Source organism: Sphingomonas melonis, assembly GCF_013409985.1.
GTDB classification, from domain to species: Bacteria; Pseudomonadota; Alphaproteobacteria; order Sphingomonadales; family Sphingomonadaceae; genus Sphingomonas; species Sphingomonas melonis_A.
This window is the reverse complement of the sequence record NZ_JACCBY010000006.1, coordinates 111212-167793: the sequence shown is the minus strand read 5'-3', so window position 1 is coordinate 167793 and position 56582 is coordinate 111212. Positions and strand designations below refer to the sequence as shown.

Annotated in this window: 53 protein-coding genes and 1 tRNA gene (2 of these 54 running past the window's edge); 19 read left to right on the top strand and 35 right to left on the bottom strand. The window is 65.4% G+C overall.

All coding sequences use genetic code 11. The features are described 5' to 3' along the window. Positions 1-1106, top strand: the 3' portion of a protein-coding gene (gene hisD / locus HD841_RS17355) for a histidinol dehydrogenase (protein WP_179510149.1). The gene continues 199 nt to the left of window position 1, outside the view; the window shows 1106 of its 1305 coding nt (coding positions 200-1305); its start codon lies off the left edge, out of view; its stop codon occupies positions 1104-1106. 118 nt (positions 1107-1224) lie between these two features. Here the strand turns inward: hisD and HD841_RS17350 are convergent, their stop codons facing one another. Next, positions 1225-2259, bottom strand: coding sequence for a cupin domain-containing protein (locus tag HD841_RS17350; RefSeq protein ID WP_179510148.1), 1035 nt, complete (start codon positions 2257-2259; stop codon positions 1225-1227). 86 nt (positions 2260-2345) lie between these two features. On the opposite strand from HD841_RS17350, the gene HD841_RS17345 reads away from it, so the two are divergent. Next, positions 2346-4235: an alpha/beta fold hydrolase gene (locus tag HD841_RS17345; protein WP_179510147.1), complete on the top strand. Its 1890-nt coding sequence runs from the start codon at positions 2346-2348 to the stop codon at positions 4233-4235. 233 nt (positions 4236-4468) lie between these two features. Next, positions 4469-4729, top strand: coding sequence for a DksA/TraR family C4-type zinc finger protein (locus HD841_RS17340; protein WP_179510146.1), 261 nt, complete (start codon positions 4469-4471; stop codon positions 4727-4729). A 172-nt stretch (positions 4730-4901) separates the two neighbouring features. Here the strand turns inward: HD841_RS17340 and HD841_RS17335 are convergent, their stop codons facing one another. From HD841_RS17335 to HD841_RS17325, 3 genes are read right to left on the bottom strand one after another with little or no spacing between them, the layout of a single operon-like run. Continuing rightward, a complete protein-coding gene (locus tag HD841_RS17335; protein ID WP_179510145.1) occupies positions 4902-5903 on the bottom strand; it encodes an NADP-dependent oxidoreductase in 1002 nt (333 codons plus the stop codon). Between the two features lie 12 nt (positions 5904-5915). Continuing rightward, positions 5916-6995, bottom strand: coding sequence for an alkene reductase (locus tag HD841_RS17330; protein ID WP_179510144.1), 1080 nt, complete (start codon positions 6993-6995; stop codon positions 5916-5918). Positions 6996-7020: 25 nt separating this feature from the next. Then, positions 7021-7803 (bottom strand): SDR family NAD(P)-dependent oxidoreductase, encoded by a 783-nt coding sequence (locus HD841_RS17325; RefSeq protein ID WP_179510143.1) that lies wholly within the window; start codon positions 7801-7803, stop codon positions 7021-7023. Between the two features lie 107 nt (positions 7804-7910). Between HD841_RS17325 and HD841_RS17320 the strand changes: the two genes are divergently transcribed. Both HD841_RS17320 and HD841_RS17315 read left to right on the top strand, forming a co-directional pair. Then, complete coding sequence (locus tag HD841_RS17320) at positions 7911-8495, top strand: TetR/AcrR family transcriptional regulator (RefSeq protein ID WP_179510142.1); 585 nt, start codon at positions 7911-7913, stop codon at positions 8493-8495. Then, positions 8492-8950 (top strand): PaaI family thioesterase, encoded by a 459-nt coding sequence (locus tag HD841_RS17315; protein ID WP_179510141.1) that lies wholly within the window; start codon positions 8492-8494, stop codon positions 8948-8950. Before HD841_RS17320 ends, HD841_RS17315 begins: the two co-directional genes overlap by 4 nt. Positions 8951-9142: 192 nt before the next feature. On the opposite strand, the gene HD841_RS21030 is transcribed toward HD841_RS17315, so the two are convergent. The 10 genes from HD841_RS21030 to HD841_RS17265 all read right to left on the bottom strand — a co-directional run bounded on the left by HD841_RS21030 (position 9143) and on the right by HD841_RS17265 (position 15735). Beyond that, a complete protein-coding gene (locus HD841_RS21030; RefSeq protein WP_179510140.1) occupies positions 9143-9604 on the bottom strand; it encodes a holo-ACP synthase in 462 nt (153 codons plus the stop codon). Between the two features lie 6 nt (positions 9605-9610). Then, a complete protein-coding gene (locus HD841_RS17305; protein ID WP_179510139.1) occupies positions 9611-9937 on the bottom strand; it encodes a hypothetical protein in 327 nt (108 codons plus the stop codon). 20 nt (positions 9938-9957) lie between these two features. Further along, positions 9958-10962 (bottom strand): nucleotide kinase domain-containing protein, encoded by a 1005-nt coding sequence (locus HD841_RS17300; protein WP_179510138.1) that lies wholly within the window; start codon positions 10960-10962, stop codon positions 9958-9960. A gap of 127 nt (positions 10963-11089) precedes the next feature. After that, on the bottom strand, positions 11090-11932 hold the full coding sequence (locus HD841_RS17295) for a dCTP deaminase domain-containing protein (protein WP_179510137.1): 843 nt from the start codon (positions 11930-11932) through the stop codon (positions 11090-11092). Further along, positions 11932-12522: a hypothetical protein gene (locus HD841_RS17290; RefSeq protein WP_179510136.1), complete on the bottom strand. Its 591-nt coding sequence runs from the start codon at positions 12520-12522 to the stop codon at positions 11932-11934. The genes HD841_RS17295 and HD841_RS17290 overlap by 1 nt, the downstream gene beginning before the upstream one ends. A gap of 11 nt (positions 12523-12533) precedes the next feature. Next, a complete protein-coding gene (locus HD841_RS17285; RefSeq protein ID WP_179510135.1) occupies positions 12534-13343 on the bottom strand; it encodes a hypothetical protein in 810 nt (269 codons plus the stop codon). A 9-nt stretch (positions 13344-13352) separates the two neighbouring features. Beyond that, positions 13353-13988 carry a C1 family peptidase gene (locus HD841_RS17280; RefSeq protein ID WP_179510134.1) on the bottom strand — a complete coding sequence of 212 codons (636 nt, stop codon included), beginning with the start codon at positions 13986-13988 and terminating at the stop codon, positions 13353-13355. Further along, positions 13985-15004: an ImmA/IrrE family metallo-endopeptidase gene (locus HD841_RS17275; RefSeq protein ID WP_179510133.1), complete on the bottom strand. Its 1020-nt coding sequence runs from the start codon at positions 15002-15004 to the stop codon at positions 13985-13987. Before HD841_RS17275 ends, HD841_RS17280 begins: the two co-directional genes overlap by 4 nt. Beyond that, positions 14997-15353, bottom strand: coding sequence for a helix-turn-helix domain-containing protein (locus HD841_RS17270; RefSeq protein ID WP_179510132.1), 357 nt, complete (start codon positions 15351-15353; stop codon positions 14997-14999). The genes HD841_RS17275 and HD841_RS17270 overlap by 8 nt, the downstream gene beginning before the upstream one ends. Before the next feature lie 10 nt (positions 15354-15363). After that, a complete protein-coding gene (locus tag HD841_RS17265) occupies positions 15364-15735 on the bottom strand; it encodes a hypothetical protein (protein WP_179510131.1) in 372 nt (123 codons plus the stop codon). Between the two features lie 158 nt (positions 15736-15893). On the opposite strand from HD841_RS17265, the gene HD841_RS17260 reads away from it, so the two are divergent. From HD841_RS17260 to HD841_RS17240, 5 genes are all read left to right on the top strand, one after another. After that, positions 15894-17294, top strand: coding sequence for a hypothetical protein (locus HD841_RS17260; protein ID WP_179510130.1), 1401 nt, complete (start codon positions 15894-15896; stop codon positions 17292-17294). Positions 17295-17873: 579 nt separating this feature from the next. After that, on the top strand, positions 17874-19793 hold the full coding sequence (locus tag HD841_RS17255; protein WP_179510129.1) for a putative bifunctional diguanylate cyclase/phosphodiesterase: 1920 nt from the start codon (positions 17874-17876) through the stop codon (positions 19791-19793). Positions 19794-20517: 724 nt separating this feature from the next. Next, complete coding sequence (locus tag HD841_RS20810) at positions 20518-21033, top strand: DUF3489 domain-containing protein (RefSeq protein ID WP_179510128.1); 516 nt, start codon at positions 20518-20520, stop codon at positions 21031-21033. Positions 21034-21038: 5 nt separating this feature from the next. After that, complete coding sequence (locus tag HD841_RS17245; RefSeq protein WP_257015708.1) at positions 21039-21446, top strand: DUF2924 domain-containing protein; 408 nt, start codon at positions 21039-21041, stop codon at positions 21444-21446. Continuing rightward, positions 21443-23107, top strand: coding sequence for a recombinase family protein (locus tag HD841_RS17240; RefSeq protein ID WP_179510126.1), 1665 nt, complete (start codon positions 21443-21445; stop codon positions 23105-23107). The genes HD841_RS17245 and HD841_RS17240 overlap by 4 nt, the downstream gene beginning before the upstream one ends. A 7-nt stretch (positions 23108-23114) precedes the next feature. Here the strand turns inward: HD841_RS17240 and HD841_RS17235 are convergent, their stop codons facing one another. Continuing rightward, entirely contained in the window at positions 23115-23309 is a 195-nt protein-coding gene (locus tag HD841_RS17235; RefSeq protein ID WP_179510125.1) for a hypothetical protein, read from the bottom strand. Positions 23310-23382: 73 nt separating this feature from the next. Then, on the bottom strand, positions 23383-23586 hold the full coding sequence (locus tag HD841_RS17230; protein WP_179510124.1) for a helix-turn-helix transcriptional regulator: 204 nt from the start codon (positions 23584-23586) through the stop codon (positions 23383-23385). A 121-nt stretch (positions 23587-23707) separates the two neighbouring features. On the opposite strand from HD841_RS17230, the gene HD841_RS17225 reads away from it, so the two are divergent. Further along, on the top strand, positions 23708-24220 hold the full coding sequence (locus tag HD841_RS17225) for a hypothetical protein (RefSeq protein WP_179510123.1): 513 nt from the start codon (positions 23708-23710) through the stop codon (positions 24218-24220). Positions 24221-24418: 198 nt separating this feature from the next. Here the strand turns inward: HD841_RS17225 and terL are convergent, their stop codons facing one another. From terL to HD841_RS17205, 4 genes are all read right to left on the bottom strand, one after another. Continuing rightward, a complete protein-coding gene (terL, locus tag HD841_RS17220; RefSeq protein ID WP_179510122.1) occupies positions 24419-25906 on the bottom strand; it encodes a phage terminase large subunit in 1488 nt (495 codons plus the stop codon). Next, positions 25903-26298 carry a DUF5681 domain-containing protein gene (locus HD841_RS17215; RefSeq protein ID WP_179510121.1) on the bottom strand — a complete coding sequence of 132 codons (396 nt, stop codon included), beginning with the start codon at positions 26296-26298 and terminating at the stop codon, positions 25903-25905. The genes terL and HD841_RS17215 overlap by 4 nt, the downstream gene beginning before the upstream one ends. 88 nt (positions 26299-26386) lie before the next feature. Next, the gene (locus HD841_RS17210) at positions 26387-27805 is read right to left on the bottom strand and encodes a site-specific DNA-methyltransferase (RefSeq protein WP_257015706.1); all 1419 of its coding nucleotides are present in this window, start codon (positions 27803-27805) and stop codon (positions 26387-26389) included. Between the two features lie 581 nt (positions 27806-28386). Beyond that, positions 28387-28477, bottom strand: a tRNA-Ser gene (locus HD841_RS17205). Between the two features lie 87 nt (positions 28478-28564). Here HD841_RS17205 and HD841_RS17200 point away from each other — a divergent pair. Continuing rightward, positions 28565-29422: a peptidylprolyl isomerase gene (locus HD841_RS17200; RefSeq protein WP_179510120.1), complete on the top strand. Its 858-nt coding sequence runs from the start codon at positions 28565-28567 to the stop codon at positions 29420-29422. Between the two features lie 424 nt (positions 29423-29846). On the opposite strand, the gene HD841_RS17195 is transcribed toward HD841_RS17200, so the two are convergent. The 5 genes from HD841_RS17195 to HD841_RS17175 form a co-directional block, all read right to left on the bottom strand. Continuing rightward, a complete protein-coding gene (locus HD841_RS17195) occupies positions 29847-30434 on the bottom strand; it encodes an ABC-type transport auxiliary lipoprotein family protein (RefSeq protein ID WP_179510119.1) in 588 nt (195 codons plus the stop codon). Positions 30435-30438: 4 nt separating this feature from the next. Next, positions 30439-31401: an MlaD family protein gene (locus HD841_RS17190; protein WP_179510118.1), complete on the bottom strand. Its 963-nt coding sequence runs from the start codon at positions 31399-31401 to the stop codon at positions 30439-30441. Continuing rightward, positions 31401-32309 carry an ABC transporter ATP-binding protein gene (locus HD841_RS17185; RefSeq protein ID WP_179510117.1) on the bottom strand — a complete coding sequence of 303 codons (909 nt, stop codon included), beginning with the start codon at positions 32307-32309 and terminating at the stop codon, positions 31401-31403. Before HD841_RS17185 ends, HD841_RS17190 begins: the two co-directional genes overlap by 1 nt. Further along, a complete protein-coding gene (locus tag HD841_RS17180) occupies positions 32309-33409 on the bottom strand; it encodes an ABC transporter permease (RefSeq protein WP_179510116.1) in 1101 nt (366 codons plus the stop codon). Before HD841_RS17180 ends, HD841_RS17185 begins: the two co-directional genes overlap by 1 nt. An 82-nt stretch (positions 33410-33491) precedes the next feature. After that, a complete protein-coding gene (locus HD841_RS17175) occupies positions 33492-34757 on the bottom strand; it encodes a DUF445 domain-containing protein (protein WP_257015703.1) in 1266 nt (421 codons plus the stop codon). 234 nt (positions 34758-34991) lie between these two features. Between HD841_RS17175 and HD841_RS17170 the strand changes: the two genes are divergently transcribed. Further along, the gene (locus HD841_RS17170; protein ID WP_179510115.1) at positions 34992-37637 is read left to right on the top strand and encodes a TonB-dependent receptor; all 2646 of its coding nucleotides are present in this window, start codon (positions 34992-34994) and stop codon (positions 37635-37637) included. An 18-nt stretch (positions 37638-37655) separates the two neighbouring features. Next, complete coding sequence (locus HD841_RS17165; RefSeq protein ID WP_179510114.1) at positions 37656-39242, top strand: alkaline phosphatase D family protein; 1587 nt, start codon at positions 37656-37658, stop codon at positions 39240-39242. A 20-nt stretch (positions 39243-39262) separates the two neighbouring features. On the opposite strand, the gene HD841_RS17160 is transcribed toward HD841_RS17165, so the two are convergent. Together HD841_RS17160 and HD841_RS17155 are read right to left on the bottom strand one after the other, a co-directional pair. Continuing rightward, entirely contained in the window at positions 39263-42493 is a 3231-nt protein-coding gene (locus tag HD841_RS17160) for an efflux RND transporter permease subunit (protein ID WP_179510113.1), read from the bottom strand. Position 42494: 1 nt separating this feature from the next. Beyond that, entirely contained in the window at positions 42495-43682 is a 1188-nt protein-coding gene (locus HD841_RS17155; protein ID WP_179510112.1) for an efflux RND transporter periplasmic adaptor subunit, read from the bottom strand. A gap of 230 nt (positions 43683-43912) precedes the next feature. Between HD841_RS17155 and HD841_RS17150 the strand changes: the two genes are divergently transcribed. Then, positions 43913-44620: an SIMPL domain-containing protein gene (locus HD841_RS17150; protein ID WP_179510182.1), complete on the top strand. Its 708-nt coding sequence runs from the start codon at positions 43913-43915 to the stop codon at positions 44618-44620. Between the two features lie 62 nt (positions 44621-44682). On the opposite strand, the gene HD841_RS17145 is transcribed toward HD841_RS17150, so the two are convergent. The 3 genes from HD841_RS17145 to HD841_RS17135 form a co-directional block, all read right to left on the bottom strand. Beyond that, the gene (locus tag HD841_RS17145; protein ID WP_038665458.1) at positions 44683-44940 is read right to left on the bottom strand and encodes a GlsB/YeaQ/YmgE family stress response membrane protein; all 258 of its coding nucleotides are present in this window, start codon (positions 44938-44940) and stop codon (positions 44683-44685) included. Positions 44941-45047: 107 nt separating this feature from the next. Further along, a complete protein-coding gene (gene sciP, locus HD841_RS17140) occupies positions 45048-45347 on the bottom strand; it encodes a CtrA inhibitor SciP (protein ID WP_179510111.1) in 300 nt (99 codons plus the stop codon). 102 nt (positions 45348-45449) lie between these two features. Beyond that, on the bottom strand, positions 45450-45695 hold the full coding sequence (locus HD841_RS17135; RefSeq protein ID WP_179510001.1) for a hypothetical protein: 246 nt from the start codon (positions 45693-45695) through the stop codon (positions 45450-45452). 155 nt (positions 45696-45850) lie between these two features. Here HD841_RS17135 and mnmA point away from each other — a divergent pair, with 155 nt between their 5' ends. After that, entirely contained in the window at positions 45851-46969 is a 1119-nt protein-coding gene (gene mnmA / locus HD841_RS17130; protein ID WP_179510110.1) for a tRNA 2-thiouridine(34) synthase MnmA, read from the top strand. Beyond that, entirely contained in the window at positions 46966-47220 is a 255-nt protein-coding gene (locus tag HD841_RS17125; protein ID WP_179510109.1) for a UvrB/UvrC motif-containing protein, read from the top strand. Before mnmA ends, HD841_RS17125 begins: the two co-directional genes overlap by 4 nt. A 178-nt stretch (positions 47221-47398) precedes the next feature. On the opposite strand, the gene HD841_RS17120 is transcribed toward HD841_RS17125, so the two are convergent. From HD841_RS17120 to pdxH, 3 genes are read right to left on the bottom strand one after another with little or no spacing between them, the layout of a single operon-like run. Beyond that, entirely contained in the window at positions 47399-48196 is a 798-nt protein-coding gene (locus HD841_RS17120; RefSeq protein ID WP_179510108.1) for a PhzF family phenazine biosynthesis protein, read from the bottom strand. Positions 48197-48224: 28 nt separating this feature from the next. Continuing rightward, a complete protein-coding gene (locus tag HD841_RS17115; protein ID WP_179510107.1) occupies positions 48225-49172 on the bottom strand; it encodes a cation diffusion facilitator family transporter in 948 nt (315 codons plus the stop codon). Next, positions 49169-49747: a pyridoxamine 5'-phosphate oxidase gene (pdxH, locus tag HD841_RS17110; RefSeq protein ID WP_179510106.1), complete on the bottom strand. Its 579-nt coding sequence runs from the start codon at positions 49745-49747 to the stop codon at positions 49169-49171. Before pdxH ends, HD841_RS17115 begins: the two co-directional genes overlap by 4 nt. A 250-nt stretch (positions 49748-49997) precedes the next feature. Between pdxH and ku the strand changes: the two genes are divergently transcribed. Together ku and ligD are read left to right on the top strand one after the other, a co-directional pair. Continuing rightward, positions 49998-50861 carry a non-homologous end joining protein Ku gene (gene ku / locus HD841_RS17105; RefSeq protein WP_179510105.1) on the top strand — a complete coding sequence of 288 codons (864 nt, stop codon included), beginning with the start codon at positions 49998-50000 and terminating at the stop codon, positions 50859-50861. Positions 50862-50988: 127 nt separating this feature from the next. Then, positions 50989-53499, top strand: coding sequence for a DNA ligase D (gene ligD, locus HD841_RS17100; protein ID WP_179510104.1), 2511 nt, complete (start codon positions 50989-50991; stop codon positions 53497-53499). Positions 53500-53612: 113 nt separating this feature from the next. Here the strand turns inward: ligD and HD841_RS17095 are convergent, their stop codons facing one another. Continuing rightward, positions 53613-54500 carry a transglutaminase family protein gene (locus HD841_RS17095; protein ID WP_179510181.1) on the bottom strand — a complete coding sequence of 296 codons (888 nt, stop codon included), beginning with the start codon at positions 54498-54500 and terminating at the stop codon, positions 53613-53615. Positions 54501-54719: 219 nt separating this feature from the next. Next, on the bottom strand, positions 54720-56582 hold the 3' portion of the coding sequence (locus tag HD841_RS17090) for a circularly permuted type 2 ATP-grasp protein (RefSeq protein ID WP_179510103.1). The gene runs 609 nt beyond the window's last position; only the last 1863 of its 2472 coding nucleotides appear in the window; its start codon lies off the right edge, out of view — the gene reads right to left on this strand; its stop codon occupies positions 54720-54722.

The following is a 56582-nucleotide window of genomic DNA, read 5'->3' as shown; positions in this document are numbered from 1 at the left end:
CTACATCGGCACGCCTCGCGGCCGTTGAGGCCATGGAAACGCAGACGCGGGTGGATACGGAGTTCGCCATCGACAACGTACGTCGCTTTGCGGAAGCGCAATTGGCGACGATCCTGCCGCTCGAGGTGGAGCCGCTCCCCGGTCTTCATCTCGGCCACCGCGTGATCCCGATCGACCGTGTCGGCGCCTATGTGCCCGGCGGCCGCTTCCCCCTGCTCTCCGCGCCGATCATGACGATCGTTCCCGGCAAGGTCGCCGGTTGCGACGAGGTCGTCGCCTGCCTGCCGCCGAACGCCCATCAGGCGATGATCGCCGGGTGCCACCTTTCCGGTGCGGACCGGATCTTCCGCATCGGCGGCGCGCAGGCGATTGGCGCCATGGCGTTCGGCACCGAAAGCGTTCCGAAGGTCAACAAGATCGTCGGTCCCGGCAACGCCTTCGTCAACGAAGCCAAGCGACAGGTGTTCGGTCCGGTCGGCATTGATCAGCTCGCCGGGCCGTCCGAGATCTTCGTGCTGGCCGATGCAACCGGCGACCCCCGCCTCATAGCTACCGACCTGCTCGCCCAGGCGGAGCATGACGTACGCACGCGCGTGGGCCTGATCACCACCGATCGCGCCGTCGCCGAGGAAACCGCGCGAGAGGTCACACGCCAGCTGGAAACCCTCGGCACGGCGAACATCGCGGGTGAGAGCTGGGCGAATTACGGGGAAATCGTGCTCTGTCAGGACGAGGCGGCGATGATCGCCTACTCGGATCACGTCGCAGCGGAGCACCTTCAGGTGCACACCGCCGATCCGCACGGCCTCGCGCGCAAGCTGCGCAACTATGGCTCGCTCTTCATCGGTGAGAACGCGAGCGTCGTCTATTCGGACAAGACCGTCGGCACCAATCATACGCTGCCGACGATGGGCGCGGGCCGGTACACGGGCGGCCTGTGGGTCGGCTCCTACGTGAAGATCGCGACGCATCAGTGGCTGGACGACGAAGCGGTGCTTCGTGTCGGCCCGCCCGCGTCACGGCAGAGCGCCAGCGAGGGCCTCGACGGGCATATGAAGGCTGCGCAGGTCCGGGTGGATCGCCTGCACCAGGCCGCCGCAGAGTAGCTCACCGGGACCGGCCCTGCACGGGCTGGTCGCCCAAGGGGCTGCAGAAAGGAAGAAGGGCGCGTCGGCGGAGGCCGGCGCGTCCTTCTTCATCTAGCGGCCACAGACCGCCGCGGCCTCAGATCGCCTGACCGTCCTCGAAGACGGGCAGGGCGGGAGAGTCGCCGCCGCGCACCACGAAGGCAACAAGATCGACCGAGGCGGTATTGCGGAAAGCATGTTGCAGGCCAACCGGGACGCTCAGCGTGTCCCCGGCGCCCATGACGATCACCCCGCCGGCCCAGCTCACCTCCAATGTCCCGGACTGCACGAAGACGACCTCGACCTCGGCCCGCGCATGGTGCGGAATGTAAGCCCCGGTCCGCATCGTCAGCCGACGCAGGTTGAAGCCGTGCGGCCACCAACCGGAGATCGGCCCCGCCTTGAAGCCGTCACCCGTGACGATCGGCGTGATGACCGGCGCCTCCTCGACGCCCTTCCGCGCCAGCGGCGAATCCGGGTTGGCGACCATGGCACCCGCGGAGACGACGCACTCACGCAGCTTCTCCATCGGCGGCGTCCGGAGCTCTGCGGCCAGATCGTCTGCCGTCGTGCCGGCCAGCTCCACCTCATCCAGGGCATGATCGCCGGCCGACGTGTCGATCAGCATCCCGCCCTTGGCGAGCTTGAGTCCGTGATCGGCCGCCGCCTCGAACACCGCGGGCGCCCACGTAACCTTTCCAGGATCATCCTCTCCGAGGACGGTGAACAGAAAGCCCAGTCCCTCGTCGAGCTTCTCGAATCCGCGGAACATGTGGATAGGCACCGAGGCCACGTCGCCCGGCCCTATGTCGAGAAAGCCGTCCTCCTTGTTGGCCCCGAACGGAAGGCGCCAATGACCCGAGTGCACGACGAACACCTCCGCGGTATCGTGGCTGTGCTGCGAGTTGATGCACCCGAAGGGCTGACGTGCAGCCCCAATGTTGAAGCCGTGCCGCTCGGTGATGTGCACGTGCTGATCGGCGCTTTCCGAAACGCCGGCACCGATGATCGTGAAGTTTTCCTTCTCCGTCGAACCCGGCGTCCGGGTGTCGATGAACGCGGTGCGGCACGGCACCAGGTCAGCATAGCGCACGAGACGCGCGCGCATCGCATCCTCAGTCCAATCCACCATCGTCTCCCCATGCGCGAAACGCGCTTGCATCCGAATGCAGAATAGCTAGACCAATCGTGACGGAGACGCAAGGCGACAGAGGCAGCGTGAACACGCAAGTTCCCATCATAGATGAAGCGACAACTTTGCCACTGCCGCTCGTGCTGCTGCCGGGCACCCTCTGCGACGAGCGGCTGTTCGCGCCGCTTCTGGAACGGCTTCCCGCCAGGTTCGCGAAGGTTCTGCCGATCCGTGATGCCGAGCCTGCAGCGGCCGCGCAGGCTGTGCTCGAACAAGCGCCCCGTCGCTTCGCCCTTCTCGGCTTCTCTCTCGGCGGGCTGGTGGCGCTGGAGATCGCCTTACAGGCTCCTGATCGCGTTGCAGGGCTCGCGATGGTATCCAGCAATGCGCGTGCGCGCGCCCAGGATGCGCTGCAGCGTCCCGCCGACCCGCTTGAGGCGCTCACCGCCAGTTGGCCAGACTGTGTCGGCCCTGAAGGGCGCGCCAACACTGTTCTGCGTCAAACTCTCGAGCAGATGGCGCTCGATACAGGCCGGGACGTCTTCGCTGCCCAAGAGCAGCTGGTGCGATCACGAAGTGACAAGCGTGGGCGGCTTTGTGCACTTTGTATGCCTGTACTCGTTCTCGCCGGAGCGGAAGACCGCGCCTGCCCGCCGGCGATGCAGCACGAGATGGCTGAAGCTCTGCTGGACGCCGAAGTCGCGCTGCTTGAAGGTGTCGGCCATTTCGCGCCTTTGGAGGCTCCCGATGCCGTCGCGGCACATGTCGCCACGTGGTTGGGTCGCACGGACCAGTCACACAGGATCACGCCCGATCGGGCGCGCAAAGGAGGAAACATGACCAAGACCGAAACGTCCGCGCCCAAGCCCGACCAGCCCATGGAGAACGCGGTGCACGACGGTGGCAAGGTGCTTCAGGTCGAGCGCCGTGACTTCACCGAGCTGGTCCCCAACGATCGGCCCCGTGTCCAGAGCATGCGCGGCTTTGATCCGATCTACACCGACATCGTTGACTACATCGTGCGCTGCACCCACCGGATCTGGGACGAGCGCGACGTCGGCCTTATCTACACGCACTACACGCATAATTGCGTCGCCTATACGACGCTCGGCACGATGTATGACCGCGAGACTCACATCCGCGACACCATCCAGCGGCTGGTGGAGTTCCCGGATCGCAGAGGACTTGCTCAGCAGGTCATCTGGCGCGGCAACGACGTGGACGGCTTCTATACCAGCCACATGACCCACGGTCAGGGCCGGCACAGTCAGTACGGGATGTACGGCAAGCCGACCGGCCGCACCTTCCTGACCCGCACCGTGGCCGACTGCATGATCCTGGAGAACAAGATCTACAAGGAGTGGATCGTCCGGGACAACATGGGTCCGATCATCCAGCTCGGCCTGGATCCGCACGCGTTTGCGCTCGAAATCGCGACCAGGAAGCTCGACGCAGGTCAACCGATCATGGAAGTGGTGGAGAACCGTCGGCTGCTCGGCCAGTACCCGCCCGAGAGTGAGGCCGACGTCTCGATCGCGCACAGCGAGGACGAGGCGCAGCTGCTGCGTGACCTGCACCACATCTACAACAAGCGGATGTTCGGCCGCATCCACGAAATCTACGCGCCCAATTGCCAGTGGCATGGCCCGTTGATGCGTGAGTACTACGGCATCGCCGCGGTACTTCAGCAGACGATGCGGCTCGTAGCCCTGATACCCGACGGATATTTCGTGCCACAGCACATTAGTTCGGTCGAAAGCGAGGAAGGTGGAACGAAGTACGCGATCCGCTGGATGTTCGATGGGCACCATCTCGGCTACGGTTCGCTCGGGTCGCCAACAGGCCATCCATTATCGGTCATGGGCGTAAACCACTTCCTCATCCGCGACGGCAAGATCATCGACGAATGGGTGGTCTACGACGAGCTCTCCATGCTGGCGCAGATAAAGATCGCAGAGCTGCAGCAAGCCTCATAGCTTTAATGCTTAGCCAGAATACCGTCGATCATCAGCTTGGAGGGGCGAATTCGCTCCTCCAAGCCAATTAGCTCTGCATAGCGTAACCCAGAGCGAGTGGATGCCCTGAGGCGCGGTGACCCTTAAATGGTCGCTCGCACGAGATTAGCGGCTGCCTAAAAGGAGACATCCATTCACGCTGGAGTGATGACATGCCGCCCGGCTTACCCATATGGAAATGTAAGGAGAAGCTGATGGCGGGCGGTTGGACGCGCGATGGCGCGGTTCAGGATCAGATCGATGATTCAGTGGCTGACGCAGTGTTGGCGGCCCGGGCCAGCATGCCAAGCGGAAATAGCGAACCATTCTGCGCAATCTGCGGCGACGACATCCCAGAGGGTAGACGCCTGGCCGTTCCTGGTGTGCGTACCTGCGTGACGTGCCAAAGCGGCCGCGATCGGCCCCTAGCTACAACGTTCAATCGGCGGGGTAGCAAGGACAGCCAGTTGCGGTGACTGGCTTTGGCGCAGTTGCTGCGCCTGTTCTGATCAGACCCAATTCCGGTCATGGCGAGCGCTCGCGCCCCTCTCCAACTTCGGCCATTCATTCACGTCGGTGAGAATGGCACTGTCGGTTCCCCGCCGCCTCGACCGTTAGAGTCGGAGCCGAGTTCCAGTCCGACGCGGCTCATCGCATGCGCACCACAAGCTTGCCCTTGGCCCCGCCCTGCTCGAGCTGCGCCATCGCATCGTTCATCCGATCGAACGGGAAGACCCGGTCGACGACGGGTTTTATTGCACCGTCCTCAAGCAGCGCTGCAAGCTTCCCGAGCTGCCCGCCATCGGCATGCATGAACAGAAACGAATAATCGACGCCCGCACGCTTCGCCTTGCGGCGGATGCCCGCGCTCGTCGCGCGCAGCAGCAGGCGCAGGACGATGTTCAGTCCTTGCGCCTTTGCGAATGCCGGATCGGGCGGCCCGGAAATCGAGATCAGCTTGCCGCCGGGTTTGAGCACCTTGAGCGACGTCTCCAGCGTCTTGCCGTCTAAACTGTTGAGCACGACGTCATAGCCGGACAGTTCCTCGGAAAAGTCCTGCGCCTTGTAATCGATGACGACATCGGCGCCGAGGCGGCGGACGAGGTCTGCGTTAGCTGCGCTCGCCGTCGTCGCGACGCTCGCGCCGAGATGCTTGGCCAGCTGGATCGCCAGCGTGCCCACCCCGCCCGAGCCGGCATGGATCAGGACCTTCTGACCCTTCTTCAGATTCGCGCGCTCGACCAGCACCTGCCACACGGTCAACCCGACGAGCGGGATCGAGGCGGCTTCCTCCATCGACAAATTGGCGGGTTTCAGCGCGAGGTCGGCCTGCCTGACCGAGATCCGCTCAGCGAAGGTGCCGATATGGCCGTCGCGCGGGCGGGCATAGACCTCGTCGCCCGGCTTGAACGCCCGCACCGCCTGACCAACCGACACCACCCTGCCGGCAAGGTCGTGCCCCAGTACGAAGGGGGGCCTGTAGGGCAGGATCGGTTTGAACGCCCCGTCGCGGATCTTCGTGTCGAGTTGGTTGAGCCCGGTCGCGTGGATCTCGACCAGCACTTCGTCGGCCGCGGGTACGGGCTCGGGCACGTCGCCGAGCCGCAGCTGCTCCTGCTTGCCGTAGCGATCAAGAATATAGGCTTTCATCAGCCCTTCTCCTCAGGCGTCAGCCAGCGTCGGATAATCGGTGTACCCCTTCGCACCGCCACCATAGAGCGTGGAAGGATCGAGCTGATTGAGGTCTGCACCCGACTCCAGTCGCTCGACGAAATCGGGGTTGGCGATGAAGCCGCGCCCGAAGGCGAACAGGTCGGCCTTGCCTGCCGCCAGCTGCTCCTCGGCGAGTGCCTTGTCGAAGCCGTTGTTGGCGAGGAAGGTGCCGCCGAATTTACGACGCAGCGCGCCATAGTCGAACGGCTTGGCGTCGCGTGGCCCACCGGTCGCACCCTCGACGACGTGGAGATAGGCGATCTTCATCGCGCCCAGCTGTTCCGCGACGTGGTCGAACTGCGGCTGCTCGTCGTCCGCCGGCACGATGCCGCTCGCAGGCGAGACGGGCGACAGGCGCACGCCGGTCCGGTTCGCGCCGATTTCGCCCGCGACGGCGGCCGTGACCTCCAGCAGCAGGCGGGCGCGGTTCTCGATCGAACCGCCATAGGCGTCGGTTCGCACGTTCGCCGTCTCACGCAGGAATTCGTCGAGCAGATACCCATTGGCGCCATGCACCTCGACCCCGTCGAAGCCAGCTTCCATCGCGTTCGCGGCCGCCTGGCGAAAGCTCTCGATGATGCCGGGCAGCTCGTCCAGCTCGAGCGCGCGCGGCTCGGACACGTCAGCAAAGCCGTTGTTGACGAAGGTCTTGGCCTCGGCGCGGATCGCTGACGGGGCGACCGGCGCCTCGCCGCCGTGCAGATCGACATGGCTGACGCGCCCGACATGCCAGAGCTGGACGAAGATGCGACCGCCCTTCGCATGCACCGCGTCCGTCACCGTGCGCCAGCCTGCGATCTGCTCGGACGTGTAGAGGCCGGGCGTATCCTGATATCCTTGAGCCTGCACCGACACCTGCGTCGCTTCGGTAATAATGAGGCCGGCGGACGCGCGCTGCGCGTAATATTCCGCCGCATGCTCGCTCGGCAGGAGGCCGGGTGCGGCGCGGTTGCGGGTCAGCGGCGCCATGACGACGCGATTGGGCAGCGTCAGCGGGCCGAGATTGTAGGGGGAGAAAAGATCACTCATCGTTGGTCCTTGCCGGAAAAGAGGGTCAGGCCGCGGTGTAGCGGGGCGCGGGGTGGACCGAGCCGAAGTTCGGCACCATCGCCCGACGCGCCTGATCGAATGCGTCCCACAGCGTGACGTCGTGAAGCGGCGGGATGGTGACGCCCTCGCGGCGGTCAAAGCCGACGAGCGCGGCGTCGACCAGCTCGTTCACGTCCATCATCGGCGGAAGACTTGCCTCATCGGCGCCCGCACGGCCCCACAGTTCGGTGCGGGTCGCGGCCGGCAGGACGGCCTGAACGTAAACGCCCTTGGGTCCAAGTTCGAGCGACAATCCCTGCGACAGGAAGAGGACGAATGCCTTGGTCGCGCCATAGACGCTCATGCCGAACTCGGGCACCAGCCCGACGACCGAACCGATGTTGACGATCGCGCCCTCGCCAGCCTGCGCCAGCCGTGGAGCGATGGCGCTGGCGAGGCGGACGACCGAGGTCGTGTTGAGCGCGACCAGCCGATCCACGGCATCGGTCAACTGATCGACGAACGCGCCGTTCAATCCCGCGCCGGCGTTGTTGATGAGGATGCCTATCTTTGCATCTTCGCGCAGACGCGTCTCGACGGTCGCCAGCTGGCCGACGTCGGTCAGGTCGGCAGGCAGCACGTCGACGGCTACACCATGCTCCGACGATAGCGACGTCGCCAGCGCGTTCAGCCGCGCCTTGTCGCGGGCGACCAGCACGAGATCGTGGCCCCGCTTGGCGAAACGATCGGCATAGGTGGCGCCGATGCCTGTCGAGGCGCCGGTGATGAGAATGGTCGGCTTGGTCATCCTGTTGCCCTTTGCGGCTGGAACACTATATTCATGACAGTCATCACGATAAGCTTTAATGTGATGGCGGTCATCAATATGTCAACCGGGTGATCGGAGATTTTCGAATGCGGGTCAGCCGCGACCAGATGGCGACGAACAGGGTACGCATCCTCACCGAGGCAAGCCGCCTGTTCCGAGAGCGCGGCTTCGATGCGGTGACCGTGTCGGAGGTGATGAAGGCCGCCGGGCAGACTCATGGCGGCTTCTACAGCCACTTCGCGTCCAAGGACGATCTGGTCGCCCAGACCATCGCATTCGCGCTCGACGGCGAGGGTGGGACGATGCCTGATCTGCAAGGCTGGATCGACGTCTATCTGTCGCCGCTGCACCGCGATCATGCGGGCGAAGGCTGCCCGACCGCGAGCCTCGCCGGGCTGATGCGACAACAAACGCCAGAAGCGCGTGCGGCGATGGCCAAGGGGCTCGATGCGCAGATCGACCGGTTCGCGCGCTCCTTGCCCGCCGGCGATCCGGCGTCACGCCGGCGCGATGCAATTGGGCGGTGGTCGGCGATGGTGGGCGCCCTCGTCATGGCGCGCGCGGTCGATGATCCGGCGCTGGCCGACGAGCTGCTGACCAGCACGCGCGCGTGGATTGGGGCCGAAGGCGATCCTGCCCGCAGCGATGTATCAGGAGGAACCAGCCGATGAACGTGACGCTCGACCATGCCGATCTGGACGGCCACGACCAACTTGCCGCGCTGATGGCGACGGGTCGTCAGCCGCCTATCGGCGAAACGCTGGAGTTCGGGCTGGTGGAGCTGGAGCGCGGCCGCGTCGTGTTCGAGGGCTCGCCGTCCCGCAAGGTGTTCAACCCGATCGGTTCGGTCCATGGTGGTTACGCGGCAACATTGCTCGACAGTGCCTGCGGCTGCGCCGTCCATTCCAGCCTGGCGGCCGGCCAGGGATACACGACGCTTGAACTGAAGATATCCTACCACCGCGCCCTGAGCGAGGCGAGCGGCCCGGTTCGCGTCGAAGGCAAGCTTGTCTCGCTCGGACGCCGGGTCGCCTTCTCCGAGGCGCGCCTCGTCGATGCGCAGGGGCGGCTGTGTGCCTCCGCCACCTCGACCCTGCTGGTGTTTCCGATCGCGCCGCCACCTTGACCCACAAACGGTCACTCACTCCCGCTTCGCGATCGCCCGGAAGCGGACGTTCATTAAGGCAGTTGGTTACGTCCGCGATTCGGCCGTCAGCAGACTGGCAGCTCTCGGACGACGCCATTCGAGAGCGGACATTAGTCTGACAGTGCGGCGATGGTGCTTCCGCATAGCGCCGGCCAATGACATCTGAAACAGTTAGTATGATGACAAGGACTTTACGACGGTCTCGGATATAGTGCTCCAAGTGATAGTTTGACTGAGGTTGGAGCTTCGATCTGACATGAGCGCGACCGCTACCGCCCATTCGCAGTTCAGACTCAGCCAAGTTTGGCATTCGATAATTACTTCAGCTGGCAGAAGCGCGCGGACACAATCATAAGCGCCCCCCTGAAGACGTACGGGTGTAACGGTTTCCGTTGAACCCGTTTCGAAATCCAGCCAGTGCACCCCATCTCCAAACCCGGTGCTCAAAGCTTTCGCGCTGGCCTCCTTCGCCGCAAACCGACGACCAGCTGAAATTGCTAGGTCTGGTGATCTTGCCAACTCAGCCTGCTCCGCCTCGGTGAAGAGCTCCTCCAGCCAAGGCTTCCCAAGGCGGTCTACGGATCGGCGAATTGACGCGATCCTGCAAAGGTCTAGGCCGACACCAAGAAGCAACCGGCGCTACCAAAGAGCTCGGATGGCGATCGTCAGGGCAGCGAAGACGACAATCCAACACACGATCGTCGCGGCTGCACCCCTCACGCGCAAGCCAAGAAAATCGATATGGGCCTGGGGATCGAGCGCGCGGGCGCAGCAAACCAACGTCAATGCTGCCGTGATAGCAAACGGCATGCCGAATAACGCTGGGGCATGATCAACCAGGGCCTGCGGGCTCTGCGATCCGCCTAATACACGGAGGGACTTCCAGCCCAATGCGATGGACGCGATGAGGCTTACGACCGCCACACCTGTGTAGACTGCCTTCGGTGCACGCAGCGTCTTCGCCATTTTAACTCGTAGCCCTTCACTCATCTCATGAGCCCCATTAAATCCCCGATCGGCCGTTGCTCGACCCTAACGGCGAGCGTCGGCACCTTGAGGTTCCATTTGGGCGGGAAGGTTGGCTGCGGCATCGGCCCCAGGCTCTTGCGATAGACCTGTTTGATGCGCGTACGGCCTGAAAGGCCTTTAACATCGGGATGCACGACACGCGCATACTTGGATATTTCGCAAAAGAGGTTCTGACAGTCGATCGGCTGCAGCTTCCTCCCAAACAGATTCTGAAACTTGATATCGGCCTTAGCAAACGCGCGGTCCTGTTGCTCGCAGACCCAGAAGATTACCTCCTCCGCTGAATGCTTTCTCGTGTCGACGAAACACTTTGCAATCCCATCAAGCGCTCCCGGCCCGGCGATGACGAAATCACCTTCATCATGGTCGAGCATCTCAGAATAGTTGAGATCGATGGCATATTGGAACGCGAGAAATGGGCCCAGCCCTGGGTAGGCGAGCAAAAGCTCATAGATTGCCCGAAGGTTCGGCGCCTGGCGCACCCGCTCCGGCAATCTATCCTCGATCATCTTCTCCAGCAGGGCGAGATGGTTGGCATGTTTGCGCGCGTGCCCGAGCTTTGGTGCCGGCATAATGTACGCTGGCGAGTAGAGCTTGAGCCCAGCGGCCATCGCGCGATCGAGCGTATGCTCAATCTTGTTTAGATCAATTCCTTGCCATGTCAGGGGGCCTAGAACGCCTTCTAGCAGTTCCCAGGTCTCGATCCGGTTGAAAAGCTTAAAAAGGAGGGTTCGGAAGAAGATTTCGCGCGGCGCGCGCGGACGATCCTCACGGTATTGGACTTCCCGAATCAGGTACTGGCTGACCCGGTCGCTCGCGCGGTATGCATTCGTGAACCTATGTGCTGCGAGAACCGGATCGTTCGTCCAAGGGCCGACCGGATTGGCAAGGCGCCGAAAATAGAGTGCCTGACGCTCAGCAGCGAATCGCCAGTAGGTGTCAAAAACGAGCGTTGTTTCCATGTCATTCCGTGCGCGACTGCGGCTTAGCCGGGCGCATGCATGGCACGCCGTCCGGCCCACCAATACCGATTGTGAGTCCTCCGACTGCGTAGAACAGATCCGAGCACCCGGAAACGGAGATGTGCGATTATTGGCCCGGAGGAGCGGCAGATGGAGTTTTTGGTGTCGGGCTCGGCGACGGTGTTGCCGCTGGCGCTAGAGTGACAGCCGGCGATGGAGATGCAGCCGGTGAAGGAGTAGCGGTCGGCGATGGCGATGGAACCGCGCTCGATACCGCCGCAGCCGGGGCACCCGTTGGCCGTGAGAGAGAACACTCCTTCAAGCCAAACGTGATCATCGCGCCAATAACGAGCGCGCTGGCCCACTTCATGACCGCCTGCTCGCGCTCAACAGTGGTAACACGGTCGCTTAATTTCTTGTCGTTCTCGTCGATCTTCGACTTTAGCCCGGCGAAGGATTCAACGCCGGTGGCCAGAGGTCCGAGGAGGTCGGAGGGGATTGCCTCGAATCCCATCTTCTTCTGAAGGACGCTGGGCCGGTCGAGACTGGCGTACCAGATCAGGAAACACTCCTCCCCTCGCGAGAGATGGACCGCTCCCGGACCAGCATTGAACACCGAGAAGAGCAGTTTCCCCTCATAGTGGGGATCAACATGGAAGCCCGAGACGTTCACCAGTCCCCGAAACTTGTAGGTCGCACGGATCGATATGAAAGCGATCGCATGCTGCGGCACGCGGATCCGTTCCTCGGTGAGGATGAAACCAAACTGACCAGCCGGAATCGTGAAGCTCTCGCCTTCGCCCATCGGTTTCTTCGGCTTGTTGCGAGGGTCGTTCGGCTCACCCGTCGGTGACACATACACCTCCCCACCGACACGAAGCCGATAGGCAGCGCGGTCGATCCGCGTCACATGATAGTCGTCGATCAGGTCCCCGAGCTCGTCCTTCAGCCGTTCGCCGCCCCAGAACACTAGGCTTCCCCTCCTGCGCCTGCGCGCGTGAAGCTGTCGAAAATTGACCGCGCTTCCACTGCTCGGATGCGTTCACGATAGGCGGCAGCGAGGTCTATGTCGCGCGCCGCCGCCTCCGCCAGCACTGCGGAAACGAGGCTGAGATTGCATTGGTGCATCCCGCTACGAAACTGCAGATCCTCGAGATGATCCCAAGCTTCGCACAGCTTCGCCAATTGCCCGCTATGTTTGCAATACTGCCGCATGATCCAGAGCGGATCGTCGTCGCGACCAAGCGTTCCGGCTAGCGCGTTCCCGAGCTCAAGCAGCGAACGGTCCGGGTTCGAAGCCGTGAGATCACGACCCAAATGCTGATTGAGCGTGTTAGCGACAGCAAGGCAGATGATGAAGGCATCCGTCAGCGTTCGCTGGAAACGCGCTTCATCGCCATCATCGACGGCTGTGAGGAAATACGCGGTGTATTTGGCATTATGCAGCGCCATGTGCTTCATGCGCTGAGCTAGAGGAAGGATCACAATATCCTTGTGATAAGCCTCGTCGTGCTTGAGCTGAGCCCACTGAAGGGTCAGCAAGTGATCAGATACGCTCATCTTTATCCCCGTTAGGCCGCCAAGGCCGATTTGTCGTAGATCGCACGGCAGCGAACTATCAAAGCTTTCGCTTCTGCTTTAGTCCAATGGCCACCAGACCCCTCACCAGACCCGGTATCGAGGCGAGCGAAGGTCGAGTTGACGGTCAGGGGGCCGACCTTCAAGCCGGCCTCATGGGCCAGGAAGAACTGCAGCCGCCCTAGTCCGACAAGATTCCCGAGAAGCCGACGCACATAATAATGTGACCGATAGGTGGCATTGAACCGAACCTGCCCATCATGAACCTTAATGCTGAGATGGCTGAGGCATGGCCCTCCATAGAGACGACCACGATCAGTTGCCGGATCGTAGATATGAATCTCGTCTTCCATGGGGCTACCCGGCCCAAGCTCAAACGATGCGCGGTACTTTCCGTGCTTTTTGATCTTGATCAGCATGTCTTCGAGCGGATTGAAGATTTTTCCCTTCGCATCGCGCTGGCGCAGGATCCGATAAGCATAAGAACCCCAGTTGCCGTCGCTTCGGGCCTTTTGGATTGCTTTCAGCTTCTCCGGGAAAGGTCCAAACAGGCCAGCCTTTCCTGCCCTCTGATACTCGTCAAAGGGGAAGATCGTCTCGGCCACGGTGTGAATTCCGAAAGCACCGTGTGACTTGAGGAACGTGTCGACCTCATCATACACCCGACGGTCCTCTATCGAAAGCACTGTCGGTTGCGCGATATGGAGGATCACGTCGAAATCTTCGGACTTCTTCAGGCCATTCAAGTGCTCTGCAGCGGCGAGCCAGACTGCGGGAGAAGTTTCACCTTTGATCAGTTCCATGGGGCTTTCCTAGATCAAGCTGGCGGTCTCGTGGAGTTGGCGGTCAACGTAGGACCGTGAAAGCCATGCATAGCCATCAAGCCCCCAGCCGGGGCCCCAACTGTTGCGAATAAGTACGGATTCCTGACCGACCGGATCGAGGCCATGGCCGACGGCCAAAACCGCATGCCCGCCACGCTCCGTGTCGGGCGTTACATCGGGAATAATCCCCAGCGCGTCGGGCCGAAAGAATGCGTCAGTGATCACCAGCCCGAGGATCACCGGCACCTTCTTGTCGAGGGTTGCTGCCAGATCGGCAAATGCCGGCTTGCCAGGAACCATCGTCGTCTTGAACAGCGGATTGGAGAAGGCCGGCGGCGCCCAAGGAAGCACCTGGGTCGGCGAGTAAGGCCACGCTGGCTCGACCGGTTGCCCCTCCAGCGCGAGCGCCTGAGCCGTTGCTGCCATAGTCGTGCCAGCATCAGGATTCTGGCCCGGGGTCCGCGCTACCGCATGGAAGAACAGGTACTCCACCGACAGATGCTCGCCGGTGTTCGCGCAATGCTCGTGAGCTGCGGAGCTTGCAAATGCGAGACACGACTGCCGGCGCCCCTGCTGACGAACGGGCAACAACACGGAACGCAAGTCGATTGACGCGGTGATCAAGACTGCCCCCCGAACCGGCGGCGGGCAGCGCGCGACATTCCGCCCGCCTCTGGACCTTCCAGCGCGAGCTCAATCGAAAAGGTGGTGTCGTCCGGCAAAGCCCCGGCCCAAGGCTGAGACTCGTGCATCGTGACGTCGCCAATCCCGCTCTCAGGTGGCCTAACGATTACGGTTCGACGCGACGACGCGCCATAATGTAGTGGTTCACGGGAGAAGTCTGATTGATCGGAGAGAATAGAATACCCTGCCTCGCGAAGGGCTTCGGTCTGCCACTGATGGCCACTGCCTGCAGCCTCGTCGAGTTCGATACGTAGCAGGTCATCGGGGTTGCCAATCAACCGCGCGCCGTTGTCCCGTTCCGTCAGCCGCCAGACATCGGACCAGCTGCTTCCCGGCCGATGCTCCTCGCCAAGGCGATGCTTGAGCTTGGCCACCTGGGCATTCCGCAGACGGGTGACGTCGGCATAGTTCAGGATATGGTGGCTCAATAGCCCCCAACAGGCGGCCTCATAGCTTGTGCCCATACGCAGGGCGAGTTGATAGACGATATCGGGATCATGGAGGTGCGAAGCAACCGTCCAACCTTGAGCGCGAATGTGGTGCCGGTACAACCACCTCGGCAGCATCATTTCAGCGGCAAACGCATCCGCCGCCACCTCCTGAAGATCGCGTCCATCGTCTTCGGGCTGCGGCGCTCGCTCCAGGATCACCCGATCAACGCTGCCGGCATGCTCCAAAACGACGTGGCCCAGCTCATGGGCGGCCGTGAAACGCTGGATATGCAATCCGCGGCGGGTCGTTACCATGATGCCGCGCAAGGGGGCAGGCAGACATAGCCCCAGAGCGGAGTTCAGCGGCTTAAATACCAACGGGATGCCGAGATCTCCGATCACTTCGAAGATATCGATAAGGCCGCCGGCCTCGGTCACGCGCTCCTTGAGATCAAGTTCGCGATGAACTCGCTTGGCCGCCGCGACAGCATCGAGACGGACCGCCGCTGCCGCCGACCTAGCCACGCTCTTCTCCTCGAGGGCCGCGCATCTGGAGGAATTCCGCGAAGCGAAGCAGCTCCGCGCGATCGTCCGACGATAACTCGGTCGCTGCGCGCGCCAACGCCTGAACACTCTCCGGAAGCGGTGGTGTCTCGGCAGAGCCGGTTAGGGCCTCGATAGATTGGCCGTAAACCTGGGCAAACCGCCCCAACTCGACCGCATCTACCTTTCGACGGCCATTCTCGACCAATGAGAGTGCCGACCGCGAAATGCCTATCGCGTCAGCAGCTTCCTCCTGCTTTAGCTCCAGATATTCGCGGGCCTGGCGCAACCGCTCTCCTATTGCTCGCCACTTGTCGGATTCATCACTCATTTCAGACCCTTCACGCCGGTTCTAATGCTTTGACCGGCTTTGCTTTTTTCACTTTGATATCGCCGATAAAAACCCGCTTAAGTTTTGGCACGAGATCGGCAATCATCTCATCGCAGCTAGCATAGCCCCCAGGCTGGATGATTTCAGGCGGCAACTCGATGTCGAGCACCTTCTTGGTGATAACAGTAGCATCTACGACCCGCTTGGAATCGATGGCCGGACAGGTTCCCATGATGGAGCCTCCGCTACCCGAGGGCGCGGCCGCGGCAATCGAGCCATCGATAGCTTCCGTTTCTTCCTCGAACCATGCTTCCAACTCAGAAACGAGTTCCTTCGTCTTCGAGGCAAAGATCGCTTTGAGCTCTTCCTTGGTGGCCGCCATGATTACCTCATGTTCGAATTTCCAACATATGATGCCATCTCTGCGCGAAATGTCAACGTCGCGTTATGAGCGACCTCGCTCCATAGGAGTTGCGGTGCAGGATCGCTTCTACGACAGTGCGAGCGCCAAGTTGTGGAGTGCCTGAAGGGGGGGCACCAATGCGCTTTTCGACTATTCCGGCGCTAGCGCGCAGGAGCCATGCAAGCCTCAAGGCCGGCTATCAGCTGTTCATGCATGTCCGGCGGCAGATGGCCGCGGGACAGGGCGGTTTCCATGTCGGCGCGCTCAGCCGCGGATCCTGCGCGCCCGGTGCCATGGGTTGCTTCACCGGCGCCGATTTCCTTTACGTCTATGATTGCGGGTCAGATCCCAAAAGGCACGTCCATCGAGAGATCAATACCTTGCTCGCCGCCCGGCCCGAGCGCCATCTCGACCTGCTGGTGCTGTCGCATTTCGACCGTGACCATATCTGCGGAACGCCCGAACTCCTGCGCAAGCGGGACGGCTTCAGCGTCGACACGATCATGCTACCGTTCGTCGAGATGGACGAACGGATCGTGGCGCTCGCCCAGGCAGCCGCGGAGCAGGAAGACAGCGGCGGGTATATCGACCACTTCTTCATCGACATGGTATTCGAGCCCATCGAAACACTCGCCAAGTTCGGTCCGCGCCGGATCATCCTCGTCCGCGGCGATAGCGACGATACGCCGATGGACGGTGGCGGCTCGCCCGATTTCGATCCGGACGCCCCGGAGGTGCGCGTGAAAAGGCGCGATCATCGGCCGATAGACGGCGAGGATCCGATCAAGATGGCGCTGGTGGACGCCTATAATGATCCTCAGCGCCCGGCAGGTCACCAGTATCGCGCGACTTCAGGCAGTGCTCAGGTATTCGAGGTCCGCAACCTCGCTTTAGCGCTGTCCAATACAAATCTGTCGGTCGAATGGAAGCTGCTCCCCTGGGTTCGCAGAGCCGCGCCCACCGATGTCGCGACGTTCCGCGCCAAGGTAGAAGTGCTGTTTGGCTGGCCGTGCGGCAGTTTCGCGACGCAAGTGCTCAAGCCGGCGATCCGGCACCAAATGGCAGTGACCAAAAGAATCAAGATGGCCAAGGCCTATCGCGAGGCTTTTAGCGACAAGAATTTGACCTCCCTCTGCCTCTATTCAGGCCCGCGCTATCCCGACCGGATGCTGGCGACGGCGGCCGTCCCGCGTTTGCCAAATCACTCGCTGACCAAGATCGGCTGGCTCGGCACGGGCGACGCGCACCTGAAGGATCCGACCGATATCGCCGCGTTCAAGCACGGCTATGCGCAGGACCTCGCTTATGTTTCGACTTATCTCTTTCCGCATCACGGATCGATCAAGAACAGCGATCCCGGCGATCTAATCGTCGAGGCCGATATGTGGGTCGCAGCCGCAGATCCGATTCATGACTGGGAGCATCCGCATTGGCAGCTCCAGGGCGCTGTCGCCACGATGGGAAAAATCTTCCGCCATGTGCGCGCGTCGGTGCCGACCGCCGCCCAAGAAGTGTTCTTCGTGATTGGGAAGCCGTGAGCCGCTCGCCACCTTTGATCAGCCGCAGCTATCGCGCGGCCGGCGAAAGGTTGTGATCGATAGCGAGATGACGCGCAAATGTGAGGGGCCAGCCTGTTTGTCGGTCTATCTAACTATTCCACCCGAGCGGACCTTAAATGAACCGGTTCGTGAAGCCGCAAATACTCATGTTCAACATTTTCCCTTGGCGATGATCGCTGACAATCCATTCCGGAGCGTTGCTAACGGCAGGTTTCGGGATTTGAGAGTTAGGCGGGGAACGTCCGAAATTAGGGTACTTAGCTGCCGCCCCGCACTGACTGAACGAGCGTCGGCTTAGGAAGGGTCGGCGCCGAAAGCGGACCGGCCGCTTTCCACCAATCCCGGCCATTCACGCCCCTCATTTGGCGGCCCGATACCGGCCGCTCGTTCATGTGAGCGGACCGACCGCTTGAGCGGAGCGTCGTTCCTGATAGGTCTGTCGGAAGACCAGATCGGCTGGAAGCACGGGACGCCGGGTGGCGAGCAACGGTTAGCCGCCACGACGTCGGCAGGCACAGCTTTAATCGTCCTTCAATCGCTCCGGCGCAGAAGCGACGCATGTATTCAAATGATTCGGACGAACTATCGTTCTTTGAGATGGAGCGGCTGGCGGCAATTGCCGATTACGGGCTTGCGGCTGATCTCCAGGATCTGGAGCTCGAGCACATCGCAGCTCTGGCCGGCTCGCTGTTCGGATGCGAAATTTGCCTGATTTCCATCGTTGATCGACACCAGCAATTCTTTGCTGCGCGCACGGGGCTCGATGCGTCTTGCACCAGCAGGGAGAGTTCGTTCTGCGCTCACGCACTCGACCGCCAGTCAGCCATGGTCGTCGAGGACGCGCGGCAAGACCCGCGATTCTTTCAGAACGCGCTGGTGCTCGGACCGCCGTATATCCGGTTCTACGCGGGCGCGCCTCTGCGGGTGGCCTCGGGGCATGTGCTCGGCACCCTTTGCATTATTTCTTCCAACCCTCGCACGCTTGATGAGGTTCAAGCCCGGCATCTCGAGCAGTTGGCGCAACTCGTTGTCGACCGCCTCGAGCTGCGGCGAAGCGAGTGCAGGCGTAGTGAGAACGAGGCTCGTTTGAAGCGCCTTGCCCATTACGACCAGCTGACCGGGCTCTCGAATAGAGTACGCTTTCACGATGAAGGTGCGCGCCTCCTCCATCGGAGCGATTCGGCCACCGTGCTGCTGTTCGACCTCGATGGCTTCAAGGACGTAAACGACGTACTCGGGCATGCGGTCGGCGACCAATTGCTCGCCCGCGTCGGTGTACGGCTGCGCGACGAGATCGGCCCTGATCATCTCCTCGCGCGTCTTGGCGGCGATGAGTTCGCGCTGCTCATGCCCGATATCGGCGACCCGCGAGAGGCATATCACCTCGCGACCAGACTGCGCCAAAGCTTCAGCCGCGGTTTCAGCGTCAATGACGATGATCTCCAGCTTCATGCCAGCATCGGCATCGCGGTGGCACCTCATCATGGCACGACCGTGGAGACCCTGCTGGGTTCGGCCGACCTCGCGCTGTATCGAGCAAAGGAGCAGGGCGGAGGAGGCGTAGCCTTCTTTGAACCGCATCTACGTCACCATGCCGAGTTTCAACGGCAGATGCAGGCGGAATTGCAACACGCCTTCGAACGCGACGAGTTCAAAGTCCATTACCAGCCCCAAGTCACGCTTTGCGACGGGAAGATCGTCGGTGTCGAGGCGCTGCTCCGCTGGGACCATCCCGAGCGCGGGCTGTTATCGCCGGCTCAATTTCTGATGGTCCTCGACAAGATGCCGCTGGCGGCTGATGTCGGTCATTGGGTGTTGTGCACGGCCATTGCCCAAGGCGCCCAATGGTTGGCGGCGGGCGCACCGCTACGGGTCGCTGTCAATTTGTTTGCAGCGCAGCTGCGGCTTGGCGATTTGGGTGAACGGGTCGCCGCCAAACTGAGCGATCATCAGCTTCCGGCGGAGTTGCTCGAGATCGAACTGACGGAAACGATAGCCATCAAGAACAGCGCTATGGTAGCCGCCACGCTTGGCGTGCTTCGTGAGCAGGGCATTGGCATCGCGCTCGATGATTTCGGCACTGGCTATGCCTCTCTCAGCCTACTGAAGGAGCTGCCGGTAACGCGATTGAAGATCGACAAGAGCTTCGTGCGGGAAGTCGCGTCGGCACCCTGCGATGCAGTCGTAATCGATGCCGTCATGCGTCTGGCCGATGCGTTTCAATTGTCAGTAACTGTGGAGGGGATCGAAACCGCAGAGCAGCAGCAGTGCCTGGTCGGACTGAACTGCGTCGAAGGCCAAGGTTACCTATACGGAAGGCCGATGCCTGCGATGGAGCTAAATGAAATGCTCGCGTTGAATTTGTTGAACTTTCAAGACATTGGTCTGGGGACAAGTCTGATTTCGGATAAATTCGGCGCATATCAGTGTAGTAAAGAGGCCGCTTGCCTATCGCTGGGCTGCGACCCTCAAGTATGAACGAAGGGGCAAAGTGTTGACGTGTCACTCGAAAGCAGACGATCCGCTTTCCACCCTCGGCCGGCGGTCAAGCCTTCCTCCCCGGCCCGCTGAACGAACCGCCGGTTTCTTCCGGTCGTCCGCCGAAAGCGGACAAGCCACTATCCACCACGTCCCGACATTCGTGGGCCGACAAGCGGACTACGGAAGAGGTCGTTCAGCTGTCGCCTATTCTAGATATCCGTCCGCGATCGCGGTCGCGGTATCAACGTAGGCTGAGGATTGAGTGGCTCGACCTATGCTGAAGCCAGCAAGCCAGGCCGGCAGAGCTCGAAACGATCGTTACAGAACGGGCAATCTGACCTACTTGTGGCGGATCCGCACCCGCTTGCAAACCGCACAATTGCACTAGCTTCACAAGCTCTTCGGTATCGCTAGCATCCATTTCGGAGCCGTCTCGCACCGCTCCACGATAAGCAATAGTGCAGAATTACCTACCTTGCGCTGGCTCTTAGATGCGCAATCAGGGCGGTCAGCCACCGGAAACCCGCTTGTCCGCTGCCTTGTGCAGGATCCAATTGCTTTACGCTGCACATTCCATTCGACTTCACGGCGCACCAGAGCGACAGCGTCATCACACGAACCGCGGGGCACTAGGCGCCCCGCACCGCCCCAGGTGAGCTGCTCACCGGGGCTCTGGCTGGTGGGGCAGCAGCGGTGCTGCTCCAAGCCGGAGAACAGCATCATGATCAAATTAAGTGACACCCAGCGCATCTTGCTTGCGGCTGCCTGCCAGCGCGCGGACGGCAGCGTTCTGCCATTCCACGCCAGCATCAAGCGCGGCGGCGGCATCACCAAGGCCATCGCGGGACTTGTGCGTCAGGCGCTGGTGGCGGAGCGCGAAACGACCGACCAGGTCGCCGTGCACCGTACAGACGGTGACCTGCGCTTCGGCGTGTTCATCACCGCGGCCGGCATGGCAGCAATCGGGGTCAGCGCGGAAGACGAGAATGCAAGCGAAGCCGCCTCCGCGCAGCTGCCCGAAATCATCGACGTCGAGAAAGCCCCGACGAAGATCGCCACCGTGTTGACGCTGCTGGCGCGGAAGGATGGTGTTCCTGTGGCTGAGTTGATGACGGCAACCGGCTGGCTGCCGCACACCATCCGCGCCGCCATCACCGGTCTGCGCAAGAAGGGCCACAGCATCCAGCGGATCAAACGCGATGGCATGACCTGCTACCGCATCTTCGGAGTGGCGTGATGGACATGGCCAGCACTCTCGCGGAACTGGGGACGCTACCCTCCGATGCACTCCGCCAGCGATGGCGCAGTCTCGTCGGCAGCCCGGCACCCAAGGTGAGCCCGAAGATGCTGCGGCTGGCAGTCGCCTGGGAGATCCAGGCGCGCTCCTCTGCCGGGTTAGCGCGCATGACGAGCCAGACACTCGACCAGCTTGGCCGCGGCCAGACCCGGACGCAGGCAGCGGCGCCTGGCATGCGGCTGGTGCGCGAGTGGCAGGGCCGGGTTCACGTCGTCACCGTCGGCGAGGATCAGGTGATCCGCTGGGATGAGCGCGAATGGCGCTCGCTGAGCGAGGTTGCCCGCGCAATCACCGGCACGCGTTGGTCGGGCCCTGCCTTCTTCGGTCTCAAGAAGAAGGCGGTGGCCGCATGAAGACGGTGCGTTGCGCGATCTACACCAGGAAGTCCTCGGACGACGGTCTGGAACAGAGCTTCAACAGCCTCGATGCACAGCGCGAGGCCTGCGCCGCCTATATCCTGAGTCAGGCCAGCGAGGGCTGGTCGGCGCTGCCGGAGATCTATGACGATGGCGGGCTGTCGGGCGGTACGCTCGAGCGCCCTGCCCTCAAGCGCCTGCTCGCCGAAGTGGCCGCTGGCCGGGTCGACATCATCGTCGTCTACAAGGTCGACCGGCTGACCCGCTCGCTGTTCGACTTTGCCAAGCTGGTCGAGACGTTCGATGCCGCGGGTACGAGCTTCGTGTCGGTCACCCAGTCGTTCAACACCACGACCAGCATGGGTCGCCTCACCCTCAACATGCTGCTGTCGTTCGCGCAATTCGAGCGCGAGGTCACCGCCGAGCGGATCCGCGACAAGATCGCAGCGTCGAAGGCGCGTGGCATGTGGATGGGCGGTACACCGCCACTTGGCTATGCTCCCAATGACCGCAGCCTCGTCATCGTCGAGGAACACGCCACGCTCGTGCGTCATCTCTACGGGCGATATCTGGCGCTCGGCAGCGTGCGGCGCTTGATGGAGGAACTGGCACGAAGCGGGGTGACGGTACCACCTAGAACCACGGTTGGCGGCAAGCCGCTCGGCGGCGGCGCCTTCACCCGCGGCCAGCTCTACCAGATCCTCAAGAACGTCATCTACACCGGCAGGATCGGCCACAAGGACAAGGTCTATTCCGGGCTGCACGCCGCGATCATCGACGAGGCGACCTTTGCCGCCGTGCAGGCGATGCTTGCCGACCATCTTCGGGGTCACCGCACCCGTGCTGGTATTGTCGAGAGCAGCCCGCTGGCGGGCAGGATCGTCGATGGCAACGGTGAGCCCCTGGTTGCGACGCACGCGACCAAGAACAAGGTGCGCCATCGCTACTATGTCAGCCGGGCGCTGCAGCAAGCGACCAGCGACGCCGGAGTGCGGATACCGGCGAGGGAAATTGAGGCGCTCGTCGTTGAGCGGATGCAGCAGCTTGTTCGTCAGCCGCTCGAACTTGCCACCATGGCGGCGCTCGACGTGCAGGTTCATCAGGTGGCGGACCTGCACGCACGCTGTGAGGCATTGGCCGAGCAGCTCGGCGAGCGCCGTTCCCCTGCCCTTCGCGCCATCGTAACTACGGTGCAGGTCGGCGACGCCACGGTGACGCTCACCTGCGACACGACAGCGTTTGGCCGCGCCCTTGGCATGGACCAGCATGCCGACGCGCCAGCCACCCTCGAGATCGGCTGTGCTGCCCGGCTGACGCGGTCAGGTCGCGCATTGCGGCTGGTGCAGGACAGCGGCGCCACCGCACGGGCCACACCCGACCGCTCGCTGATACGTGTGCTTGTCCAGGCCCGGCGTTGGTGGGGCATGTTGCGCGGCGGCAAGATCAGCACCAGCGAACTCGCCGCACGCGAAGGCGTGACCAGCTCCTATGTCGCGCGTGTGCTTCGGCTCGCCTTCTTGGCGCCTGCCGTCACCGAAGCGATCCTTGCCGGGCGTCAGCGCGCCGGGGTGACCGTTGCTAGCCTGACCGCCGAAGGCGCTATTGTCACCGACTGGGAGACGCAGATCGCGACGCTGCTACCAGCACGAGGCCGGTGACGCGTCTTCACTCACGGCCTGCAGGTCCAACACGGCGGATAGAGTCCACCGCCTCTGCGATGGTGTTCAGATCTACCGCTAGCTCGCGCAACTCTTGCGGCCGGTCGGGGTGGAGCGGGTCGAGCACCATCTTGGCGGAGAGGTCCTCCATGAGCATGCCCGCGGCCGTCATCTGGATCCTGATCATCTCGTCTGCGGTCATCGCCTGCCTCCTGCCCGGACCAAGGCCCGGGAAGCATTCAGAAGTCGAGACGCAGCTTTTTAGGCACCCGCGATCAGGCGATCAGGTCGCTTGCCGTAAGATCAAAGGGTACGGCGAGCTTCTCGACCAGCGTGATCGTCGGATTGCGAGCGGCGCGCTCGAGATCGCTTACATAAGTGCGGTGGATGCCGGCGCGATCGGCATAGTCCTCCTGGCTCCAGCCATGCTGGTTCCGCAGGCGGCGCAGGTTGGTGGCAAGGCGCTGGCGAACATCCACACCCGCCTGAAGACCGCGCTGTCGACGATTGATCTACAGACGATCAGTGACATTCCCGTTGATTTCTCACGGTACTTCCGCATGGCTGCTGTCACTGATAGTCGACAGGAGGTCAGTAATTATGTCTTTCGGCAACGGCGCAGGCGGAAGCAGCGAGTTCAAGCGCCAACCGAATAACGCCCAAGCCTGCATACCGGCGGCAATGGTCCATCACGAGAGACCTAACCTTCATAATGCAAACCAGTGGAGCATAAGCCGCGTCATCCTGACGGTCATCGGGATGATCGGACTCGGCATATTCTTTCTCGTTCTATACGGCCTTTTGCATCCCAATCCTGCGGCTGAAGCGCTTAGGAACAGTAAAGCAGCTGTTGAATTTCATTTGAAAGACGCCGGCTCTGCCGAATATCGCAACTTGAGAGTCTATAGCATGAACGCTGGGAGACTGGTCGTCTGCGGGGAGGTCAACTCTCGCAACAGCTTTGGCGCAATGGCCGGTTACGTCCGCTTCATAGGCGTCAACGCCGGAGAAGCCGTTGTTGAGACAGACATGGTCGATCGAACATCGTTTGACGGCCTTTGGGCGACTCGGGGCTGTACAGGCTCCACGGGTGACTTGGTAATGGCGGAATGACGTTGCTTAACCGGCGCTTTCACAGGCTCCGGTGCGCGACGGGTACGTGAACAGATGATTTTATGTGCGTGTTTCGTCCCCCAGTCATCACCAGTATTTGCCACTATCGTTGATCAGGCCGAAGCTGTCGCCACGAATACCGGACCCACGTGCGCGGCCGGAGCCGCCACGCCGAACGCCGCCACTCCGCCACAGTCGTTATGCAGGCCGTGGTGGGTCGGCAGGACGCCCCCAGGGGCGATACGAGTGGTGGATCGGACGCCGAACCCGCTGGGTAACCGGATCGATCTCCGTAATCACCCACGCCCAGTGGCGTTTTTGATGGTTGATGAACTGGCTCAGGCTATCGACCTGGTCGTCGTGTCGCCCGTGCGGGAAGGCGCGTAGCTCCTTGCGGAGCTCGTCCAGCCATGGTGCCTCAACCGGCAGAAGGATGTTCCCTGCCTCGATCTCGCCGAAGCAACCGGTGAAACGCGACATCTTGTCAATTGCGACCTTGCACAGCTTCGGCATGAACTCACCGGACAGCCTTATGTCCTGCGCGACGGATTTGCCTGCACCGGCGTCTTCGATGAGCACCCGGTCGGGCTTCCACTGCCGCCAGAGCCGGATCATCGCGTTGCGTAGGTCCGGGAAGTCGAGCCGCTGGCGGTAGACGTCGAGGAGGTACCATTTTTCGGTCCGGAATCCCCAGGTCGTACAAACGGAAAAGTCGCTGGTGGGAGCCGCGCTCATGCCGGTGTCCCAGCTCTGGATGACCTTCGTGAAGGCGTTGCGAGCCGGGGCCTCGTCATACGTCCTGAACCACTCCATCCTGATCGCATTGCCTTCTGGCGCAACCGGATCCTGCTGATATTGCGCCGAGAAGACGGCCGGCCCGAGTTCACGCCGGATGCGATCGAGTAAAGCGCGATCCTCGCGGGCCGGGTTGAGCAGATCGCCAACCGCGCGTCGGTGGACGCGCCCCGGCCCGATCGGGACCTCTTCCTCGCGTTCCGCAATCGCGGGCAGGTTGAGGTGACGGTAGCCGCGCTCGAGCAGCATCGCGGGCAGATCGTCTTCGTGAAGGCGCTGCTGGATCGACAGGATGCGCCCAGTTTGCTTGTCGTTGAGGCGCGTGAATAGGGTATTGCCGAACCAACCCTTGACCTCCTCGCGGCTGGTGACGCTCTTCACGTCGTCGGCCTTCATGCAGTCGTCGACGATGATGAGGTCGGCACCGAAACCGGTAACCGAACCGCCGACCGAGACGCCCTTGCGCATGCCCCCACGCGTGGTGACGACTTCAAGCGCGCGATTGCCACCATCAGCGATCCGCGTGTTCGGAAAGAGACGCTGATACCATGCAGACTCCAACAGGGTCCGACATTGGACGGCATGCTGCCGGGAGAGCTCCTGGCTGTAGCTTGCGACCATGATCTTCAACGTCGGGTCACGCCCTAGCGCCCATGCGACAAACGCAACGGAGGCAGTGACCGACTTCAGGTGGCGGGGCGGCACCGTGATTACGAGCCGCCGCTCCTCCCCGCGTTCGACTTGCTCGAGCGCGTAGCACATGGATTGAATGTACCAGCCGCACTGCAATGGCCGTTCGCCCGGATGCAGTGTCTCGAACGCCTTGACGAGGAAGAGACTGAGGCGCTGGCGGCGTGCGGCCGCCAGCGCTTTGTACTCCAGCGGTGTCATGACGCACCTGCCTCTCCTGTCGCCACATCCCCAAGCAGGATGTCACGCAGCAGCGCGAGGCTTGCTAGGTCAGCGTCGGTGATGTCCTGCACCGCTTCAGCTTCAGTCACCCCCGAACCCGTTGACGGGGACGCTTGTGCGTTCGCATAATGCCGCAGCATCTGGTCGATGGCGCGGGCATTGCCCTTGCCGGCGAGTTCCATGAGCTTGCGCAACAGCACCTCGACGCGCGAGACATAACGGCGGCCTTCCGGCGTGTTCACCGCGATCCGCTCGTCGAGCAGCTCCAGCACCAGCGTGTTGAGGTTCTTCGACCCTTTCTTGCGCCCCTTCGGATTACCCGATTGCCCTTTCTGGAAACGGGTGTGCACCGGCGGCTTGCCGTAGCCCACTTCATAGTCCGGCTTCTCCGGCACTGGCGGGGGCGCGGGCACTGGCTGGGGCACGGGACGCGGGCGTGGCCGGGCTGGCGGTAGGTTCTCATGCGGTGACATGGTCCACCTCCTCCCGATCGAGGCCGGCCTCATTCGCTTGCGCGTCGTTCTGGAGGAGGCGTTCGGCGGCCACCTCGGTCCACGTCCGGCCATCGCCGTCGAGCGTGGCGGCTTTCCCAGTCATTTGCTGCCAACGCGTGATGGCAACATCGATGTAGCGCGGTTCGATCTCGGTGCCGTGGCCTACCCGGCCGGTACGCTCCGCAGCGAGCAGTGTCGTGCCCGATCCCATGAAGGCATCAAGAACGATGTCGCCCTGGTGGGTGACGTCTCGAATTGCGTCCGCGACCAGCGCGATTGGTTTTACCGTCGGGTGATCGGCGAGGTCCTGCATACGGCTGGCGCCGAAGCTGTTCACTCCGGCATAGTCCCAGACGTTGGTGCGATAGCGGCCGTGCTTGCCGAGTTCGACGTTGTTGATGTGCGGCGCGGGGCCCTTTTTCGCGATCGCGATAAGCTCGTGCTTGGACCGATACAGCGACCCCATTCCGCCGTTGGTCTTGTTCCAGCAGCACAGGTTCAGCATCGACAAGGCGTTGTTGTCGATGGCGGCGAGAAGTTCGCGCAGGTGGCGCCAGTCCATGCACAAATCGACGACACCGCCGTCGACGACGTGCGGCAGCATCGCGGCGAGGAACTGGGTGAGAAATGCGGTGAACTCGTCGCGGCTCATCTCGCCTGATGCCTGGGCGAACTCGGCGTGCTGTACCTTGCCAAGACCACTGACATGGCCGGTGATCGGTACATTGTAGGGCGGGTCGGTAAAGATCATCGCAGCTGTTCCGCCGTTCAGCAGCCGGTCCCACGACGAGGCCTCGAGTGCCGACCCACACAGCAGACGGTGCCGCCCGAGCAACCAGAGGTCTCCGGGTTTCGCGACGGCATTGATCGGCGGGCTGGGCTGTTGATCTGCGGGATCCGCGGCCAGTTTGGCATCGGGCTCCGCCTGCGAGAACAAGCTGTCCATCTCTGCTGACGACCAGCCCATGCTCTCGACCTGGATCTCATCGAGCGCGATGATCTCCTCGAGTTCGACGATCAGTGCGTCCATGTCCCAGGTGGCAAGTTCAGGCAGGCGATTATCCGCAAGGCGATACGCCTTCACCTGTGCTGGCGAGAGGTGATCGGCAGAGATCGTCGGGATCTCGTCAAGGCCAACGCGCTTTGCCGCTTCGACGCGGGCGTGACCGGCGATGATCTCACCATCCACCGCGACAAGAACGGGTGCGTTGAAGCCGAACTGCCGGATGGAGGCTTCAAGCGCCACCAGTTGGCGTTCCGGGTGTTTGCGTGCGTTACGCTTGTAGGCGACGAGATCGGCAGGGCGACGGTAGGTGATGGGCCCGAGGCGCGCGAACAGCATCTCACTGTCCGTCGAACGGGCGCGGGTTTTCGGTTGCGACATGGCGCGGCTCCTTCTGACGTCTGCCAGGCAAGAGGGCGCACCTCCTCAAGCGCTAGTTGCAGCGACCGAGGACCAGCGACTCACCTCCAGGCAAGACCGTTATCGATGTGCGGTGATGCCGCTGACGTGATGTCGCGGACTGCTCCGAGGCCGAGTGGCCTGGCCGGGAAGTGGGTCTGACGATTTAGGTTGACAAGATGGGAAAGGGCATTTTCCCATGAAGGCGTGCGTTCGACCTTGCGCCTCGCTGCTTACCGCAAACGCCAAGGCCCAATTCCCTGCAACGCAGCTTAGGGAAAAGCGACGCCAATTGCCCGTAGATCTGCGGTTTGCCGGTTTCGTCTCCGGGCCCTTGCGTGCTGATCCGCGCCTTTTCCCTGTAGAAGGCCGCTTCTCGGGAAAATTCGGCCGCGGAAATGGCAAACGGTACTGCCGCCTCGCGCGGCGGAGAAAACAGGGAATTGATCGGCCTAGAACCGTAAGAGAGAAACTCTCCGCGCTAAGGTTCTACAGGGAAATGACGCGGAACTGCGCCGCATTCCGCGGGCCGCTTCGCAACGAGCGAGCGTCAGTAGACTAGGTGGCGGAGCGGGAGGGATTCGAACCCTCGATACGCTTTTGACGTATACTCACTTTCCAGGCGAGCGCCTTCGACCACTCGGCCACCGCTCCGCATGTCCTGGAAGGGCGCGCGTAGCCGGTCCGCCCTCCGGCTGCAAGTGATTGCGTGATTGCCGCGCCTGGGCCAGTCTTGCGATCATGTTCAGCCTGCTCCTCCTCGCCGCCGCGGCGCCGCTCCAGGCGGCACCCGCCACCCCCGCCACCCCCGCCGACCCGGTCGAGGCCGATTGGCGCGCGGTGCCCGACGACGAGCTGCTGGTGATGACGCTCGCCTCGGGCAAGCAGGTCGTCATCCGGCTCGCCGCCGCCTTCGCGCCAGCGCATGTCGGCAACATCCGCGCGCTCGCCCGGGCGCGCTGGTGGGACGGGACCAGCGTCTACCGGGTGCAGGAGAATTGGGTGACGCAATGGGGCGATGCCACCGAGAAGAAGCCGCTGCCCGCCGGCATCACCGATCGCCCCGCCGCCGAGTTCGAGATCGCCGCCTTCCAGCCCGCCGTCCGCATGGCGAAGGCGGACAGCTATTCCACCGCAAGCGGCATCACCGCCGACGGCTGGCCGGTCGCCACCAACGGGCGGCAGGCGTGGCTGACCCATTGCTACGGCATGGTCGGCGTCGCGCGCGATGCGCTGCCGAGCACCGGCTCGGGCGCCGAGCTGTTCACCCCGATCGGCCAGTCGGCGCGCCGGCTTGACCGAAACTATACCGTGGTCGGGCGGATCGTGGAGGGGATGGGCTATCTGTCGGGCCTGCCGCGCAGCGACACGCCGATGGGCTTCTATGCGACCGCGGCGGAGCGGCTGCCGATCACCTCGGTCCGGCTGGCGAGCGACCTGCCGGCGAGCGAGCGGCCGCACTTCCAATATCGCAGCGCCGACAATCCGCGGTTCGCCGCGGCGGTCGCCAAGCGCGAGACCCCCGATGCGCCGACGGTGAGTCTGGACGGCGCGGCGGTGTGCGACGTGCTGCCGGCGGTGCGGCGCACGCCGCGCTAGGCTGGGTCGACCTTCCAAGCTTTGGAGAGAGCCGCCCGCCGGGGGGGCGGGATTGGTCGCCCCCGGCGATCCAAGCATGTGCCGGGGGTATGTGCGACCCTGCACTGCGGCGCGGTGAAGCCGTGAAGGAGAGGAAACACAACGGGGGATGCCGCTTACCTCCCCCTCCGTCATGCCTTCGGCATGCCACCTCCCCCTGGCGGGGGAGGAATTGGACTGGATGTTGCCCGGCTTATCGGGGCGGGGCGTCCGACAGAGGACGCGAGGCGTGGGGGGGCGGAGCTGTCGTCTGTGGCGCGTCGCTGCGCTGAGGGATGACAGGGCAGCCCGGCGCACAGCCTCTCCCCCGCCTCCGTGTGCATCGTCCCTTCCAGCTACGCCGGTGGCTTCACCGAACCGGCATCCAAGGCTAGCCCCCCGCCGATCAGTTCGTGGCGACCCAGGCGGCGACCTCGACCGCGACCTGGTTGGCCGCCTGGCTGATCGCCGAGCCCGCATTGGCGGCGTCGATCGCAGAGACCGGCACGCGCGCCTCGAAGCGGCGCTTCTCCACCGTCTCCTTGCCGGCACGGGTCAGCGCGCCGTCATAGGTCACGACCGCCTCGCGCGTCGACGCGTCGAGGCCGAAGCGGCGCAGGTCGCCGGCCAGCGTCGCGCTGGGGTCGCCGATCGACTGGACGGTCGACAGCACCACCATGTTGCTGCGCGCCGACACGGTGTCGGCGAGCAGCCGTGCGAACAGCCGCGCCGGCGGCTCGGCCCATTGCGCGTCCTTGACGTAGGCGATGGTCGTCGGCGTCGCCTGTACCGGCACGCGCCCGCCCGCGATCGCGGTCGGGGTCGCCGGCACCTGGATGGTGATCGAGCGCGCCTTCGCCGAATTTTGGTCGGCGCCGACCGCCGGTGCCGAGGTGGCGTCGAGCGTCAGCAACGAGGGCGGCGGCTTGGCGCCGAAGCTGATGCAGCCGGCGAGCGGCAGCGCCGCGGCGAGGAGGAGAAGCTTGGTCTTCATGATCTCACTTGCCCTTGTAATCGGGGAGCTTCTGCTGACCGATCAGCGAGCTGGCGCCGCCCTGATCGACCTTGTCGGCGATCGACGACAGCGCCGTCGCGGTGACGCGCAGGTCGCGGACCAGCCGGTTCGCCTCCGGCACGGTCTGTTTGGAGAAGGTCTGCAACCCCGGTCGCGCATCCTGGATCGCCGCATTGAGCGTCTCGGCGCTCTTCTGCGCCGAGGCGATCGCGGTGTTGAGGTTCTGCATCGTCGGCTTGACGTCGTCCGCCAGCACGCCGTTGGTCGTGTCGGCGAGCTTGCCGATCGACTGGGCGGCATCGCCCGCCTGCTGGATCGCGATGCGGGTCTGCGCCAGCGTCGCCGCGATCTCCGGCCCGCGATCGGCCAGCGCACCGGTGAGGCGGTTGGTATTGTCGAGGATGCCGGCGATCGACGCCTGGTTGCGGTCGGTGAGCAGCCCGGTCAGCCGCTCGGTCAGTGTCGACAGCCGCTCGAGCAGCTGCGGCGCGGAGTTGAGGATCGCGCCGATGCCGCCCTGCTTGGTCGGGATGACCGGCACGCCATAGGGGCATTGCGTCGCGTCGGGCTGTTCGGGGCAGACGATCGGCGGCGCGCCCTTGCGCGCGCCGTCGAGCGCGACGGTGCTGGTGCCGGTGAAGCTGCCCTGGATCGTCGCGGTGGTGCCCTGCAGGATCGGCGTTTCCTCGTTCACCGTGACGCGGACGCGGACGAACTGCGGATCGGGCTTCCACAGGCTGATCTCCTTGACCTGCCCGGTCGGCACGCCCGAATAGGTGACCGTCGACCCCTTCGCCAGGCCGTCGACCGACTGTTTGAAGAAGATGTCGTATTCGCGCTCGGTGGCGCCGCCCAGGCGGGCGATCCAGATCGTGAAGATCGCCAGCGCGGCGAGCAGGATCAGCACCACCGCGCCGACGATCACATGGTTGGAACGGGTTTCCATCAGTCGGTCCCTACGTCGGATCGGGCCGGGGCGGCCGGTTCGGTGGCGGCGGCGGTCGGGCTCGCCGCGATCTGTTGCGTCTTCACTTCGGTGGGATGCTGCGCCGCATCGGTCTGCGCCTCCTGCGTCGCGATCGCGGCGCGGCCGCGCGGGCCCTTGAAATATTCCTCGATCCACGGATGGTCGAGCGCGAGCAGTTCGTCGATCGTGCCCACCGCGATCACCTTCTTGTCGGCGAGCACCGCGACGCGGTCGCAGATCGCATAGAGCGTGTCGAGGTCGTGGGTGATCAGGAAGACGGTCAGGCCCAGCGTCTTCTGCAACGACTTGGTCAGCCCGTCGAACGCCGCGGCGCCGATCGGGTCGAGCCCCGCGGTCGGCTCGTCGAGGAACAGCAATTCGGGGTCGAGCGCGAGCGCGCGGGCGAGGCCGGCGCGCTTCTTCATGCCGCCCGACAGTTCGGAGGGATATTTGGGGCCGGCATCGGGCGACAGGCCGGTCATCACCACCTTGTAGGCGGCGATCTCCGCCATCAGCGCCGGGCTCATCTCGCCGTAGAACTCCCGCAGCGGCACCTGCACGTTCTCGGCGACGGTCAGCGTCGAGAACAGCGCGCCGCCCTGGAACAGCACGCCCCAGCGCTTGCGGATATTGGTTGCCTCGGTTTCCTCCCGACCGATCGTCGGCTCGCCGAAGACGGTGATCTCGCCCTCGACCGGCGTCTGCAGGCCGATGATCGAGCGCATCAGCACCGACTTGCCGGTGCCCGACCCGCCGACCACGCCGAGGATCTCGCCACGGCGCACGTCGAGGTCGAGATTGTCGTGGACGACCGCCTCGCCGAACGCGTTCTTGAGGCCGCGCACCTGGATGATCGGCGCGTCGTCATGCGGCTCGCGGACCGGCATCAGTTCCACCCCACCCAGGTGAAGAACACCGCGAAAAAGGCGTCGAGCACGATGACGAGGAAGATCGCCTGCACCACCGCCGAGGTCGTGCGAAGGCCGACCTGTTCGGCGTCCGATTCGACCAGCATGCCCTGGAAACAGCCGGCAATGGCGATGATCGCGCCGAACACCGGCGCCTTGATCAGGCCGATGTAGAGGTCGGTGATCGGCACGACCTCGCGGATGCGCTGGATGAAGGTGACCGGCGGGATGTCGAGCGACACCCAGGCGAGCAGGCCGCCGCCGATGATCGCGATCAGCGACGAATAGAAGCCGAGCAACGGCATCAGCAGCACCGCGGCGATCGTCCGCGGCAGCACCAGCGCCTCCATCGGCGAGACGCCGATGGTGCGCATCGCGTCGATCTCTTCGGTCAGCTTCATCGTGCCAAGCTGCGCGGCGAAGGCCGAGCCGGAGCGGCCGGCGACCATGATCGCCGTCATAAGTACACCAAGTTCACGCAAAGTGAGCCGGCCGACCAGGTTAATGGTAAATACTTCTGCCCCAAATTGCCGGAGCTGGACCGCGCCCTGCTGGGCGATGACGATGCCGATCAGGAAGCTCATCAGCCCCACGATGGCGAGCGCCTGGACGCCGACCACCTCAAACCGGTGGACCGTCGCGTTGAAGCGGAAGCGGCTGGGATGGCGCACGATATTGACGAAGGCGATCGTCGTCGCGCCCATGAAGCCGAGCAGGCCGTAGAGCGTGCGCAGCGTGATGACGACGGCATCGCCGATCTCGGCGAGCATCGTTCCGAATGCATTGCGCGACCGCGGCGGCAGCGCGACCGGGCGGTCGGCGGCGACGACCTGATCGAGCAGATAACGGCCGTCCTCGTCCAGCCCCTCGATCGCCGCGTCGTGGCGGGTGGCGAGTCGGTGGACGACCCAGGCGCCGACGGTGTCGATCCGGCCGATGCCGCTGAGGTCGATCCGCTGCACCGGGCCGCTGATCGCGTCGAGCCGGTCGGGCAGCTTGCCGAGCGTGCGCAACAGCAGATCACCGGAAAAGCGAAGGGTTCCGCCGCTGTCCTGCTCGAATTCGGCTGAGGCGCTCATCGGCTCTGCTTGTGAGCCAAGTTCCGATCCACGGCAAGGCGTTTATCATACGAGACGGTTGGGTTGACCGGACAGCGCCGGTTCACAACAGCACGTCGACGGCGTGGATGGCGAGGCCGACGAGACCGCCGACCAGCGTCCCGTTGATGCGGATATATTGCAGGTCGCGGCCGACCGCATTCTCCAGGCGGCTGGTGATCGTGCGCGCATCCCAGCCGCGCACCGTCTCCGACACCAGCCGGACGATGCCGTCGCCATAATCCGCGGCGATCCCGACCACCGCCCGCCGGACGAAGCGGTTGATCGTATGCGACAGTCGCGGGTCCTGCGTCAGCGTCTGGCCGAGCTGGCGCAGCATGTCGCCGAGCTGGCCCTGCATCGCGCCTTCCGGATCGCGCGCGATGCGCAGCAGGCCGGCACGCGCCGATTCCCACAAACCGTCGAGCCAGCGCTGCATCGCCGGATTGGCGATCAGCTCGACCTTCATCGCCTCGACACGCGCGCGGGTGGCGGGATCGAATTGCAGGTCCCAGGCGAGGCGGTCGAGCCCCTCCTCCGCCTTGAGCCGCAGCGGATGCTGCGGATCGTCGGCCATGTCGGCGACCAGCTTGTCGAGGCCAGCGATCAACTTGTCGGCGACCGTCTCGTCCAGCCCGGTCCAGCGCAGGATCGAACCGGCGCGCTCATGGACCATCTGGCGGATAAGATGCTCGTTGGCGGACAGCGCCTTCGCGCCCCAGCGGATCGCGCCGTCGAGCAGCGGCGCATGGCGCTGGTCGGCGATCGCGGCCTGCATCACCCGGCCGAGGATCGGCGCGACCTCGGTCTCGCGCAGCCGCGCGGCGATCCCCGCCTTGACCATGCCGCCGAGCCGCTGCGGATCGAGCCCTTCGAGCACCTGCGCGACGAGCCGCGACGCACCCTGCCGGAAGCGGCCCCCTGCCCCCTCGGGCGGATCGGTCAGCCAGCGCGCGATCGCGGTGGCGACATCGACGCGGCGCATGCGCCGGCCGATCACCGCGGGCTGGAGGAAGTTGGTGCGCAGGAATTGCGCGAGCGTGTCGCCGATCCGGTCCTTGTTGCGCGGGATGATCGCGGTGTGCGGGATCGGCAGTCCGAGCGGATGGCGGAACAGCGCGGTGACCGCGAACCAGTCGGCGAGGCCGCCGACCATCGCCGCCTCGCTGAACGCCTGGACGAAGCCCCAGCCGGGATGCGTCGCGACGAGATGGCGGCTGACCAGGAACAGCGCCGCCATGGCGATCAGCAGGCCGACGGCGATGCGCCGCATCCGGACCAGCGCGGGCGGAGCCGCCTCGTTGGCGCTGACGCGGGAGATAGATGTCATGCGCGAAACAATCCCCGAGCGCCGGGGAAGTTCAAGTGGGTGGCATGATGGCCACAGCTAAATGGCTTTGATCCGACAAAAACGGACTGACGCCGAAGTGCAACATTACGACAATGGCCCTGTCATATCTGATTCCTAGGGGCGGCACGACGTCACGCGGTGCGCCTTTCAGGTCGGCACGGTGCGACGGGCACGACCGAAGGTCGGCCATCCACATCGAAGGGGGATTACCCAATGACATCGTTTTCGTGCGCCGCGCGCGCGCGCCTGCTGGCGTGCGCCGCCGTCGGCCTGTTCCACTGCAGCGCCCCCGCCTGGGCGGCGGCGAACGGCCCGCGTGACCCGGCCGAGCCGCAGAGCGATCCCAGCGACATCATCGTCAGCGGCGAACGCATCGCGACCGCGCACAAGGCGCAATCGCCCGCGGTGGTCGATACCGTGGTCTACGACGATCTCGAGACGATCTCGGCAGACGGCAACGTCGCCGAGCAATTGCGGCTGCTGCCGGGCATCAGCACGATCGACGAAGGCGATGCGCCGCGCTTCATCACGATCCGCGGCATCTCGCCCGACCTCAACCAGACGACGATCGACGGCATCACCCTCGCCTCGATCGGCAACGACGGCGAAGGCTCGCGCTCGGTCAATCTGCAGATCATCCCGTCCGAGCTGACGCAGCGGATGGACGTCTACAAGACCTTCACCGCCGAACAGGACGGTGCGGCGATCGGCGGCATCGTCGATATCGTGACGCGCAGCGCGTTCGACCTCGGCCGTTACACGCATCTCGACGTCTATCCGACCTATCAGTCGTTCGGCGGGCCGGACGGCAAGAACACGATCGGCGGCAGCGCCAAACATTGGGGCGGCGGGGCGAAGGGCGTGTTCGCCGACCGGTTCGGCGCGGACGGCCAGTTCAACATCGTGCTGACCGCGCGCTACCAGAACCGCACGCGCAACTCGTCGAAATGGTGGCAGCCGGCCAAGACCTTCTTCGACACGCGCGGCCGTCCTCTGGCGGGACCCGAGGGGCCGGACTGGGACGGCCGCGCCGTGCCCGGCGACCACAGTTATGGCAGCTATACCAACCGGCTGCAGACCGCGGGCAGCAGCGCCAAGCTGGAATGGCGCGCGCCGGACGGGCTGCGCGCCTCGCTGGTCGGGTTCGGTTATCGTCTGTGGGAATCCTCGACGATGAACAAGAACGACTTCTACACGCGCGCGACCATCATCGGCACGACGCCGAACGGCGGCCGCTCGCAGGTCAACAGCATCTATTCGCGCTTCCGCTACGATACCTGGGACAAGAAGACCTATGGCGGCATCGGCGGGCTCGACTGGAGCGATGGCCATTCGACCCTGTCGGTGCGCGGCGGCTTCACCCAGGCGCTGTACGACAACACCCAGCCCTATGTCGGCGTGCGCACCTATCCGGCGCGGATGTTCCTCGACTGGGAGAACGGCTCGCCGGAGACGGACGACATCCCGCGGGTGGTGGGGCTCAGCGATCCGTCGCTGATCGCCAAGTCGACCTACAAGCTCAGCACCGGCAACATCACCCGCCGCTCGGCGCGCGAGGACCTGACCGACATCCGCATCGACTATGGCTGGAACGCCAAGCCCGAGGATCGCGGCTTCGGCGTCGTGACCGGCGTCGAGTTCCGCAAGCTGGACCTGCGCCGCGACCTCGATGTCGATACCTACAAGCTCGGCCGGACGATGAACGACTATCTCGTCGATTCGGGTTACGTGCCGGTTGGCGCGACCACGACCTTCCCGTGGATCGACTATCAGCGCGCGCGCGGCACCTTATGGTCGAAGCTCACGCTCGACACCGTGCAGACCGCCTATCAGGCCCGCGCCAGCGACTATCGCTATGCCGAGCGGCTGTGGACGCCCTATCTGTCGCTGCACTACCAGACCGGGACGACGCAGCTGGTCGCCGGCGTCCGCTATGACGACATCGGCTTCAATGCCTATCAGCCGGTGATCCGCAGCGGCGTGGTGGTGCCGGGGATCACCCGCTCACCGGGCGGCTACAGCTATCTGCTGCCCTCGTTCAACGCGATGCACGACCTCGGCGAGGGCGCCAAGCTGCGCTTCTCCTACAGCCGCACGCTCGGCCGGCCGACGCCGGGCGACATCGCCCAGCCGCGTACGCTGACCTGCGGCGACACCGACGAGGAGAGCGGCGGCCCGGAATGTTCGATCCGCCAGGGCAATCCCGACCTGCGCCCGCGCCGCTCCGACAATCTCGACGTGGGCGCCGAATATTATTTCGGCAGCCATGGCGTGCTCGGCTTCGCCGCCTTCGCCAAGTGGATCAAGGACGACATCTACGTCCTGCGCTCGCTCCAGCAGATCGACGGCACGCTCTATGCGGTGCGCCAGCCGATGAACGCGGAGGGATCGCGGCTGTTCGGCGCCGAATTCCAGATCGCCCAGCGCGACGTCGATCTTCTCGGGCGCAAGTTCGACCCCTTCTTCAACGTCACCTTGCTCGACGGGCGGATGCGGGTCGCCGGCGAAACCATGACGCGGACGGTCGACCGGCTGATGTACCAGCCCGTCGTCACGCTGGCCGGCGGCGCCACCGCGCGGCTGCCGGAGATCAAGGGCGCGTTCCGGGCCACCGTCACCCACCGGAGCGGCACGCTCAGCGCGATCGGCGCCACCCCGAGCGAGGATACCGGCCGCGCGCCCCTGACCGTCGTCAACGCCGCGCTGTGGCACCGCGTGCTGCCGCACGTGACCTTCAAATACGAACTGAACAACGTCTTCGACGACCAGCCGAAGTTCACCACCGGCAACCGGCTGCAATATGTCAACGAGATCGACAATTACGGCCGTGTCGCCTTCTTCCACATCGTCATCAACTGAGCGCAGGACCGTTTCGCCATGACCATCATCGACCGGCGCCATCTGCTCGCCGCCTTTCCCGCGCTGTGGATGGCGGCGCAGGCCGGCGCGATCCCCGCCCGCCCGCGCAACCTGATCGACGCGCCCGGCTTCCTCGCCGATCCCTTCTCGCTCGGCGTCGCCGCGGGCGATCCCGATGCGGACGGGTTCGTGCTGTGGACGCGGCTCGCGCCCGAGCCGCAGGCGCCGGATGGCGGCATGGTCGCCGCGCCGGTGGTGGTCCGCTGGGAGGTCGCGCGCGACCCGGCCTTCCGCCAGATCGTGCGCAACGGCGAGGCGATCGCCCATCCCGAACTGGCGCATTCGGTGCACGTCGAGGTGACCGGCCTCGAACCGGCACGGCCCTATTGGTACCGTTTCACCTGCGGCGGGCGGCGCAGCGGCATCGGCCGCGGCGCGACGCTGCCGCTGGCGCAGGCGCGGCTCGACCGGTTGCGCTTCGCGGTGGCGGGCTGCCAGCATTATGAGGAGGGGCTCTACACCGCCTGGCGCAAGATCGCGGCGGAGCCGATCGACTTCGTCTTCCATTACGGCGACTATATCTACGAAGGCGCCGACCGCGGGCCGCAGCCGCGCAAGATCGGCGGCAAGGTGATGACGCCGATCCGTCGCCATGGCCCGGTCGAGATCCAGTCGATCACCGACTATCGCCAGCGCTACGCGCTCTACAAATCCGATGCCGATCTGCAGGCGGCGCATGCCGCCGCGCCGTGGTTCGTCAGCTTCGACGATCACGAGGTCGACAACAATTGGGCGGGCGACCACGATCAGGACGGCACCCCGCCCGAGCTGTTCCTGATGCGCCGCGCGATGGCGATGCAGGCCTATTACGAACATATGCCGCTGCGTCGCCGCTCGATGCCGGTGTCAGGACAGATGCGGATGTACCGCGAGGCGCGCTTCGGCGACCTGATGCAGGGCTTCTTCCTCGACACCCGGCAATATCGTTCGGATCAGGCCTATAACGATACCGACGCGGTGCAGGGGCCGGACGTCTATTCGCCCGAGCGCACGATGCTGGGCGACGCGCAGGAGGCGTGGCTGTTCGACGGCCTGACCCGTTCGACCGCGCGCTGGAACCTGATCGCGCAGCAGGTGCGGCTGATGAACATGCATTACACCAAGCCGGGCCGCGAGACGCCGGTCGCGTCGATGGACCAGTGGAGCGGCTATATGCACAGCCAGCGCCGCCTGCTCAGCCATATCGCCGATCATTGCCCGGGCAATGTCATGACGGTGAGCGGCGATGCGCATCGCCATTATGCCGGCGACCTGGTCCACGACCAGCGCGGGACGGTGGTGTCGGGCGAGTTCCTCGCCACCTCGATCACCTCGGGCGCGGACGGGGTCGGCGAGGACGACGACTTCACCCGCTCGGCGCGCGCGCATACGCCCGAGCTCAAGGCGATGACGGACCGCCGCGGCTACGTGCTGTGCGACGTGACCCGCGACGCGTTCCGCGGCGAGCTCAAGGTGCTCGATACCGTCGCGGTCCCCGACGGGACGCTGTCGACGCACGCCGTGCTGGTCGCGGAGCGCGGCAAGCCCGGCCTGCACCTCGCCTGACGCAAGCCGCAGCCGGCGGATCACTCCGCCGGCTGTGTGCCCGGATCGTCGCGGCCGATACGTCCGGGAACCGGGCCGATGCTCGGCTGGTCGGGTCCGGCGATGCCGACCACCGTGCTGCCGTCGTCGCCGGGGCGATAGGTGAGCAGGCGGCGGCCGAGGCGCGGACCGACATAGCGTTCGATGCCGACCGCAAGGCTGAACGCCGCGGGCACGATCACCAGCGTCAGCAGCGTCGACAGGATCAGGCCGCCGATCACGACGATGCCCATCGGTGCGCGCCACGATCCGTCGCTGCCGATCGACGCGGCGGTCGGCACCATGCCGGCGACCATCGCGACGGTGGTCATCACGATCGGCTGCGCACGCTTGTGGCCGGCGTCGATGATCGCGGTGAGCGTGTCGACGCCCTTGTTCATCTCCTCCAGCGCGAAGTCGATCAGCAGGATCGAATTCTTGGCGACGATGCCGAGCAGCATCAGGAGGCCGATGAACACCGGCAGCGACAGCGGATTGCCCGTCGCCCACAAAGCGATCAGCCCGCCCAATGGCGCGAGCAAGAGCGACGCCATGTTGACGAACGGCGGCAGCGCGCGGCGGTAGAGCAGCACCAGCACCGCGAAGACGAGGAAGGTGCCCGCGATCACCGCGACGACGAAGTTGTTGAGCATCTCCTGCTGCCATTTCGCCTGACCCAGCGTCAGCTTGTTCACGCCGAGCGGCAGGTTCTTCATGATCGGCAGATTGTCGATCTGCTTCTGCGCGGTGCCGGAAACGACGCCCGGCGCGAGATCGGCGCCGACGGCGATGCGACGCTGCTGGTTGACGCGGTCGATCTGCGTCGGGCCGGAGCCGAGGCTGATGTCGGCGATCAGCGACAGCGGCACCGAGCCGCCGCTCGCGGTGGAGACGGGCAAGTTCTGGATCGTCGACAATTCGGTGCGCGCGCCCTGATCGAGTGCGACGCGGATCGGCACCTGGCGATCCGACAGCGAGAAACGCGCCGAATTCTGATCGATATCGCCGAGCGTCGCGATGCGGATCGCACTGGACAAGGCTTGCGTCGTCACGCCGAGATTGGCGGCGAGATCGAAGCGCGGCTTGATCACGATCTCGGGCCGCTGAAGATTGCCGGAGATGCGCGGCTGGGTCAGCATCGGCAACGTCGCCATCTGATCGACCAGCGTGTTCGCGGTCTTCTGGAGCAGCGCCGGATCGTCGCCGCCAAGCACGACGGTCATGTCGCGGCCCGACGAACCCCAGCCGAACTGCGAGCGGAAGCCGACGCGCGCATCGGCGATCTTGGCGAGTTCGGGCGCAAGGTTGCGCTCGAATTCGGTGCTGGTGACGGTGCGATCTTCCTTCAGCGTCGCCGTGACACGGCCGGTGTTGACCGCGCCGTTCGAGCCGGTGCGGGTATAGACCGAGGCGACCTCGGGCTGGCGGCGGAGCAGCTCGCCGACCCGCGTCACCACCTCGTCGGTCTGGGCGAGCGTCGCACCCGGCACCATCTCGATCGTCGCGGTCGAATTGTCGCTGTTCTCGGCGGGCGAGAATTGCATCGGCACCGCGCCGAACATCAAAATCGTCGCGACGAAGCTGAGCAGGCCGAAGCCCATCACCCACATGCGATGATCGCGCCAACGGCTCGTGAAGCGGTGGAAGCCGCCACGCGCCGCGCTTGCCTTCTGCCGCGTGCTGTCGAGCGTCCAGCGCAGGACGGCCATATAGACGTCCATGAGCTTGCCCTCGCCATGGCTGGCATGGCCGAAGCTCTTGAGGAAATAGGCGGCGATCATCGGCGTGATGAGGCGCGCGACGGCAAGGCTCATCAGAACCGAGACGACGACGGTCAGGCCGAAGTTCTGGAAATACTGACCCGAGATGCCCGGCATCAGGCTGACCGGCATGAAGACGGCGACGATCGACATGGTGGTGGCGAGCACCGCGAGGCCGATCTCGTCGGCGGCGTCGATCGACGCCTGATAGGCCGATTTGCCCATGCGCATGTGGCGGACGATATTCTCGATCTCGACGATCGCATCGTCGACGAGCACGCCGGCGACGAGGCTGAGCCCGAGCAACGTCATCTGGTTGAGGTTGAAGCCGAGCAGCTCCATGAACCAGAAGGTCGGAATCGCCGACAGCGGGATCGCCAGCGCCGAGATCAGCGTCGCGCGCCAGTCGCGCAGGAACAGCAGCACGACGAGCACCGCGAGCACCGCGCCCTCGATCATCGCGTGGATCGCCGATTCGTACTGCGCCTCGGTATATTTGACGCTGTTCGAGCGCAGGATGAAGTGGACGTTCGGGTTGCGCTTCTCGAGATCCGCGAGCTTCTTGACCGCCTCGTTGAAGACGCTGACGTCGGAGGCACCCTTGGCGCGCTGGAAGTCGAAGCTGATCGCCTGGCGGCCGTCGACCGCGGCGCGGCTGCGCTGTTCGGCATAGAGGTCGCGCACCGTCGCGATATCGCCGAGGCGGATGGTGCGGCCGTTGCCGACGTTGATCTGCGTCTGCGCGAGGTCGTTGGCGTTCTTGGCATTGCCGAGCACGCGCACCGATTGCTCCGACCCGGCAATCTCGGCGCGGCCGCCGGCGGCGTTGAGGTTGATCTGGCGGAGCTGCGCGTTGACCTGGCTGGCGGTCAGGCCCTGGCTTTGCAGGCGCAGCGGATCGAGGATGACGCGGATCTCGCGGCTGACGCCGCCGTTGCGGTTGACCGCGGCCATGCCGGGCACCGACAGCAATTCCTTGGTCACCGTATTGTCGATGTACCAGCTCAATTGCTCGACGGTCATGTCGCTGGCGATCGCCGAGTAACTGGCGAGATCGTTGTCGGTGGTGTCGGCGCGGAAGATCTGCGGCTCGAGGATGCCCTCGGGCAGGTTGCTGCGGATCTGCGCGATCTTGTCGCGCGTGTCGTTGACCGCGCGGTCGATCGGCGTGCCGATCGCGAGCTGGACGACGGTGGTCGACTGGCCCTCGGTGACGGTCGAGGTGATCTCGTCGATGCCCTGGAGCGAGCGGACCGCGGATTCGACGCGGTTGGTGACCTGGTTCTCGAGCTCGGTCGGCGCCGCGCCGGGCTGGCTGATGACGACGATGACGACGGGGAAGTCGATGTCGGGATCGTTGTTGACGTCCATCCGCATGAAGCTGACGATCCCCGCCAGCGTCAGTGCGATGAACAGCACGATCGGCGGAACCGGATTGCGGATCGCCCAGGCGGAGATGTTGCGGAAGCTCATGTCAGCTTGCCTTTGGCTGGGCGGTCACGACGACCGGTTTCACCTTCTGGCCGGGTGCCAGGAACCCGCCCGCCGAGCGGACGACGCGTTCGGTGCCGTCGAGGCCGGAGATCACCGTCACGCCGGCGTCGGAGACCTGGCCGATCTTGATATTGCGGCGCTCGACCTTGTCGTCCTTGCCGACGATATACACGAAGCTGCCCTTGTCGTCGCTTTGCAGCGCGGCGTCGGGCAGCAGCGGCGCGACCGCGGCACCGCCGACGATCGTCGCCGAGGCGAAGCCGCCCGGGCGGAGCGCGGGATCGTAGCGCAGCGCGATCCGGGCGATGCCCTGGCGGGTGTTGGGATCGATGATCGGCGAGACCTGCCACACTTCGCCGGCGAAGCGGCGGTCGCTGCCGACCGGGGTCACTTCGGCGCGCGCGCCGGGACGCAGGCTGGCGAGATCGGCCTCGGCGAGCTGCGCGCGCATTTCGATCTGGCCGCCCTGCGCCATGCGGAACAGCACGCCGGTGCCCGAGCTGACGATCTGGCCGGGTTCGGCCTGGCGGGTGAGGACGAGGCCGGCGGCGGGTGCGCGGATGTCGAGCCGCCCGTTGCGGGCATTCGCCTCGCGCAGGCTCGCGGCGGCGACCTGCACGCGCGCGGCGGCGGCGTCGCGGGTCGCGGCCTTGCGCTGCAGATCCGCCTTGGAGATGAAGCCGCGGTCGACGAGCTGTTGCGCGCGATCGAGCTCGGCCTGCGCGATCGTCTGGTCGGAGCGGGCGACGGCGACCTGCGCGGCGAGCGAGGCGGCGGTCTGCGTCTGTACCGACCGGTCGACGGTGGCGAGCACCTGTCCGGCGTTGACCCACTGGCCGGGCTCGACGAGGACACGGGTGATCATCCCGCCCTCGCCGGCGACGCCGACCGGCATCTCGCGGCGCGCGGCGAGCGTGCCGGTGGCGGTGATCGTGCGGTCGACGGTCTTGCGGCCGGGCACGACGACGGTGACGGTCGGCATCTGCTCGGTCTTCTGGCCGGCGGCGGGATCGGCCTTCTTGCGGCCGAACATCGCCCAGGTGACGAGCGCGAGCAGCAGCACGATGACCAGGATGACGACGATCTTGCGGCCACGGCGCGACGGTGCGGGTTCACCCGGCAAGGCCAGCTGTTCCTCGTGACCGATCGAACCCTGATAATCGTTCATGCCTGTCCCATCCCCGTGCCGGCCACTTCCGGGCCATCGTCCGTCACGACTGTGTTATCTGAATATAGCACCGCGCTCAAGCCCCCGCTGGCGCGATGGTCGCGTCATGCCCGAAAGTCACAGTGTCCGCAACACGATCACCCGTTCAGCTAAGGTTGACCTCGATCAGGGCAAATGCTGGGCGTAGCGTTCACCGACACGGGAGAGACTAAGTGAAATATCTGTCCGCAATGGTACTAATGATCGCACCTGCGTCGGCATTTGCGCAGAGCGCGCCGACCACGGTGGAACCGTTGGTGCCCGCACAGGGGACCATCCTCGACGTCAGCGCGGAAGGGCGCACGACGCGGGTGCCCGATCTCGCGACGATCCGTGCCGGCGTGGTGTCGCAGGCGCCCACCGCCGCCGCCGCGCTCGCCGACAATGCGCAGCGCATGCAGCGCGTGCTCGCCGCGGTGAAGCGCGCCGGCATCGCGCCGCGCGATCTCGCCACCTCGAACGTCGGGCTCAGCCCGCAATATCGCTACACCGATGGTCAGCCGCCGGCGATCACCGGCTATCAGGCGACCAACACGGTCACCATCCGCTTCCGCGACGTGACCAGGGCCGGGAGCGTGCTCGATGCGCTGGTCGCACAGGGGGCCAACCAGATCGACGGTCCCAATCTGTCGATCGACAAGCCTGAGGCCGCGCTGGACGAGGCGCGCGCCGACGCGGTCAAGCGCGCGCGGGCGCGGGCGGACCTCTATGCGGCGGCGGCGGGGCTGAAGGTGGCGCGGGTGATCTCGATCGCCGAGGCCGGGCAGGATAGCGGCGGGCCGGGGCCGCAGCCGATGTTCGCCGCCCGCGCGATGAAGGCGGATGCCGCGGGCACCGAGATCGCCGCGGGCGAGAAGGACGTCACCGTCACGCTGTCGGTGCGATTCCTGCTGCAATGACGCGAAAAGGGCCGCCCGGTCGCCCGGACGGCCCTTCCATTTCGCGTGACGAAGCGAACTGCTTAGCGAACGCTACCGCGACGAACCAGGTTCACGATCGCGAGCAGGATCACCGCACCGAGCAGCGACACCAGGAACGACGTGATGTTCAGCGGCTGGTTGTTGATCGAACCACCCGACAGGATCAGGCCGCCGATGAACGCGCCGACGATACCGACGACGATGTTCAGGAAGATGCCCTGCTGCGCATCAGTGCGCATGATGATGCTGGCGAGCCAGCCGATGACGCCGCCGATGATAAGCCAAAGAATGATACCCATAGGTCCCTCCGTTTCGCCCGCCATGGGCTCCGCTCGGAAAGACGCCCAACCCCGTAACAATGTTCCGCACGCGTTTCGTTTTTCGCGGCCTAGGGACGTTGGAACATTCAATATTTCTGCTGGCGTTCGTACAAGGATTTGTAGTGCTGGATGCGCGTGACGCGCAATCCGGGCATGCCCGAACGATCGATCGCGCGTTGCCAGCTGGCGAATTCCTCAACCGTCAGGCCATAGCGCGTGCAGACCTCGTCGACGGTCAGCAAACCGCCGTTGACCGCCGCGACCACTTCCGCCTTGCGCCGCACGACCCAGCGCGTCGTCGACGGCGGCGGCAGCGAATCCAGCGTGAGCGACTCGCCGAGCGGGCCTATCACTTTGGCGGGGCGGATTTTTTGGTTCTCGATCATCACTCAACCTCGATCGGGGCTGGGGGCCCCCTCTCAAACGCGATACTGAACCCTAGCGAACGGTCTTGAAGAACGCCTTGCACGCCAAGGTTAACAACGAATTCATCCTTCTCGTGGCGGGATTCCGTCCCTCCACTGGGCGAGCAACGCGGCGGTCGGACCGTTGAACGCGCCGTCCAGCGGCTGCAGCAAGCGGGACGGATGGCCGATCCGGCCGAACCGCGCCTGCGCGACGGCGGTGGGAGACGCCGTCTGCCGCGCGGCGATTCCGACCATGAGCACCGCCAGATCGCCGGGAAGCTTGGTGACTTCCGTATTTCTGTCGAAGCCTGGAAAGCTGAGGTCCAACGCTGATCCACTCGTATTGCCTTTGCGAACCTCCCTTGTAGCGGCGAGCAATGAAGGCGGGGTAAAGCAACTGTCACTTTTGTATGAACCTATGTGAGGCCATGTTAACCGGCGCTGTTTTGCGGTTTGGCGCCGGAACGGCTAGGATGACCGCTATGGACGATGTGGATTTCCAGCTCGGCGACGGACTTACCGGCAAGCGGATCGTCGTGGCGATGTCCGGCGGCGTCGACAGTTCGGTGGTGGCCGCGCTGGCGGCGCAGACCGGCGCCGAAACGATCGGCGTGACGCTGCAGCTTTATGATCACGGTGAGGCGACCGGGCGCGCGGGCAGCTGCTGCGCGGGCCGCGACATCCGCGACGCGCGCGCGGTGTGCGACCGGCTCGGCATCGCGCATTACGTGTTCGATCACGAGACGCGGTTTCGCGAAACGGTGGTGGATACCTTCGCCGACGCCTATCTTGCGGGACAGACGCCGATCCCTTGCGTGCAGTGCAACACCGGGCCGAAGTTCACCGACCTGCTCAGCCTGTCGCGCGACCTCGGCGCCGATTGCCTGGCGACCGGCCATTATGTCCGTCGCGTGATCGGCCCGGCGGGGGCGGAATTGCATCGCGGCGCCGATCCGGCGCGCGACCAGAGCTATTTCCTGTTCGCGACGACCCAGGCGCAGCTCGATTATCTGCGCTTTCCTCTTGGTGCGCTACCCAAGGCACGGGTGCGCGAAATCGCCGCCGAATTGGGGCTTGGCGTCGCTGCCAAGCCGGACAGCCAGGACATATGCTTCGTGCCGGACGGCGATTACGCCGCGCTGGTGCGCAAGCTGCGCCCCGAGGCGGATACCGCGGGCGATATCGTCGATCTCGCCGGGCGGCGGCTCGGCCGCCATCGCGGCATCATCCACTTCACCGTCGGCCAGCGCCGCGGGCTGGAGATCGGCGGCACGCCCGAGCCGCTGTACGTCGTGCGCGTCGATGCGGCGACGCGGCAGGTCGTGGTCGGCCCGCGCGCCGCGCTGGCGGTGGCGGCGGCTGAGGTCACCGGCCTCAACTGGATCGGCGGCGATCATGCCGGCCCGATCACCGCCAAGGTGCGCTCGATGGCCAAGCCGGTCGCGGCGCGGCTCGATGGCGACCGGCTGCGCTTCGACGCGCCCGAATATGGCGTCGCACCGGGGCAGGCGGCCGTCCTCTATGCAGGCGAGCGGGTGCTGGGCGGCGGCTGGATCGCGGCGACCGAGCCGGCGCTGGCGATACAGGCGGCGGCGGCGTGACCGTCTCGATCGAGGCGCTGCGACTGGAGATGGAGGCGGCCGCCGCCGCACTCGATTTCGAGACGGCGGGCAAGCTGCGCGACCGGATCAGCCTGTTGCGCGCCGGCGGTGCGGACGTCGATACCGCCGGGCTGGAGCGGCAGCGGCCGGGTGCGATGGGACTGGGCACCAGCCAGTCGCGCGTCGCGCCGCCCGAGGGCTGGGTGAAGCCGGCGAAACCCGATCCGATGACCAAGCGGCGAGGGCGGTAGCGCGGAGGGGAGCGTTGGGGGGCACCCTCCCCTCACCCCGAGCGCGTGACGCCTCCCCGATCATCATCCCGGCGAACGCCGGCACCCATGGTTGCGGGCGGCTGATGAAAGGCACTGCCATCCGCGACATCGTGTCCATGGGTCCCGGCATGCGCCGGGATGACACGTCGGAAAGCATTCACGGCAGCAGGAACGTCCCCTCGATCACCGTGACGCTATGGCCGCCGAGCACCACGCGGTCGCCCTCCAGCCGGCAGGACAAGGCGCCGCCACGCGCGCTCGCCTGGAAGGCGCTGAACCGGTCAATTCCCAGTTTCTCCGCCCAATAGGGTACGATCACCGCATGCGCGGAGCCGGTCACCGGGTCCTCGTCGACGCCCGAGCCGGGGGCGAACATGCGGCTGACCACCGCAGCGGTCTCGCCCCGTGCGGTGACGATCGCCTGATGGTCGCCGGTCGCGGCGAGCGCGCGCAGGTCGGGGCGGACGGCGCGAACCGCGGCTTCCGACTCCAGCACGATCACGCCATAGCCGCCTTCGCGCCACAGCGTCTCGACGACGCCGGTGACGCCGAGCGCCTCCACCACCTCCGGCAGCGGCCTGGGTTCGGGCTTCCACGCCGGCAGCGCCAGCGCATAGCCGCTGCCCTCGCGCGTCACGGTCAGTACGCCCGCGCGGCGGGTGCGGAAGCGGACCTGCGTCAGGTCGCCATCCGACGACAGCACGAAATGGCCGCTCGCCAGCGTCGCATGGCCGCACAGCGCAACCTCCGCCGCCGGGGTGAACCAGCGCAGCTCGAAATCCGTCGCGCCGCTCGCGTCGGGCACCAGGAAGGCGGTTTCCGACAGGTTGTTCTCCGCGGCGATCGCCAGCAGCACGTCGTCGGCCAGCCAAGCCGACAGCGGCATCACCGCCGCCGGATTGCCGGCGAAGGGCGCGTCGGCGAAGGCGTCGATCTGCGCGAAGGGTATTCTCATGACCAGAACCTCATGATGATGGCGCGGGTTACAGGCGCTTGCCGAACCAGTGCGGGGTGACGTCCGCCTCGACCAGCGGATTGTCGGTATCGACATGGCCTTCGGGGTCGAGATGGATCAGCACCTCGACCTTGGGGAAGGTGCGCCGCAGCGTGCGTTCGACCGATTCGACGATATCGTGCGCGGCGCCGACGGTGAGGTCGCGATCGACCTCCATGTGGAATTGCGCGAAATCGTGGCTCCCCGAACGCCGGGTGCGGAAATCGTGGATGCCCTTCAGCCCCGGCTGACGCGCAGCGACATCGAGGAAGGCGGCGCGCTCGTCGTCGGGCCATTCCTTGTCCATCAACTGGTCGATCGCGTTGGACGATGCCTGGAACGCGCCCCATGCCAGCCACAGCGCGATCGCGATGCCGAGGATCGGATCGGCCTTGTGCCAGCCGAGATACTGGTCGAGCACCAGAGCGACGATCACCGAGCCGTTGAGCAGCACGTCGGACTGGTAATGGACATTGTCCGCCATGATCGCGACCGATCCGGTCTGGCGGATGATCTGGCGCTGGTACCAGAGCAGCACCACCGTCGCGAGGATCGCGATGATCGACACGCCGATGCCGAATTCGGCGTCGGCGGTCGGGCCGTTCTCGGTCAGGGCCGCGATCGCGCGCCAGGCGATGCCCGCCGCCGAAGCGGTGATCAGCGCGACCTGGAACAGCGCCGCCAGCGCCTCCGCCTTGCCGTGGCCGAAGCGATGGTCGTGGTCGGCCGGCGTCGCGGCGAGGCGGACGCCGTACAGCGTGACGAGGCTGGCGAGCAGGTCGAGCGCGGTATCGGCGAGGCTGCCCAGCATCGCGACCGAGCCGGTATGCCAGGCGGCGAACCCCTTCAGGGCGAGCAGGAAGCACGCCATCGCCACGCTGGCGAGCGCGGCGCGCGTCGCCAGGGGCAGCATGCGGCGCTGTTCGTCGCGGGTCATGGGAACAGCAACCCTTCGCGCCAGCCGTCGCCGTCGCGGGTGAACAGCCGGCGCTCATGCAGGCGATGGGCACGATCCTGCCAGAATTCGATCGCATGCGGGGTGACGCGATAGCCGCCCCAATGCGGCGGCCGCGGCACGTCGCGTCCTTCGAACCGTGCCTTGACGGCCGCGAACCGCGCCTCGAACGTCTCGCGCGAGTCGAGCGGGCGCGACTGGTCGGAAGCCCAGGCGCCGAGCTGGGAATCCCGGCCGCGGCTGGCGAAATAGGCGTCGGATTCGGCGTCGCTGGCGAGGCTTACCGCGCCTTCGATGCGGATCTGGCGGCGCAGCGACTTCCAGTGGAACAGCAGCGCGGCCTTGGGCACCGCGGCGAGATCGGCGGCCTTGCGACCCTCGCGATTGGTATAGAAGACGAAGCCGTCGGGGCCATGCCCCTTGAGCAGCACCATGCGCACCGACGGCTGCCCCGCGGCATCGACGGTGGCGAGTGCCATCGCATTGGAATCGTTTATCTCGCTATCGCGCGCCTCGGCGTACCAGGAGTCGAACAGCGCAAAGGGGTCGTCAGCCATCCCCGGCCCTTAGCGCATGTTGGCCCCGCGGGAAATGCGGCCCCCAGTGTCTGTCCGCCCGCGAAAAGGATGGGGCGGGGATCAGGTTCTTTCAAAAGCTTGACGGTCGATCCCGCCTCGCCGGGCTCCCGCACGTCCTCCCGCCGGCCAGTGCGGCGCCCCCGTCGCCTTGGTGGAAGCGGCGTTGATGGGAGCGGAACGACTCCCGCGCCCGGGGATTGAATCGCATCCGCAACGGAAAGACCCATTCATGCCTGCACGCGCCTATTGGCAAGGACAGATCCGGCTCGCCCTGGTGTCGATCCCGGTCGAAATCTATTCGGCGACGAAAAGCGGCGCCTCGGTCGCGTTCAAGCAGATCCACGAGCCCACCGGCCAGCCGATCCATTACGAGAAGATCGTCACCGGCGTCGGCCCGGTCGACACCGACGAGATCATGAAGGGCTATGAGGTGTCGAAGGGCGAGTTCGTGCTGTTGGAGCAGGACGAGATCGACGCGGTGAAGCTCGAATCGAAGAAGACGCTGGAGCTGACGCAGTTCGTCGATGCGAGCGAGATCGACGTGCTCTATTATGAAAAGCCCTACTTCGTCGTGCCCGCGGACGACCTTGCCGAGGAGGCGTTCATCGTGCTGCGCGAGGCGCTGCGCCGGACCAAGAAGGTCGGCCTGGGGCAGCTGGCGATGCGCGGACGCGAATATGTCGTCAGCCTGAAGCCGTGCGGGCGCGGGCTGGTGCTGGAAACGCTGCGCTATGCCGACGAGGTCAACAAGGCGCAGAGCTATTTCCGTGAGATCCCGGAGGGCAAGCCCGACCCCGAGCTGCTCGACCTCGCCGAAGCGCTGATCGACAAGAAGACCGCGACCTTCGATCCCCAGGAATTCCACGATCGCTATGTCGACGCGCTGAAGGACTTGGTCGAGCGCAAGCGCAAGGCGAAGGGCGCCAAGGTCGTCGAGGAGAAAGACGACGGCGGCAAGTCGGCGAGCAATGTCGTCGACCTGATGGCGGCGCTGAAGAAGTCGATGGAGAAATCGGGCGCGGCGAAGGAGGAGACGAAGGCGCCTGCGAAGAAGGCACCGGCCAAGAAGGCGCCGGCGAAGAAGCGCGCATGAGCCGATCCTCGCGACCGTCACCCCGGGCTTGTTCCGGAGTCCACCCCGCGGCGAGGAGAAAGGCCGGGGTGACGGATAGGGCGGCGAAAGCGATCGCGCCTCATCATCGCGGCGATCGGCGCCGGGCATGACCGATCCGCTCGAACGCTATAACGCCAAGCGCGATTTCGCGAAGACGGCCGAGCCGGCCGGAACGCTGGAGCCCGGGCATGGCAACAGCTTCATCGTGCAGAAGCATGACGCGACGCGGCTGCACTGGGACTTCCGGCTGGAGGTCGACGGGGTGCTCAAGAGCTGGGCGGTGACGCGGGGGCCGAGCCTCGATCCCGACGAGAAGCGGCTCGCGGTGCGCACCGAGGACCATCCGCTCTCCTATGCCACGTTCGAGGGGACGATCCCCAAGGGCGAATATGGCGGCGGCACGGTGATGCTGTGGGACCGCGGCACCTGGGCGCCGGTGGCCGGCAAATCGGCCAAGGACATCGAGAAAGGCCATCTGCACTTCACGCTCGACGGCGAGCGGATGAAGGGCGAGTGGCTGCTGATCCGGCTGAAGCCGCGCGCCAAGGAGACGCGCGAGAACTGGCTGCTGCGCAAGATCGACGACGCCTATGCCGGCGGCACCGACACGCTGGTCGAGGAGGCGCTGACCAGCGTCGCGACCGGCCGGACGATGGCGGAGATCGCCGAGGGCAAGCCGGCGCGCACGCCCTCCCCCGCCAAGGCGGCGAAGGCGGTACAGCCGAAGACATCCGCCAAACCGGCCCAACCGGCCCAACCGGCCAAGCCGGCGAAGCCGGCCAAGCGGCGCGGCGGCAAGGGCGCCCCGCTCCCCGCCTTCCGCGAACCGCAGCTCTGTACCCTGGTCGACGCCGTCCCGGCCGGCACCGGCTGGCTGCACGAGGTGAAATATGACGGCTATCGCGCGCTCGTCGCGGTCGCGGGCGGCACGGCGAAGGTCTATACCCGCAGCGGGCTCGACTGGACCGACAAGTTTGCCGCGATCGCCACGGCGGCGGCCGAGCTGCCGGTCGACAGCGCGCTGGTCGATGGCGAGATCGTCGCGTTCAAGGACGGCCGGCCCGATTTCTCGACGCTGAAGGATGCCATCTCCACCGCCGGCGACATGACGCTGTTCGCCTTCGATCTGCTCGAACTCGACGGCGAGGATCTGACCGCGCTGACCACGGTGGAGCGCAAGGACCGGCTGCGCGCGATCCTCAGCGACGGCCCGCGGCTGCAATTCGCCGACCACGTGCTCGGCTCGGGCGAGGCGCTGTTCACGGCAATGTGCAAGGAGGGGCTTGAAGGCGTCGTCTCCAAACGCGCCGACGCGCCCTATGCCGGCAAGCGCAACCGGACGTGGCTGAAGGCGAAATGCACGCGGCGGCAGGAGTTCGTCATCGTCGGCTGGACGCCGTCCGACAAGAAGCGCGGGTTCAAGTCGCTGCTGCTCGGCGTGCATGAGGACGGCGGCTTCCGCTACGCCGGCAAGGTCGGCACCGGCTTCGACCAGGCGCGGATGGACGAACTGGCCGAGCGGCTGGCGGCGCTCGCCACCGAGGCGCCGCCGGTCGATGCGGCGAGCATCAAGCCGTTCAAGGCGGCGCTGCGCGGCGCAAAATGGGTGAAGCCCGAACTGGTCGCGGAAATCGCCTATGCGGAGGTGACGCCGGACAAGGTGCTGCGCCATTCGAGCTTCCTCGGCCTGCGCGGCGACAAGGCGGCGGAGGATGTGGTGGCGGAGGTGCCCCAGCCCGCCCCCGCCGCGCCCGAAGTGCATATCACGGTGAGCAGCCGCGACCGGGTGATCTTTCCGGAGAGCAACGTCACCAAGGGCGAGCTTGCCGATTATTATGCCAAACTGGCGCCGATCATGCTGCCCTGGGCCGGCCGCCGGCCGGTCAGCCTCGTCCGGTGCCCGCAGGGGCGGGCGCGCGCGTGCTTCTTCCAGAAGCATGACGCCGGCAGCTTCGGCGACACCGTGCACCATGTCGACGTCACCGAGAAGGACGGCTCGGTGCAGCCCTATCTCTATGTCGACGATGCCGACGGGCTGGTCGCCTGCGTCCAGATGGGGACGATCGAGTTCCACGGCTGGGGATCGCGGATCGAGGATATCGAGAAGCCCGACCGGCTGGTGATCGACCTCGACCCCGACGAGGGGCTCGACTTCGCCGACACCAAGCGCGCGGCGGAGCATGTCAGCGCGCAGCTGGCGGAACTGGGGCTGGTCAGCTTTCCGTTGCTGTCGGGCGGCAAGGGCGTGCACGTCGTCGTGCCGCTGACCCCCCAGGCGGAATGGCCGGCGGTGAAGGACTTCGCCGACCGCTTCGCCCGCGCGTTGGCGGCGGCGGAGCCCGACCGCTACGTCGCGGTGATGACCAAGGCCAAGCGCAAGGGCAAGATCTTCATCGACTATCTGCGCAACCAGCGCGGCAGCACCGCGATCATGCCCTATTCGGCGCGGGCGCGCGCCGGCGCGCCGGTGGCGGCGCCGGTATCGTGGACCGAGCTGCGCGACATCGACACCGCGGCACGCTGGGGCGTGCGCGACGCGGACGAGCTGCTGCAACGCGCGACCTCGCGGGCGCTGGCCGGCTGGGGCGTGGCGGATCAGGTGCTGCCGGATTTGTGAGGGGCGAACGCTCTACCTGCCGCGGCACCCCTCTCCCGTTCGTGCCGAACGTGTCGAATCACGGTGGGACTCACCTGCCCTTCGACCGGCTCCGGGCGAACGGGGGACGTGAATCAGACGGCGGAGGTCAGCGGCGCGACATCGACGCTGACTGCCATGTTCTGCGCCTGCGATCCCAGCACCACGCCGTCGACCGGCGCGATCTCGGCATAGTCGCGCCCGACCGCCATGACGATATGATCGCCCGCCATCCAGATGCCGTTGGTGGGATCGAGCCCGACCCAGCCGTGCACCGGCCCGCACCATAGCAGCACCCAGGCGTGCGTCGCATCCGCGCCGACCAGCCGCGGCTGGCCCGCCGGCGGGATGGTGCGGATATAGCCGCTGGCATAGGCCGCGGGCAGACCGGCGGCGCGCAGCCCGGTGATCATGACCTGCGCGAAATCCTGGCAGACGCCCTTGCGCTTGAGGAACGCCTCGTGCGGCGGGGTGTCGACCAACGTCGCGGTCGCGTCGAAGGTGAAATCGTCCTGGATGCGGCGGGCGAGCGCGATGCCCGCCTCCAGCGCGCCGCGCGCCGGATCGAGATCGCTCGCGCAATAGGCCGCGATCGCATGGTCGAGCGGGATCAGCGGCGACGGGAACAGGTAATTGGCGGGGCTTGCCGCCGACAGGTCGCGGCTGGCGCGGGCGAGCGCGGCGACCTCGCCCAGCGTCGGGTCGTCCGGCGCGGGCACCGGCACCAGCCGGTCGACGCGCATCCGCGAGCGGCTCTCGATCGTCAGGCTGCGCACCGGCGTGTCGATCACCAGCCGGGTGACATTGGCGAGCCCCGCCTCGGCGCGCGCCGCGCTGAGCCGGCCGACCGGCTCGACGGTCAGCGCATAATCCTCGAGGCTCTGCCCCGGCCAGTCGATCGGCTTCAGCCGCAGGTTGCAGCGCGCGAACTTGACGTTGCCGCCATAGTCGAAGCGCGTGATGTGGCGGATATCGTAGAGCATTTCACCGATCATGCCGTTTCCCTTCGGCCGGCTTGGGTCGGTCGTTTGCTCCGCCCTCCCCGTCACCCCGGACTGGTTCCGGGGTCCACCGGGCCGCAAGCGCGCGCGCGCGCCTCAAGCCTTTCTCCTCGCCGGGGAGTGGACCCCGGAACCAGTCCGGGGTGACGATGTGAGGGTGGACGGGTTCCGAACCCCACCCGCCATGATCCAGCGTGCGGATCATGCCAGCGTCAGCCCGCCTTCGCGCAGCGGCTCGGCGCCTTGCAGGAAATAGCGGCGCGCGACGCTTTCGGACAAGTGCGCCAGCCGCCGCTCGATGTCGCCGAGCACGTCGGGTTCCAGCGTCGCCGCGGTGGTCATCGCCAGCGCCGCGGCGAGGCTGCGGCCGTGCGCCTGCTGCGGCTCGGGCATGCCGTCGTCGCTGAGCACCGGCAGGTCGCGCAGCCGCTCGTTGATCCGCTCCGCCTGATAGGCGAGGCTGCGCGGATTGCCCGGATCGAGCGCGACGAGATCGACGACGGGAACGCGCGCGATGCCGGTCAGGTAACGCTGGCGATAGCTGATCTGGCTGTCGGCGAGGTCGAGCAGCGTCGACAGATCGTCGGCGGTCGCGCCGGGCATGCCGAACAGGCGCAGCGCGCGCGTCATCGCCATCGCCCGCTCGACGCGGCGGCCGAGATCGTGGAACCGCCACGATGCGGTGCGCCCCATATGCTCCGCCGACAGGCCGGCGATCGCGACATAGCGGCGCTGGAGCGAGCCGGCGCGGTCGAGCATGCCGCGGTGCATCGGGAACGGCGCTTCGAGCAGCCGCACCATGTCGGCCGACAGCCGGTCGCGCGAGCCTTCGCCGATGCCGCGGGCGAGGCGATTGATCGTCGCCACCGAATGCCAGCCCTCGTCCTCCATCGCGATCCGCGCGAAGGCGGTGAGATCGGTGCGGCGCAGCGAGGCGGGGTGCGGCGCCGCGCCACCGCCGGCAATGAGGCCGACGAGCTTGCCGACCGTCGCCGACGACAGCGCCGCGCCACCATCGGCGTCGATCGAATTGCCGAGCATGACGCGGATCGCGGCGAGCAGCGCCTCACCGCGTTCGAGATAGCGGCCGAGCCAGTAGAAATTGTCCGCGACGCGGCTCGGCAGCGTGCCGGGGTTGCGGCGGACGTGGTGCGAATCGGGCGCGGGGAGCAGCGACACCGGCTCGACCGTGTCGGCGCCGTGGATGCAGACGTCGGCGGACCAGGTCCCCTCGCCCAGCACGCTCGCGCGCGCGTCGGTCGTCTCGCCGATGCGGGCAAAGCCGCCGGGCAGCACCGTCCACTCGCCATTGCCGTCGCGCGCGGCGAAGACGCGCAGCGTGAACGGCCGCGGCACGAGCTGGTCGCCGATCACCACGGGCATGGTCGACAGGCGCACGATCTCCTGCCCGACATAATCCTGCGGCCGGCGCGTCATATCGGCCAGCAGCGCGGCGCGCTGGCCCGCGTCAAGCTCGCCGCCGGGGATGGTGCGGCCGCCCGGCAGGCCGAGCGGCACCGGCCCGAACGCCGAGCCGATCAGCATCCGGTCGAGATCCTCCTCGACATGCGCGCGCTCGGACGGCTGGCCGCACCACCAGGTGGCGATATTGGGCAGGTGCAGGCTTTCGCCGCACAGCCGCGTCGCCAATTGCGGCAGGAAGGCGCCGAATGCCGGCGCTTCGAGCACGCCCGCACCGGGGGCGTTGGAGAGCACGACATTGCCCGCGGCATAGGCATCGATCAGCCCCGGCACGCCGATCTGCGAATGCGAATCGAACGCCAGCGGATCGAGCATGCGCGGATCGACCCGCCGCCACAGCGCATCCACCCGCTTGAGCCCGGCGATGGTGCGGACATAGAGCTGGTTCTCGAGCGCGGCGAGGTCGGCGCCCTCGACCAGCAGCAGGCCGAGATAGCGGGCGAGATGGGCCTGTTCGGGATAGCTCGGGTTGAACCGGCCGGGCGTCATCAGGCCGATGCGCGGGTCGCTGCGCCGGCACATCGCGGCGATGCCGGCGCGGAAGGCGGCGAAGAAGGGCGCGTGGCGCTGGACGTTGATCCG

Bases quoted from the DNA above. Each gene is read 5' to 3' on its own strand.
- HD841_RS17350 (WP_179510148.1), bottom strand. From the start codon at position 2,259: ATGGTGGATTGGACTGAGGATGCGATGCGCGCGCGTCTCGTGCGCTAT.
- HD841_RS17340 (WP_179510146.1), top strand. From the start codon at position 4,469: ATGGCGGGCGGTTGGACGCGCGATGGCGCGGTTCAGGATCAGATCGAT.
- HD841_RS17335 (WP_179510145.1), bottom strand. From the start codon at position 5,903: ATGAAAGCCTATATTCTTGATCGCTACGGCAAGCAGGAGCAGCTGCGG.
- HD841_RS17330 (WP_179510144.1), bottom strand. From the start codon at position 6,995: ATGAGTGATCTTTTCTCCCCCTACAATCTCGGCCCGCTGACGCTGCCC.
- HD841_RS17325 (WP_179510143.1), bottom strand. From the start codon at position 7,803: ATGACCAAGCCGACCATTCTCATCACCGGCGCCTCGACAGGCATCGGC.
- HD841_RS17320 (WP_179510142.1), top strand. From the start codon at position 7,911: ATGCGGGTCAGCCGCGACCAGATGGCGACGAACAGGGTACGCATCCTC.
- HD841_RS17315 (WP_179510141.1), top strand. From the start codon at position 8,492: ATGAACGTGACGCTCGACCATGCCGATCTGGACGGCCACGACCAACTT.
- HD841_RS17305 (WP_179510139.1), bottom strand. From the start codon at position 9,937: ATGGCGAAGACGCTGCGTGCACCGAAGGCAGTCTACACAGGTGTGGCG.
- HD841_RS17300 (WP_179510138.1), bottom strand. From the start codon at position 10,962: ATGGAAACAACGCTCGTTTTTGACACCTACTGGCGATTCGCTGCTGAG.
- HD841_RS17290 (WP_179510136.1), bottom strand. From the start codon at position 12,522: ATGAGCGTATCTGATCACTTGCTGACCCTTCAGTGGGCTCAGCTCAAG.
- HD841_RS17285 (WP_179510135.1), bottom strand. From the start codon at position 13,343: ATGGAACTGATCAAAGGTGAAACTTCTCCCGCAGTCTGGCTCGCCGCT.
- HD841_RS17270 (WP_179510132.1), bottom strand. From the start codon at position 15,353: ATGAGTGATGAATCCGACAAGTGGCGAGCAATAGGAGAGCGGTTGCGC.
- HD841_RS17265 (WP_179510131.1), bottom strand. From the start codon at position 15,735: ATGGCGGCCACCAAGGAAGAGCTCAAAGCGATCTTTGCCTCGAAGACG.
- HD841_RS17260 (WP_179510130.1), top strand. From the start codon at position 15,894: ATGCGCTTTTCGACTATTCCGGCGCTAGCGCGCAGGAGCCATGCAAGC.
- HD841_RS17255 (WP_179510129.1), top strand. From the start codon at position 17,874: ATGTATTCAAATGATTCGGACGAACTATCGTTCTTTGAGATGGAGCGG.
- HD841_RS20810 (WP_179510128.1), top strand. From the start codon at position 20,518: ATGATCAAATTAAGTGACACCCAGCGCATCTTGCTTGCGGCTGCCTGC.
- HD841_RS17245 (WP_257015708.1), top strand. From the start codon at position 21,039: ATGGCCAGCACTCTCGCGGAACTGGGGACGCTACCCTCCGATGCACTC.
- HD841_RS17240 (WP_179510126.1), top strand. From the start codon at position 21,443: ATGAAGACGGTGCGTTGCGCGATCTACACCAGGAAGTCCTCGGACGAC.
- HD841_RS17235 (WP_179510125.1), bottom strand. From the start codon at position 23,309: ATGACCGCAGACGAGATGATCAGGATCCAGATGACGGCCGCGGGCATG.
- HD841_RS17225 (WP_179510123.1), top strand. From the start codon at position 23,708: ATGTCTTTCGGCAACGGCGCAGGCGGAAGCAGCGAGTTCAAGCGCCAA.
- terL (WP_179510122.1), bottom strand. From the start codon at position 25,906: ATGACACCGCTGGAGTACAAAGCGCTGGCGGCCGCACGCCGCCAGCGC.
- HD841_RS17210 (WP_257015706.1), bottom strand. From the start codon at position 27,805: ATGTCGCAACCGAAAACCCGCGCCCGTTCGACGGACAGTGAGATGCTG.
- HD841_RS17200 (WP_179510120.1), top strand. From the start codon at position 28,565: ATGTTCAGCCTGCTCCTCCTCGCCGCCGCGGCGCCGCTCCAGGCGGCA.
- HD841_RS17195 (WP_179510119.1), bottom strand. From the start codon at position 30,434: ATGAAGACCAAGCTTCTCCTCCTCGCCGCGGCGCTGCCGCTCGCCGGC.
- HD841_RS17190 (WP_179510118.1), bottom strand. From the start codon at position 31,401: ATGGAAACCCGTTCCAACCATGTGATCGTCGGCGCGGTGGTGCTGATC.
- HD841_RS17185 (WP_179510117.1), bottom strand. From the start codon at position 32,309: ATGCCGGTCCGCGAGCCGCATGACGACGCGCCGATCATCCAGGTGCGC.
- HD841_RS17180 (WP_179510116.1), bottom strand. From the start codon at position 33,409: ATGAGCGCCTCAGCCGAATTCGAGCAGGACAGCGGCGGAACCCTTCGC.
- HD841_RS17175 (WP_257015703.1), bottom strand. From the start codon at position 34,757: ATGACATCTATCTCCCGCGTCAGCGCCAACGAGGCGGCTCCGCCCGCG.
- HD841_RS17170 (WP_179510115.1), top strand. From the start codon at position 34,992: ATGACATCGTTTTCGTGCGCCGCGCGCGCGCGCCTGCTGGCGTGCGCC.
- HD841_RS17165 (WP_179510114.1), top strand. From the start codon at position 37,656: ATGACCATCATCGACCGGCGCCATCTGCTCGCCGCCTTTCCCGCGCTG.
- HD841_RS17160 (WP_179510113.1), bottom strand. From the start codon at position 42,493: ATGAGCTTCCGCAACATCTCCGCCTGGGCGATCCGCAATCCGGTTCCG.
- HD841_RS17155 (WP_179510112.1), bottom strand. From the start codon at position 43,682: ATGAACGATTATCAGGGTTCGATCGGTCACGAGGAACAGCTGGCCTTG.
- HD841_RS17150 (WP_179510182.1), top strand. From the start codon at position 43,913: ATGGTACTAATGATCGCACCTGCGTCGGCATTTGCGCAGAGCGCGCCG.
- HD841_RS17145 (WP_038665458.1), bottom strand. From the start codon at position 44,940: ATGGGTATCATTCTTTGGCTTATCATCGGCGGCGTCATCGGCTGGCTC.
- sciP (WP_179510111.1), bottom strand. From the start codon at position 45,347: ATGATCGAGAACCAAAAAATCCGCCCCGCCAAAGTGATAGGCCCGCTC.
- mnmA (WP_179510110.1), top strand. From the start codon at position 45,851: ATGGACGATGTGGATTTCCAGCTCGGCGACGGACTTACCGGCAAGCGG.
- HD841_RS17120 (WP_179510108.1), bottom strand. From the start codon at position 48,196: ATGAGAATACCCTTCGCGCAGATCGACGCCTTCGCCGACGCGCCCTTC.
- HD841_RS17115 (WP_179510107.1), bottom strand. From the start codon at position 49,172: ATGACCCGCGACGAACAGCGCCGCATGCTGCCCCTGGCGACGCGCGCC.
- pdxH (WP_179510106.1), bottom strand. From the start codon at position 49,747: ATGGCTGACGACCCCTTTGCGCTGTTCGACTCCTGGTACGCCGAGGCG.
- ku (WP_179510105.1), top strand. From the start codon at position 49,998: ATGCCTGCACGCGCCTATTGGCAAGGACAGATCCGGCTCGCCCTGGTG.
- ligD (WP_179510104.1), top strand. From the start codon at position 50,989: ATGACCGATCCGCTCGAACGCTATAACGCCAAGCGCGATTTCGCGAAG.
- HD841_RS17095 (WP_179510181.1), bottom strand. From the start codon at position 54,500: ATGCTCTACGATATCCGCCACATCACGCGCTTCGACTATGGCGGCAAC.